The organism is Ottowia thiooxydans (genome assembly GCF_040548795.1).
Lineage (GTDB): Bacteria > Pseudomonadota > Gammaproteobacteria > Burkholderiales > Burkholderiaceae_C > Ottowia > Ottowia thiooxydans_A.
On record NZ_JBEPSH010000002.1, the window covers coordinates 228538 to 286208 of the forward strand.

Genomic DNA, 57671 nt, shown 5'->3' on the forward strand with positions numbered 1-57671 from the left:
GCGGATTAGCTGCAGCACGCAGCAGAATGCGGCCACGCGAGTCGCGCTCTCTGCTGCATGCGGACATGCGGCTTTCTGACCAGTCCGGGCCAACCTTGACCTCATGTCCAGCTCTCCGGAGTTCATCGATTTCCGATGGCATGAACCGTGATTCAAGTGTCAGTTGGTTCAAGCGGGTTTGTCGCGGCCAGAATGAAGCGGGAAAATGATCGACGTGCCAGGCAGGCGCATCAATGGCCTCCTGGAGATTCATGCCGTGAACGGCATGACGAAGAAAGAATGCGGGCGACCACTGATCCTGCTGATCGCCTCCAGGTGTGCCAAAGACCATGTAAGGCTCGCCGTCTCGCAGCGCCAGCGAAGGTGACAAAGTCGTGCAGGGGGAAACGCCTGGCGTAAGGCTGTTGGGCAGACCAGCGTCCATCCAGGTCATTTGCAGTCGCGTGTTGATCGCAAAGCCCAGAGCCGGTACCGTTGGACTGGAGGAAAGCCATCCGCCCGAAGGTGTGGCAGCTGCCATGTTGCCATGCCGGTCGATCACGTCTATGTGACAGGTGTCGCCAACGAACACTTCGCTCTCTGCCCATTGAGAAACAGGTGGCAGCGTCGCGAATGTGGGCTCGCCTATGCCGAATCGGGTGTCAGCGGTCAGCAATGTGCGGCGAGCTACATCCAGGTCGGGCAAACGAGGGCTGCGGCCAAGCGGATCACCAGGACGCAATTCTTTAGAGGCTAATTCGCCAACTTCGGCCCAGCGAGCGCCTAGATACTCGTCCGACAGCAGCGCCATCTGCACTTCAATGTTCGCGCCAGGCGCCACGCCATACCAAGCCAAACGGTCTGCCATGGCAAGTTTGGCGGCCTCGGCAATGCGGTGGACAAAACCTGCGGTGTGAGGTGTAAACTGTTCCAAGCCCGCGTGACGCAGCATCCCAATCTGCTGAAGAAAGGCCGGCCCCTGGCTCCAGTAACCGCACTTGGCCAGCGTATAGCGGCCAAAGTCCACCGTCAGAGGTGACTCCACTGCTGGGGACCATGCAGCCATGTCCTCATAGCGCAGCAGACCACCATGGAGCTCGCCGCTGGTGTCTTGCACTTTGGCGCTCCGGTAGTAAACATCTATCTCCCGTGCCACGAAGCCCTGGTACCAAAGCTTGATCGCTGCGTCGATTTGGGTGGTCCGGTCTTCGCTGCTTGCCTGCGCCTCTTGAATGATGCGTTCATAGGTTTTTGCCAATTGGGGTATCTGGAAAAGCTCCCCAGGCACGGGTACACGGCCACCCGGCAGCCATACATCGGCTGAGCTGGTCCATTGCGTGCGAAAAAGCTCCTGCACTGCATAGATGGCTTGTACTGCGCGCGGAATCAGCGGAAACCCGTCCCTCGCATATCGAATGGCAGGAGCCAATACGTCGGCCAAAGACCACGTCCCATGCTCGCGCAGCAAAGTCATCCAGGCACCGAAGGCGCCGGGCACAGTAGCAGGCAATAGACCGATGCCTGGCACTTGCTCAAACCCCATGCGCCGAAAAACCTCAACCGTAGCCGCCATCGGTGCTACGCCCTGACCATTGATCGCCAGCGTTTTTCCCAAACGTTCGTTCCAAAGCAGGATAGGGGCTTCGCCGCCCGGGCCATTCAAATGAGGTTCCACAACCTGCAGCACAAACCCACCGGCAACGGCCGCGTCAAAGGCATTGCCCCCACGTTCAAGAACACCCATGGCCGCCTGCGAAGCGAGCCAATGGGTTGAAGATACGACGCCGAAGGTGCCGGAAATCTCCGGCCGTGTGGTGAATTCGCTCATTTGATGCCAGTAAGTGACGGGGCCTTTTGCTCATCCACTGTACGCTTTTGAAATAGACTGATGGCAATGAATTTGCATAGATTCATATCATTAATGCTATTTCTTACCCATGGATAACCCTAGCTTCCTTATCCAAAGCGCACTTGAGTCGCGTATCAAGGTTCGCCATTACCGCCTCCTGGTCGCCCTTGATCAGCTGCGGTCGGTCACACGTGTAGCCGAGGCCTTGGGTATCAGCCAGCCGTCGGTGACGCGCTCACTCGCAGACATTGAAGCTGTTTTTCGAACGCCGCTTTTTGTCCGCACTGGCAGAGGTTTGGAGCCTACGGCAGCGGGTCATGTGGTCATAGCCCGGGCAGCGCACGCGATCTCGGAAAGTCAGGCGCTGTTGGGTGAGCTGGAGAGCGTGCAAGCTGGTCTCCAGGGCAGACTGCGCCTGGGTGTTATTCCTTACGCCTCCACCCGTGTGCTTGACGCAGCGTGGGCGCATCTGTTCTCGCTGCGTCCACGGGTCAGCATGACCGCCACGGAAGACACGACCGGGCCACTGCTGGCGGCACTGCGCGCCCGCACCTTGGATTGCGCCATATGCCGCTTCTCGCCGGACAGCGGAGATTCCGGTGACGATATTGAGCATGTGCTGCTCTATCACCAGCGGGCTCGCCTGGTGGTGGCTCGTCCAAGTGCGGCCTTGCTCACGAGGTATTCAGAGTTGGACGTTGCACGGCTGCATGAAATGGACTGGATTTTTCCACCCGCTGAAACACCGATCGGCCAAATGATCGAAGCCATTTTTTCTGCGGCAGGCCGCAAACTGCCAGTTCCAGCATTGGAAGCATACGCAGTACGCACAATGGCTTCAGCCTTGCGCACACTCCCGCGCGGTATCACGATTCTTCCGGACGATATCGCGCAAGCGGTTTGCGTTGGTGGTGCCGCAGAGATATTGCCGCACGTGTTGCCTTATTCATTGCCGCCCGTGGGATTGGCCTGGCTCAGAGGGTCCCCAAAGTCTGATCACATTGCCACGCTACGGGACTCGCTATTGGCGGTCTTGCAAACCGCGTGAACGGTGTCCCCACGAGTTGCTGGCACCGCGGGAAAAAGAGATACACCTTACGTCTTTTGTTGCCGGGGAAAAGACCAGTGCGGTACCGGGTCAGGGTATCAGCACCCTCTCCCGCAGGCGGGAGAGGGTGGGGGTGAGGGTAAGGCCCCCTGAGGCGGCTGCGCGCCCTCCTCCCACGGCGACGCAGTCAGCTCCGGGGCGTCTGGCGCGCGCAGGTGGTTCGTTCAATTTTTTCGGAATTGCTTGCGCAGAAACGGTTTGTGGCGGGCGATGTGTTCCATCTGGGGTTCAGCAATCGTGCCGCCCAGGTCCTCACCGTCCCCGTTGAGTACATCGTTGGCAAACGCCATGGCACGCGCCACGACTTCGGTCTCGCTCACGCCTTGCTGCGCAGCCAGATCCATGGCCACGCGCCGCATGGCACGTTGCGACAACATCCACATCGCACTGTACGCATCCCAGGCAGCAGCGGCCTCCTTCGACTTTTCTGTGTCAGCCAGGATTTCATTCAAGGGCTTGGCAAGGATGGCTTGAAGTTCATCCAGTTGCTCCTGCAACTCGTCCACGCGCGCCTCCATCTGCGCCGGTGTGGGAGAAGCCGGGACGGTTCCGTCGGGGTTCAACTGGGACATGGGAATGAGATCAAGGGAGGGAGAAGATGGCATGAAAGCTTTCAGGGCGCCGCAAATGATAAGGCTGTCAATAGGCTTTCACAGCCGCAACCACGCCCTCGAAGCCCCTGGCCAGTCCACCAGGCTCAGCTGTGCCGGGGTCGTTCAAGAATATCTTTGACCATTAAGGCAGCGACGCCCTCATGCCGCCACCAGGACTCAAGCCCTTTGTCGGGCACTAGCAACAAGCGCTCCATCAGCGGTGCCAGCGGGGTCTGATCGGGATTGGCCAAGAGTACATAACGAGGCTGCTCGTTCTCCTTCAAAGTTGCCAGCTCCCCTACCCAGTCCAGCTTTTGCAGCGTTTCAATCACAGGGCTGAGTTGAAGGGTGTCAACGCGAAGGGCCTGGGCCAGTTGCGGAAGCGTCATACCCCGGGATCTGGAATCTCGCACGTCGGCCAGCGCCTGCAAGACCTCACACCCCAGTTGAAACTCCCACCCAGGGCCACCGCCTCGCCGCGCGACGCCGGATATGAGACTGGGAAGATAAGCTGCGATGACGGCCCCAAACAACACAATCAGCCAACATATATAGATCCAGAGCAGCAAAATGGGCACCGCCGCAAAGGTGCCATAGATCAACGAATAGGTCGGAATTCGAGACAGATACCAGCTGAGGATCTGCTTGACCAGGCCGATGCAGATAGCCACGAACAAGCCTCCCGCGAAGGCGTGTTTCCATTTGACTGGCGTATTCGGAACGTAGCGGTAGAGCAGCGCAAGGCCACCCGCGAGCAGGAAAAACTGAGCGGTGTCGAGCAAAAAGTTAACGCCGCCAGGCAGGTCAGGCAAGACACCGCGCGAACGTGTCACCACGTACGAAGTGATGGCCAGGCTTCCCCCCATGACCAGCGGAGCCAAGGTCAGCACAGCCCAATACACCAACACGCGTTGCCCTAACGGACGCTGAATGGTCACGCGCCAGATATCGTTCAGCGTATGGTCTATGGTGAGCACCAGCATAAGGGTGGTGATGAAAAAACCAATGCCCCCCGCCACACCCAGTTCACTCGCCTTGCCAGCGAACTGCGTCAGGTAGTCCAGCACGTTGCTCGCTATGCTGGCTGGAATCAGGCTCTCGATCAGCCACTGCTCCAGGGCGGCCTGAAGTTCCGCAAACAGCGGAAACGCCGTGAACACGGAAAGCACAATGGCAAAAAATGGGACCAGCGCCAGAGTGGACGTAAAGGTCAGCGAACTGGCCGTCAGCCCCAACCGGTCTTGCTGAAAACGCTGCCACAAGGTCGCGGCAGTGGGCAGGACCGGAAAATCGGTTACTCCATCGATAAATTCGTGCGCACGCGCCCGCAAAGCGTTCAACTTCATACCAGTATCATCCTAGGGCGTGTCATCAATTAAACCCCCCACGCGTTGCCAAGCCAGGCGTGGCGAGCGCCGTGTACTACTGTACACAAGCGAGCCACAACAAAGCTTGGCTCGCCCTAGGGCCTCTTGAGTGACAACCCCTTTCACCCACAATTGACGGCTTGTGCGCCCCTAATGGCCACGCCACCTTTCGATTGAGCTCTTTGCTACCCTTCAGATGCTAGAGAAAAGTCCAAAGTGGCCGCTCTGGCCTTCCCAGGTTTCCTTTCGATCTCCAGAATAACACCCGCATGCCAAAGCCTGTTCCTGCCCCTGCGCCAGCACAAGCGCCCCCTGAAGTGCGCAGGACGCGCGCGGTGGCCGTTGTCAGCCTGATTGCGCTCATTGTGCTCGTCCTGGCCTGGGAGCTGTGGCTGGCTCCACTGCGGCCCGGGGGTTCGTGGCTGGCTCTCAAGGCCCTGCCTTTGATCCTGCCGCTGCCAGGCTTGCTCCGAAATCGCATGTATACCTACCGCTGGACCTCACTTTTCGTGTGGCTCTACGCCACCGAAGGACTTGTGCGCGCAGCCAGTGACCGCCCACCCAGCAATTACCTGGCGATGGTTCAGGTGCTGCTTTGTGTCGCGCTATTCACAGCCTGCACCTTGCACATACGCATACGCCAGCGCAATGCCAAGCAAGCCACTCCCGCGAACTCCTAACTGAGAAGATATTTCAATGGACCATTCCAGCCTTCTTGAAGACCTGCGCAACATTGTCGGAGCGGCCCATGTGCTGACCGAAGGTGACCTGAGCGCCTACACCCGCGACTGGCGCAAGCGCGCGGAAGGCACCGCGCTCGCAGTGGTACGTCCGGCGGATACAGAACAGGTTGCCGCCGTGGTGCGCGCATGCTCAAAACATGGCGCCAGCATCGTGCCGCAAGGTGGCAACACCGGTCTGGCCGTAGGCGCCGTGCCGGACACAAGCGGCTCGCAGGTGGTGCTCAGCTTGAGGCGCATGGACAAAGTTCGTGCCCTCGATCCGGCCAACCTCACCATCACGGTCGAAGCGGGCTGCATCCTGCAAAACTTGCAGGAGACTGCAGAGGCTGCAGGCTTCCTCTTTCCATTGAGCCTGGCTGCCGAAGGCAGTTGCACGATCGGGGGCAACCTGGGCACCAACGCAGGGGGCACCCAGGTTGTTCGCTATGGCAATGCACGCGAGCTTTGCCTGGGCATTGAAGTGGTGACGGCGCAAGGAGAGATCTGGAATGGCCTCACCGGCCTTCGGAAAGACAATACGGGATATGACCTTCGCGACCTGTTCATCGGCAGCGAAGGCACTCTAGGGGTCATCACAGCGGCCACCATGAAGCTCTACCCCTTGCCAGCCGCACGGCTGACCGCATGGGCGGCCGTGCCATCCATGCAGGCTGCGGTGGATCTGCTGGGCCTGGCGCACAAGCACCTGGGCGCTGGGCTGACAGGGTTCGAAGTGATGAATCAGTTTTCCTTGAGTCTGGTCGACAAGCACCTTCCGCAATTGCGTGTACCTTTTTGGCGCGATTACCCCTGGTGCGTTCTGGTGGAAAACTCCGATCACGAAAGCGAAGAGCATGCCCGCACGCAGTTTGAAGGCCTGCTTGAGGCTGCGCTGGAAGCAGGCTGTGTGTCCGATGCCATCGTCGCAGAAAGCCTGGCCCAGGCCAGCACCCTGTGGCATATCCGGGAAAGCATTCCCATGGCGCAGGCAGAAGAAGGGCTGAACATCAAACAGGATATCAGCGTACCAATCTCCCGCATTCCTGCGTTCGTGGCGGAGACCGATGCAGCGCTGACGCGTGAAATTCCAGGCGTACGGTTGGTCGATTTTGGTCATCTCGGCGATGGAAATCTTCACTACAACGTACAGACGCCGGAAGGTGGAGATGCGCGTGAGTTCCTGCTCAAGTACGAAGACCGGATCAACGCCCTGGTCTTCGATTCAGTGGCAAAGCATGAGGGATCCATCAGTGCCGAACACGGCATTGGCAGTTTAAAGGTAGACAAGTTGCCCAGCTATAAGTCTGCGGTGGCGCTGGACATGATGCGCGCAATCAAGACAGCTCTGGACCCACAAGGCATCATGAACCCGGGACGGGTACTCAGCACTCAGGTGTAAGGCTCTTCGCAACATCCTGGGAGCAGCCCCAGGGGTCAGTGCCTTAGCCATTGAGGGTCAGAAAACATAATCATCTGATCCAAAACAAATATATATGTTGGTATTTTCGCAAATGAACTAACATATATGCCATGCCAAAGCGTTCCCAGGCCATTGACGCCATGCCTTCCGCCGTGCTGGCTCACTTACGCGCGCTGGGGGAGAACCTCAGCATTGCGCGCAAGCGCCGGCGCGAGCCCCTTGCCTCCTGGGCCCAGCGCATCGGCGTATCCGAGCCCACGCTCATGCGTATGGAGAAGGGCGATCCAAGTGTCTCCATGGGTGTTTACGCTACAGCCCTCTGGCTGATGGGCCGCGCGCAGGTCTTACCGGAGTGCGCATCGCCGGAATTTGACTTGGGCGCACTGGAGGATTCGGTGCGAGCGGCAAAGACGCGGTCGGTGCGCAAACGCCCGTCCCTCTATGGCCCGGCGGCAGGCTCCGAAGCAGACACTGGGAGCGGCGAGCCATGACCCCTTTCGATCTTCAGCATTACGAGCCCGGCGACATACTGTACCTTTGGTTTCTGGCGAACCCCGCAGCTCCCCGCCTCATCGGCGAATTGCGAATGGCTCGATCGCACAAGGGCGTGTCGCTGGTCTATGCGCCGCAGTGGTTGAAATCTGGCTTTGCGCTAAGCGAAGACCTTCCCCTCACTCAGGGGGAATTTTTTCCACATGAAAAAGAAACCGCTGCTGGCGCGGTCGATGACGCCCGCCCAGACCGCTGGGGCGAGCGGGTGATCCGCGCACTGGACAAGCCACCACGATTGGCCGTACTCGATTTTCTCTTCTTCGCCGGGGATCAACGCTTCGGCGCGCTGGGAGTTTCCGTATCCGCCAGCAAATACCTGGCGCGTGATACCGGTCCATTACCTCAGCTCGAAGAGGCGGGACAGGTGCACGCACTGGTTACTCAAATCCTGTCCGGCGAGCCTGTGGAAGAATCCAAACGCAGACTCATTACTCCCGGAACCACGCTCGGCGGGGCTCGCCCAAAGGCGTTGTTGGAACTGCACGGCCATCCCTGGGTGCTGAAATTCAGCGAACCCGGCGAACCCATCGACATGCCTCTGGTCGAACACGCTGCGATGACGTTAGCCGGCCATGCCGGCATTCGCGCCGCACGTACGCGGCCTGTGAAACTTGGCCAAGGCCACGCTGTGGCCGTTCAGCGCTTCGACCGCGAGCCGGGTGGTATGCGCAGGCATGCACTTTCCGCCAACGTAGCGCTCAAGGGTGCCGGTGAGGCTTTGGGATACCCCGAACTGGCGCAATGGCTGCGTCGACGCGGCATCACGGCGGGTGGCCTGCACCTGGCTCAGATGCGTGAACTGTTCCGCCGCATGGTGTTCAACATTCTGATCGATAACACAGACGACCACGAGAAGAACCATGCGCTACTGATGGCAGACAGCGGCGAATACGAACTCTCGCCCGCATTCGACATACTACCGTCGGGCCAGGCACTCGGCTATCAGCAAATGCGGGTGGGTGCCGATGCTAGCGATGCGACTCTGGAAAACGCGCTATCTGAGCACGGACAATTCGGCTTGAGGCGGGATGAAGCCGTAGCCGAGGTGCGTCAGGTGTGCGCGGCCGTATCGGGGTGGAAAGAGCACTTCGCGCATACGGGCGTGATCGCGGCCGACATCGAATCCCTGGCCGGACAAATCGACCGGCCATTCCTGCTGGAGCAGCGCAAGGCGTTCGCTTCTTAAAGACAAGAACGGCGCCAGCGGCACTCTGGAAGTGGGTTTCAAAAGAAAGTTAGTGTGGTGATTTCAATTCGACCAGCAGAACCCAATGAATGGCGAACCTATCGAGATGTGCGCCTTCAGGCGCTGCTTGATTCTCCAAATGCCTTTGGCAGTACGTATGAAGCAGAGGTCGGGAGAACAGACGCCCTGTGGGCAGCACGGATGGCTGCTGCGGCTTCCTCGGGTCAGGACCGCGCCCTTTTCGCGTGCGATGGAGATCGCGTTTGCGGTCTTGTCTGGTGCAAGTTGTCGCCCGACGAGCCGATGGTCGCGAACATCTACCAGATGTGGGTTGATCCAGCTTCCCGCGGAACGGGAGCTGGACGGGCCCTGCTTGGAGAAGCCATCGCCTGGGCTGAAGCCGCCGGTGCGCGTCGGGTGTGCTTAGGAGTCACCGCAGCAGACACACCAGCGATGCGCCTGTATCTGGCATTTGGCTTTCGCTCCGCAGGGTCCGCGGAACCGCTGCGTGAAGGCTCCTTCCTCATGGTTCAGCCGATGAGCCTGACGTTAGGATCTGCCAGTTGAACCCTGGCCACGCACTGTTTGCCAGAAAACCAGAGAAGCCACTTCCGCTCTCTTAAACGGCGTGACTCACGCTTGCGCTTTCCCAAGCAAAAAAGGAGCACTTGCGTGCTCCTTTTTTGTCTATCAGCGCTTGTGTTAACTATTAGCGCGGCGAATAAGGCTTGGCAGTGCGCGTAGCAGGGCCGCCATGGCCGCGCGGAGCGCCACCCGGCTTGCGGTTCTGACCGAAAGCTGCTGCTTTCACGCGGCCAGCAGGTTGGCCGTGAGAAGGCTTGCCGAAGTTACCACCACCGCCCTCGTTACGACGAGGAGCCGCACCACGTTCGCTGCGATCGAACGCACCTTCGGGCTTGAACTGACGGGGACCACGGGAGTCGCCACGGGAGTCTCCTCCGCGTGGGCCACCGAAGGACTCGCGGCCACGACCACCGCCACCAAAGCTGTCACGGCCACCGAAACCTTCACGGCCGCCAGGACGACGCGACCGACCGGCTGGCTTGCCGCCACGGCCATATTCCTTGGGACCTGTGACTGCAGGGAACTGTTTGGTCGGCTCCAGGCCGTCGATCGTCAGAGGGCGGAAAGGCTGCTGTGTGTAAGCCTCGATATCGGCCAAGCGGCGGCGATCACGGATTTCAGCCAGGGTGATGGCCAGTCCATCGCGACCAGCACGGCCCGTACGGCCAATACGGTGCGTGTAATCTTCAGCTTTCATAGGAAGGCCAAAGTTGAACACGTGCGTGATGGTGGGCACGTCAATACCGCGTGCTGCCACGTCCGTAGCAACCAGAATCTGAACCCGGCCGTCACGCAATGCGCTCAAGCGGCGGTTACGGACAGCCTGGCTCAAGGCGCCATGCAGGGAAACGGCGGCAAAGTTGGCTTGCTGCAGTTCCTCAGCCAGTTGTTCGCATTCCACTTGTGTGCAAGCGAAGACGATGGCCTGGTTGATGCCAGGGTCGCGCAGCCAGTAGTCCAGCAGGCGGCGCTTGTGCTCTGGGGTATCTGCCCAGTAGAGTTCCTGACGAATGTTGGCATGCGCCTCACGTGGCGAATCGATCTGGATGCGCTGCACACGTGCACCGCCGTCGTGCATCACGCGCATGGCCAGTTGCTGGATGCGTGGCGCGAAAGTGGCGGAGAACATCATGGTCTGCTGACGCTGGGCAGTCAAGTTATTGACTTCTTCGAGATCGTCCGAGAAGCCCAGATCCAACATGCGGTCAGCTTCGTCAACCACCAGGAAACGCACTTCATCGAGCTTGATCTGGCCAGAGCGTTGCAGGTCCAGAAGGCGGCCAGGGGTGGCAACCACGAGGTCAGCATTTTGCAGCTTGGCAATCTGCAGTTGGTAAGGCATACCGCCCACAATGTTGGCCACGCGCAGGCCGCGGCAATGGCGAACCAGGTCGATGGCGTCAGCAGCCACCTGTTGCGCCAGCTCACGCGTGGGGCAAAGGATCAGCGCGCCGGGGACAGCGGGCTTGAAGTTGCGCGAGCTCGTAGGGTCTTTACGACGCGGACGTTTGGGAGCAGGCTCTCCACGCTCCAGGGCTTCAGCCACTTTGGCGTCCCAATCGGCTTTCTCTTGTTCAAAGGCCTTTTGCTGCACAGTCAGGAGGGTGTGGAGCACTGGCAGCAGAAACGCTGCAGTCTTGCCACTGCCGGTCTGGCTGGAGACCATCAGGTCGGCGAGGTTCTTGGCATCTGTTGGAAGCGCAAGTGGAATGGCGCGAGCTTGCACAGCGGTGGGATCAGTGAAACCCATGTCTGTGACGGCTTGCACCAATTCTGGGGCCAGGCCCATGGCTGCAAACGCATTTACTTTTGGCGCAGCGGGTGCAGCAGCAGACGCGGCTTCTTCCGAAGCCACGGTGTCTTGAACGAGCCGAGCCATCAAATCCGCGGCCGTAGTCTCTTGGGACGGCAGCGCCGTCAAATGATCAAAGGAGTCCATCATGTTTCTTTCCGGCATGCAGCGGCAGAACCTAGCCCTTATGAAAGGTTTGGGCAGGACGGCGCGGACGCGCATGTCAAATGGTCGGGTACTTATAGAACCCGGGGTTTAAAAAAACACCAACCATCCAACAACGCGGCAAGCAAAAGAAACGGCGTAGCGCCGGGGAAGTAACTAAGAGTGCGGCCTGGTCCTGAAATTGGCTAGGGCTGCACCCCTGTCCTTCACCTTTTAGTCAATCCAGCCTGGTTAGGCGGGTGACAGCGTGCGAGAAGGGAGATGTATCTGCTACGCGCCAACTCTTTTGGCTAGCGCGAAGCCCCTGATTATCGCTGCAAAACCCAAATCATGCAACCACCACAAAAAGAGGCAAAAAAGAAGGCTTTCGAGAAAGGGTTTTCCCGAGCTTTTTCAAAAAAGATGTTCTATTCGCCGACTAAGAGCACATGGCTCGGCATACCGCAAGGGGACTCCAGAGAGTGATCACAGACGACTCTCCACCAATTGACCGCATGCAGGCCCGCCTTGAACCTGTTGATCCTTTCAAAAATCAAGACAAATACCCGTTCAGGGCTGAGGTTCCATGGTTTTGGTCAAGAGTTAAGTGGCATTTGAATTAACTGAAACCGTTCGGGCTGAGCCTGTCGAAGCCTTGTGCAACGCCACTTCGACAGGCTCAGGACAGGCTCAGGACAGGCTCAGGACAGGCTCAGAAGGTGTGAACGGTGGCAGGTTTGTTGTCACGAATTACGAAAACGTCAATAGGTTCAATAGACAGGTACCATCTCGACCATTCCGCATATCCAGGCTACAGGAAGCTTCATGACAAAACTCAACGAAACGCACGACCCCGCCCTGACAAGCTGGGTGGCGTCGGCGAATGATGGACGTACAGATTTTCCCATCCAGAACCTCCCGTTCGCGGTGTTCCGCCGCCAAGGTTCGCAGGAGCCGTGGCGTGGCGGCGTCGCCATTGGTGATCAGATCGTCGACATGCATGCGGCGCTTGGGGCAGCTGTCTTCGAAGGTGACGCTCTGCCCGCAGCGCGCGCAGCGGCCGAGACCACGCTCAATCAATTGATGGGGCTGGGGGCAGTGGCTCTGTCACACCTGCGGCGGGCGCTTTCTAAAGCCCTGCAAACCGGCTCCAAGAACGAAGCAGCGCTTAAAGCCTGCCTGATTCCACAATCACAAGCCGAATATGCGCTGCCTGCCAGCATCGGCGACTACACCGATTTCTATACCTCCATACACCACGCGACCAATATCGGTAAGCAGTTCCGCCCGGACAACCCATTGCTACCCAACTACAAATGGGTGCCGATCGGCTATCACGGGCGCTCCTCCAGCATTGGCATCTCGGGACAGTCTTTCAAACGGCCTCAAGGTCAGATCAAACCACCAGATGCGGATACTCCACAGGTCAAGCCCAGTGCGCGTGTTGATATTGAACTGGAGATGGGCATCTTTGTAGGCCAGGGCAACGCCTTGGGTGAGTCCATTTCTATCGAGCAGGCCGAATCACACATCTTCGGGCTCGTACTGTTCAATGACTGGTCAGCACGCGATATTCAACCCTGGGAATACCAGCCGCTAGGCCCCTTCCTGGCCAAAAACTTCGCCTCGACCGTATCGCCCTGGATCGTGACGATGGAAGCACTGGCGCCCTTTCGCGCTTCGTTCGCACACCCTGCCGATGACCCCCAACCCCTGCCCTACCTCAGCAGCGCCGCCAATAGCGCAGCAGGCGGCCTGGACATCCAGCTCGAAGCGCTGATCGAAACACCTCGCATGCGCAATGACAAGGCAGAACCGGCCCGCATCACCCTCACCAATTACCGCCACGCCTATTGGACGGCCGCCCAGTTGGTGACGCACCACACGCTGAACGGCTGCAACCTGCAGCCGGGCGATCTGCTGGGTACCGGCACCCTCTCCGGCCCCAGCCTGGACCAAGCCTGCGCGCTGATTGAGTTGACCTCTGGAGGCAAGAACCCTGTTCAACTCCCCAACGGCGAGAGCCGGACCTGGCTGGAAGACGGTGACACCGTCATCCTGCGTGGTTGGTGCGAAAAACCTGGCACGACACGCATCGGTTTCGGAGAATGCGTAGGGACCGTGCTTCCATCCACCTGAGTTCCCATCTGGACTCACGGGAGACTGCCGTGTCGCCAACCCCGAGCCGCCGCATTGCGCACCTGGACATGGACGCGTTCTATGCGTCCGTGGAATGGCTGCGCTATCCGCAGCTCAGAGGCTTGCCGATGGTGATTGGCGGCGCGCGCAGGCGCGAAGATGACCTGATTGCCCGTCTGAAGGCAGCCCACCCGGAACGGGAGTGGACGCCAGAGCACCTGGCCGAAATTCCGGTCGATTTCTTCCCTCTGCTGCGCGACTACGTCGGGCGCGGCGTGATCACCACGGCCACCTACCCTGCGCGCCAATTCGGCATTGGTTCGGCCATGGGCCTGATGAAAGCAGCCAAGCTCTGCCCGCAGGCGATTTTGCTGCCGGTAGATTTTGAGCAGTACCGCAAGTATTCGCGCATGTTCAAAGACACCATCCGGGATATTGCCCCGCTGATGGAAGACCGAGGCGTAGATGAGGTCTACATCGATTTCACCGATGTACCCGGCGGGCAACGGGATGGCGGGCGTGTGCTGGCGCGCCTGATTCAGAAAAGCATTGCCAGCGTCACGGGTTTGACCTGCTCCATTGGCGTGGCGCCCAATAAGCTCATGGCCAAGATGGCGAGCGAATTCAATAAGCCGAACGGCATCAGCATTGTGCGAGAGAGCGATCTTGAGACGATGATCTGGCCCCTGCCCTGCCGCAAGATCAACGGAATCGGACCTAAGGCAGACGAGCGGCTGCAAAGCCATGGTGTACGCACCATTGGTGAACTGGCGCAACGCGATCTGCCATGGTTGATGGCAAACTTTGGCAAGACCTATGGCGCCTGGCTTCACCGCGCCGCGCACGGCAGGGACGACCGCCCTGTGGTGACGGAAAGCGAGCCTGTGAGCATGAGCCGCGAAACCACGTTCGAACGCGACCTGCATGCGGTGCATGACCGCTCCACCTTGAGCACCATTTTTACGCGGCTTTGTGAGCAAGTGGCCAGCGATCTGGCTCGCAAAGGATACGTAGGCAAGACCATAGGCATCAAGCTGCGTTTTGATGACTTCAAGATCATGACGCGGGATCAGAGCATTGAGACCCACACCGCAGACCCCAAGCTCATACGGCAGGTCGCAGGACTCTGCCTGAAGCGTGCAGATCTGTCGCGCCGCCTGCGTTTGCTGGGTGTACGGGTTGGCTCCCTGGTCAAGCTTGATGAGGCGAACAAGTCCGTACAGAATCCAAAAGAAAAAACAGGTGAGGTGCTCCTATCCGCACCAAAATCGGCGGCGCATGACACGCTGACCAGAGATTTGTTCTAAACAATATTGGAGACATTGCCATGGCTTTGCAACTTAGCTGTTTTTCACTGAACATCACCGACCACATCGCCCATTTGGTGCTCAATCGCCCTGACGAGCTGAACACCATGAACCCTGCGTTCTGGCGCGAACTGGACCAGGTGTTGACGCATTTGCAGCGGGTTGGAGAAGCCAGAGCGCTGGTCATTTCCAGCACGGGCAAGCATTTTTCCGCTGGCATGGCTCTGGACGTCTTCGGTGGTGCCATACAAATGGACGACCAGAGCGCAGAAGGCCGTGCAGCGATCTTTGATCTGCTGACGAATATGCAGGCCACCTTCAGCAAGATGGAGTCCTTGCGCATACCGGTGATAGCCGCACTGCACGGCGGCTGTATTGGCGGCGCGGTGGACATGGTGACCGCCGCCTGTATTCGCTATGCCAGCGCCGACGCCTTCTTCTGCATACAGGAGATCAATATCGGCATGGTGGCAGATGTTGGTACTTTGCAGCGCTTGCCCAAACTGATTCCACTGGCTGTGGTCAAGGAACTTGCTTACACGGGTCGGCGCCTGGGAGCACAGAAGGCCATGCAATACGGCCTGGTCAATGAGGTGTTCGAAACGCCGGAGGCCACGCTGGCGGCGGCAATGCAGTGCGCAAGGGAAATTGCTGCTAAACCACCCGTCGCGGTATGGGGTACCAAGCAGGCTGTGAACTACGCGCGCGATCACTCCGTGGAAGACAGCCTGCGCCAGATGGGTTGGCTGCAAGGCACCATTTGGAGCAACGCGCATGTGCGCGAGGCTGTGACCGCCATGAAAGAGAAACGGGCGGCGGAGTTCCCCCCGCTCTCGGAGCTTAAGAACTTCAGCGAATTCAAGTAAGAACGTTGGCGGCCCCGGCGTCGCCAGGCGAGCACAAGTGGCTATTGGCGAGCCGTGCGAATACTTGCCGGCAGCGGGCTCGGATGGCTGGTGCGCCATGGATTGATGTCCAGACCCCCCCGGCGGGTGTAGCGGGCATAGACCGAAAGCTTGGCGGGTCGGCAACGTGCCCATATGTCCATGAACATGCGCTCCACGCAATGCTCATGAAAATCATCATGACCTCGAAAGCTCACGATGTAGCGGAGCAAACCCTCTTGGTCGATCTGCGGGCCGGTGTAGCGGATCTGCACACTGCCCCAGTCAGGCTGCCCGGTCACAGGGCAGTTGCTTTTAAGCAAACGGCTGGTCAGCGTTTCTTCCACTGGTTTTTCATCTACGACAGATGACAGCAGCTCGGGCGCTGGGTGGAAATGATCGCATTCGATGTCTAGCCGATCCAGGTTGACGCCGTCCAGCTCGTGCAGCGGCGCACTGTCAAAATCTTCTGGCAACAAGAGTTTGACGCCTGCGGACGAGCGCTTCTCCCCGCCCCCCCAGATAGCCTGGCTCACGTCCTGGCTGATACGCTGGCGGACTTCTTCGGCGTCGCCCATACGGGTGCCGCTGAAGCTGCCCAGGTACAGCTTGAATGACTTGCTTTCGACAATGTGCGTGCTTTCGGCCGGCACCATCACCTGAGCAATGGCCACCTGCGGCTTTCCACGTTTATTCAGCCAGGAAAGCTCGTACGCCGTCCAAAGGTCTGCACCAAAGAAAATGGGTTGGCCATGAATGCCCATGCCCACGCGCTGGGGAGCACGTGCAATGGGGTAAAGCAGGCCGGCGTCGTATTGATCCACATAGGTGGTGGACTTGCCTAGCGGCGAATCCGCTGTGTCTTGGGAATGGCTCATGGTTCAGCTCGGAGGGTAGAGGACTGAGTTTCAGACCCCAAGGGATGCTCGGCGAGAAAAGGTAATAGCACTGCAAGGACGCGGCGCAAAATTTCTGGGTGAACCGCAGGCGCCAGGTCATGCGCCATGTCGGGGATCATCTGCAAGCGAGCCCCCGGAATGCGCCGGGCTGTATCTTCACCGCAAACCGGCGGCACCAGGGGGTCTTGCTTGCCATGGATGACCAAGGTGGGGGTAGAGATGCTCGCCAACTGCTTGGCCCTCTTGCCGTCGGTAAGGATGGCAGCCAGTTGCCGGGCCGTAGCGTCTGTGTCTGGACTATGCCGCGCTGCGGTGCGTTCGAACACTTCCATGAACGCCTCCTGGGATGGCGGTAGCGTAGGGCTTGAGATGGCTTGCAGAAAGCGTACATAGTAGCGTGCGAGCGTCTCGGCATCTGCCTGGCCTCGTGGCTTGCCTGCGCCTGCGCGCATAACGGCCGAAGTGGGTTTCATCAGGCCGCGGGCACCGCTGCTGCCCATGATGCAGGTGAGGCTTTGAACTCTTTTGGGCGCAGCCAAAGCGACGCGCTGCGCGATCATGGCGCCCATGCTCAGGCCTATCACGTGGGCCCGCTCTATCTCCAGTGCGTCCAGGACACCGAGTGCATCGGCGGCCATGTCAGACAGCGAGTAGGGAAGACGGGGCCGCAAACCCAGCCAAGCTTGGGTAGCGATCCAGGGCAGGTTGGGTGGTGACTTTCCCGGGAAGTGTTTGGAGAGGCCGGCATCTCGGTTGTCGAAACGGAGCACTCGATAACCGGCGTCGATCAGGGCTTGCATGAATTCGGCGGGCCAATGGATGAGTTGGCCGCCCAAGCCCATGATCAGGAGGATAGGTTCACCGGGGCCGCCGGTGTCTTCGGCTTCTATGGGGATGCCGTTGACTGAGAGTTTCATGGTTTAGTTGAACTCGATTGCGGACGGCGGGACTGAATTTGAACCCTCTGCCTCTCGGAGAGACTGACGCGGACGCGCCTGCCGACTTGAGCCCCAGAACGGGAACGGGTGCGCCGTTTTACTCCCTCTCCCTTTGGGAGAGGGCGGGGGGGGCCGGCCAACCGGTGAGGGCTAGCAGCGGTTGAGTTGTCCGCGGCGTTTATTAGTTGCCTTCTGCGCTTGCATTGAGGTCGGAGGCCGGGGAGTGCGCCCGGCAGCGCAGCCACCTTCTTTTGCTCCGCCAAAAGAACCTGGCGCAAGAAAAGGCGGCCCCACTGTCCGTGACCCTGCGCTTCGCTCCGGGCAACCTGTGGTGCTCGGTCCAGGGGCGGTGCGGCAGAACTCGCTACTTTCGCTTCGCTCAATACGCTCAAACAGCTGCCGCAAGCTAGTTCACGAAGCAAGAGCATCTTGCAGTGCTCTTGCCCGCCCCTGGCCCTGCGCTCCTCGGCACGGCCAAAGGGGTGGGAGACCTGACTCGGGCCATTGCTGCGCTCGGCCCTCGAATAGTTAGTCATTCCCTCTGGTGGGAAAGATAAGTACGAAACCTCGTCAGCCCTGCGACTACGATCCTTCAACGAAACTCGCCCTCGCGCAGCCATTTGGTCGCGATCCATTTCTCGCCTGCAATGACCGGCGCTCCGCCGTGCAAGGTCCCAGTGGAAGCATGTGGACGCTCATAGCTGAAGAACACAGCGTTGCCGCGCTTGGGCGCCACTTCAAAATGCACCCCTGGGAATGTCGTGCCACCGCCCTTTTCTGGCTCGTTGAGGTACATCACCACCGTACCGACCCGCTGGCCCCCGCGCTTGAGGATGCTGGCCGTGCCGGGTTCGCTGGGGTTGAAATAGTCATAGTGCGGGCGGTATTCGGTGCCCGGCACATACTGGAGCACTTGAAGACCTTCCCCGTTCTCGACTGGCCAGTTGAGGATCTTGGCAATCCGCGCTTCGATCTTCTTGACCAACTCGCTTTCGCCACGCTGGAAAAACATGCCCTGGCTGGTGCGGTCGGCATGAACTTCCTCGCCACCGGTCTGGGTGGCCACGGTCAGGGAGCGGCTCAGGCGGGGGGTGGCCAGGGCGATCAATTGGTCACACTCTTCATCAGAGAGCAGGCCACCGAGCACGACCAACCTTGGCAGAACCATGGTGCTGAGCACCGCAACGCGGCGGTCGCCGCCGTCGAGGTACAGCGGAGACTCATCCAGATCGGGCTCTGGCACAGCAACTGCAGGCGGCATGCCCTGCGCAATGGCCTGTTTCTCCAAGTGCTCGCGCAGCGTGGACTCCATGGCTTCCGTCGCTACGTCTTCATCCCAGCCAGAGGATTTCATGGATTCCAGCACCGTCTCTGGACTGAAGCCAGCCTGGGCCTGAGAAACAATCCACTGTCTTAGTTCGGGTGTGATGTGCTGGCTCATAACCTGAATTATGAAAGATGAAGATCAAGCTGGGAACTGCAGTTGAGCGAGCCAGCTGGTAACGAGAATGAGGTCACACCTTCCTGCGAAAGACCATGCGATCAGTTTCAGAAACGGACGCATCGAACGCATAGCCTTCCAGATTGAATCCTTCGAGCTTTTTGGGAGTGGTTGCGCGCTTTTGCACCGCGTAGCGTGCCATCAAACCGCGAGCTCGTTTGGCAAAGAAGCTGATGATCTTGTACTCGCCGGACTTATAGTCTTCAAACACGCATTCAATCACACGTGCCTTGAGGGCTTTTCGGTCGACGGATTTGAAGTATTCCTGCGAGGCCAGATTGACCACAATAGGCGTTCGTTCTCCGGATTGCCGCTCATTGAGGTGCTCAGCAATGGCGCTACCCCAGAATTGGTAGAGATTGGAGCCCTTGTCGGTCTGCAGGCGTGTACCCATTTCCAACCGGTAGGGTTGCATGCGATCCAGAGGTCGCAACACCCCATAGAGGCCACTCAAGATGCAAACGTGGTCCTGCGCCCACTCCAATTCAGCGGTGGTCATGCTCTTGGCCTCCAGGCCACCGTAGACGTCGCCGTCAAAGGCGAGAGCAGCCTGCTTGGAATTGCGGGCCGTGAATCGCGTTGACCAAGCCTCATAGCGAGCCACATTCAGCGTGGAAAGCGCGTCACTGAGGTGCATCAACTGAGCGATCTGAGCCGGCGTTTTTTCGCGCAGCACTTTGATCAACTCAGCGGATTGACGGGTAAACAACGGCTGCGTATGAGGTACTTCGGCCGGGACGGGGGTGTCGTAATCGAGCGCTTTCGCGGGAGAGAGAAGAAACAGCATGTCCTCGATTTTGTACCAAGATGAGGCCTGTCTGGCCCCAACGCTTCACAACGCCAGTTACTGCGCCGTCCAGCCGCCATCTGAGGCCCAAGCCTGGCCGCGCACGTTGTCCGCTGCAGGTGAGCAGAAAAACACCGCCATGCCGCCCAGTTGCTCAGGCGTGGTGAACTGAAGAGAAGGCTCCTTCTCCTGCAGCAGGTCTTTGGTGGCCTGCTCGACGCTGATGTTCTCGCGTGCCGCGCGGTCGTCGATCTGCTTTTGAACCAGAGCCGTCAATACCCAGCCAGGACAGATGGCGTTGGCCGTGATGCCCGTGGTGGCGGTCTCGAGGGCAACTGACTTGGTCATCCCCACCAGGCCATGCTTGGCAGTCACATAGGCGCTCTTGCCTGCCGACGCCACTAACCCATGCGCAGATGCGATGTTGATGATGCGGCCCCAGTTTTTTTGGCGCATGTAGGGCATGGCCAGGCGGGTCGTGTGAAAAGCCGAATTCAGGTTGATGGCGATGATGGCATCCCAGCGCTCGGTGGGAAAGTCTTCGACATTGGCCACGTATTGGATGCCGGCGTTATTGACGAGGATGTCCACACCGCCAAAATTGTCTGCTGCGAACTTCATCATGGCTTCGATCTCAGCCGGCTTGCTCATATCCGCGCCATGGTGCTGCACCTTGACACCGTGAGCCGCGATCTGAGCTTTGGGGCCTTCGACGTCGCCGAAACCGTTCATGACGATATTGACCCCCTGCTTGGCCAGCTCGATGGCGATGCCAAGCCCAATGCCACTGGTGGAACCTGTCACAAGCGCGGTTTTACCTTTGAGATTCATCACGTGTTCTCCTGCCATTGAAAAGAAAAAAGGCAGGAATGCGTTATCGACACGCTCCCTGCCCCCTTAGATACTTAGGTGCATTTCGACGCAATACCGTTCAATCGGGGTCTTCGTCATTCCCGCGCAGGCGGGAATCCAGGATGAGCATGAACAAGACCTAAGGGGTTCAAGACGCTCTGGATTCCCGCCTGCGCGGGAATGACGGGTGTCGCGCATTCAACTGAACAGTATTGCATTTGGACGCTTGCCTATTTGAGCAGCGTCACTCCGGTCTTGGACTGCGCTTCTTCGAAAGTTACGCCGTCAGCCAGTTCGGTCACTTTCAGACCCTGCTCCGTGACGTCAAACACGCCCAAGTCAGTGATGATGCGATCCACCACGCCCACGCCTGTGAGGGGCAAATTGCATTTGGGCAGGATCTTCATGTCCGTGGTGCCGTCTTTTTTCTTGGCCACGTGTTCCATGAGCACAATGACGCGCTTCACACCAGCCACCAGGTCCATGGCGCCGCCCATGCCCTTGACCATCTTGCCCGGAATCATCCAGTTGGCCAGATCGCCGGTTTCACTGACCTGCATGGCGCCCAGGATGCTGAGGTTGATCTTGCCGCCGCGGATCATGGCAAAGCTGTCATGGCTGCCAAAAATGCTGCTGCCCTTGATGGTGGTGACGGTTTGTTTGCCAGCGTTGATGAGGTCGGCGTCTACCTCGTCTTCGGTCGGAAAAGGACCGATGCCCATCATGCCATTCTCGCTTTGCAGCCAGACTTCCTTGTCAGCAGGCACGTGGTTGGCCACCAGCGTGGGGATGCCGATGCCCAGGTTGACGTAAAAGCCGTCCTCCAACTCCTGCGCCGCACGCGCAGCCATTTGATCTTGCGTCCAAGCCATGTCGTCTACTCCTACTTGCTTTCGCGCAGCGTGCGCTTTTCGATGCGTTTTTCGGGATTGGGGTTGTGCACGATACGGTGCACGTAGATGCCCGGCAAGTGAATGTCGTCGGGAGCCAGTTCGCCCGTAGCCACCACGCGCTCCACCTCCACGATGCAGAGTTTGCCTGCCATGGCCGCTGCGGGGTTGAAGTTGCGCGCCGTGAGGTTAAAGCGTAAGTTGCCCGCATGATCGGCAACCTCTGCCTTGACCAAGGCCACGTCGACCACCAACGAGCGCTCCATGACGTAGGTTTCGCCGTCGAACTCACGCAATTCCTTGCCTTCGGCCACGAGTGTGCCGACGCCAGTCTTGGTGAAAAAAGCAGGGATGCCCGCACCACCCGCACGCAGCTTCTCCGCCAGAGTTCCCTGAGGTGTGAACTCAAGTTCCAATTCGCCCGCCAGGTATTGGCGTTCAAATTCCTTGTTTTCACCCACGTAACTGGCAATCATTTTCTTGATCTGCCGAGTTTCCAGGAGCTTGCCCAAGCCGAAACCATCAACTCCTGCGTTGTTCGAAACGCATGTGAGGTCTTTGACCCCGGAGTCATGAAGGGCCTGGATCAGCGCCTCGGGAATACCGCAAAGGCCGAATCCGCCGACAGCCAGCATCTGGCCATCCTTGACGACGCCCTTGAGCGCCTCATCGGCCGAAGGAAATATCTTGTTCAATTGAAAGCCTCCAACATGTGCAACCGCGGGACATTCTAAGACCTAGGGAAGCTGCCGGCCCATAATCATTGGGCATGTCCCCGCTTACCATCAAGAAAGGCACCCATGAGCCGCTACCCTCTCGCTGACATCAACACCCTACCGGATGACATCAAGGCCAAGGTGCTTGAGGTGCAAGCCAAGGCGGGTTTCGTGCCCAACGTGTTTCTAGCCCTGGCCCGCCGCCCCGCAGAATGGCGAGCTTTCTTTGCCTACCACGACGCGCTGATGGACCCCGAAAGCACGGGAAGAACCAGTCACCTTACAAAAGGTGACCGCGAAATGATTGTCACAACCACCAGTGCGGCCAACCAGTGCCTGTATTGCGTGGTGGCGCACGGAGCACTGCTGCGCATCTACGAGAAAAAGCCGAATGTGGCGGATCAGGTCGCGGTGAACTACCGCAAGGCCACCGATATCAGCCCGCGCCAAAGAGCTATGCTTGATTTCGCCATGAAGGTTTGCCAGCGATCGCATGAAGTGGAAGATGCAGACTTTGAAGCGCTGCACCAGCACGGCTTCGATGATGAAGACATCTGGGACATCACCGCCATCACGGCTTTCTTCGGCTTGTCCAACCGCGTAGCGAGCGTCACCGGTATGCAACCCAACCCCGAGTTCTATCTAATGGGCCGTGTACCCAAGGAAAAAAAGGTCTAAGGCCAATGCTGTTCAGTTAAACCCAGTCCGTTCGCGCTGAGCCTGTCGAAGCGTCGCACCCGGCTTCGACAAGCTCAGCCCGAACGGGTATTTGTGTGCTTAAGTGAACAGCATTGGGTCTAAGGCCTCAACCCTAAGACTCAAGCCATGGCGTCAGTATCTGCCCCACAGTGCCTGAGAAAATCCAGCACCGCTTGCCCCTGATGTTTACGGCGGTGAAGAACGATGCTAAGGCGCCGCCTGGCCTGTGGCAGGTTGGCTTGCACCAAGGCCAGCCGCCCGTCCTTCAGAGACTGCTCGACCGCGTACCTGGAAAGACAGGATATGCCGTCGCCGCAAGCCACGACCCGCTTGATGGCTTCCGTGCTGCCCAACTCCATGGTCACTCTCACCTGCGTGAGGTGACTGAGAAGCCATTCATCGGCCACCTGACGCGTGCCCGAGCCTGATTCGCGCAGCACCCAGTGGCACTGAGCCAATTGCTGTTGCGTGGCAGTACTTCCCGCCAAAGGGTGGTCTGGCGCCGCAATAATGACCAGTTCGTCGTCCAGCCAGGGATGAATTGTGACTTCCGTATGGGTTTGCGGCCCCTCCACAAACCCAACATCCACCTCCAGGTCAGCCACGGCCTCTATCACTTCCTTGGTGTTCCCGACGCGAACCTGGATCAGGCTCTTGGGCCAGGCCTGAACCCAGGCGGCAATTCGATCCGGGAGAAGATACTCACCGATGGTGAAGCTGGCTGCCACACGGATATGAGCGCCTCGCTCGGTCTGAAAAAGCGACTGCATGTCGCTCGCCTGTTCGAGCATGGCCTGAGCAGGGGCGAGCAGCGCTCTGCCGTTGGAATTGAGAACGAGCCGCCGCCCCACGCGATCAAACAAAGGGGCACCCAGTGCCTCTTCCAATTCAGCCAGAGAGGCACTGGCAGCCGACTGCGAGCGGGACATCTGAGCCGCAGCAGCATGCGTGGTGCCTGTACGGGCCATGGCCACAAAAATGCTGAGTTGCCGTAGCGTGAGCTTGGGAGGGGTCATGGGAAGGATAGAAGGGGCAATTGACCATATTTATCGATCATGCTGAACGCAATTATCCGTTTTTATTCTTTATGACGCCGACATACCATTCATAGGCATAAGAGTGAAGCCCACGAATGGAGCGCCAGACCATGAGCAGTTCCGAGACATCGCCGTTGCATGACCCGTTGGCGCCTGCGCTGCCGGGCGCCACTACAGAAGTCAAAACAACCACCTGCTATATGTGCGCCTGCCGCTGCGGCATCCGCGTGCATCTGCGAGACGGGGGTGATGGCCCTGAAGTTCGCTACATCGAAGGAAACCCTGAGCACCCGCTCAACAAAGGCATTCTGTGCGCCAAGGGGTCTTCCGGCATCATGAAGCAGTACTCCCCTGCCCGCCTGACGCAGCCGCTGCGCCGCAAGCCGGGCAGCGAGCGAGGTGCCGGTGAGTTCGAACCCATCTCCTGGGAAGAAACCTTCAAGATTCTTGAAGAGCGGTTGGCCCATCTGCGTGAGACTGATCCAAAGCGCTTTGCGCTCTTTACCGGGCGTGATCAGATGCAAGCGCTCACGGGCTTGTTCGCCCGCCAGTTCGGCACGCCCAACTATGCCGCGCACGGCGGCTTCTGCTCGGTGAACATGGCCGCCGGGATGATCTACACCATAGGTGGCTCATTCTGGGAATTTGGCGGACCCGACCTGGAGCGCGCCAAGCTCTTCGTGATGATTGGCACGGCTGAAGACCATCACAGCAACCCCATGAAGGCTTCACTCTCGAAGTTCAAGCGGGCAGGCGGTAAATTCATAGCCATCAATCCGGTGCGCACGGGCTACGCAGCCATCGCCGATGAATGGATTCCCATTCGCCCCGGCACCGATGGCGCTCTGTTCATGGCCTTGATTCGCGAGTTGATCGCGCTGGGTCTGTACGACCGGGACTTCGTGGCCCGCTATACCAACGCCGGACAGTTGGTCAATCGCGATGAAGCGAGCGACGATTTCGGCATGATGCTGCGCAACGAAGAAGGCGACGTCGTCAACCCGCTGCGTCCCCACAATTTCTGGTGGTGGGACCGCCATGCCAACAAGGCTGTGCCCGATCATGCGGAAGGGGCAGACCCAGCGCTTTTCGGTGACTACACCATGCCCGACGGCACGCCTGCCGTACCAGCTTTTCAACTTCTCGAAGAGCGCGTGCACGATTGCACGCCGGAATGGGCCTCAGAGATCACCGGCATTCCAGCCGCCACCATCAGGCGCCTGGCCCATGAGATGGGCGTCACGGCCCGGGACCAGACCGTTGAACTGCCCATTCCGTGGACCGACTGGTGGGGCCGCAAACACGCCAGCGTCAAGGGCAACCCTGTGGCATTTCACGCCATGCGGGGGCTGGCCGCGCACAGCAATGGCTTTCATTCGATTCGCTCGCTGGCCATCCTGATGTCCTTGCTGGGCACGATTGACCGGCCAGGGGGCTTTCGCCACAAAGCACCCTACCCTCGCGCCGTGCCGCCGAACGCCCGGCCGCCCAAGGGGCCGCAATCCGTACAGCCTGGCAAGCCGCTGGATGCCCCGCCGCTGGGCTGGATTGAATCGCCAGAAGATCTCTTCGTGGACGAGGATGGCGAAGCAATCCGCATAGACAAGGGCTTTTCCTGGGAATATCCATTCTCTGCCCACGGGCTGATGCACAACGTGATCACCAATGCGTGGCGCGGGGAGCCCTATCCTGTGGACACCCTCATGCTGTTCATGGCCAATATGGCCTGGAATTCGAGCATGAATACGTCACAGGTCAGGCAGATGCTCACGGACAAGCGTGAGGGCACCAACGACTACCGCATTCCGTTCATTGTGGTCTGCGACGCCTTCCAGTCGGAGATGACAGCCTTTGCCGATCTGATCCTGCCGGACACCACGTACCTGGAGCGCCACGATGTGATGTCCATGCTCGACCGCCCCATCAGCGAGTTCGATGGGCCGTGCGATTCTGTTCGGGTACCGGTGCTGCCCCCACGCGGCGAATGCAAGCCCTTCCAGGAAGTACTGATTGAGCTGGGTTCAAGGCTGAAACTGCCTGCATTCACACAGGCGGACGGCACACGCAAGTACCGCGACTACCCCGACTTCATCGTCAACTACGAAACCGCACCGGGCTCCGGCATAGGTTTTTTGATTGGCTGGCGCGGCGAAGACGGCAACCAGTCTCTGCGTGGCAAGCCGCATCCGGATCAGTGGGAAAAATACGCCGCCAACAACTGCGTGCACCACGTCACCATGCCGCAGGAAATCCAGTACATGCGCAACTGGAACCGTGGTTATCTGGAGTGGGCTCAAAAGGTCGGCCTGCGACGCGACCTGGATCCCATCGTGATCCACATCTACTCAGAATTCATGCAGCGCTTCCGATTGGCCGCCCAGGGCAAGGGCAACGGCCGCAAGCCGCCAGAGCGCCTGCGCGAGCGGGTCGCCACTTATTTCGATCCTCTGCCTGTCTGGTATGCACCGCTGGAACTTCAGACCACTGATTTGAAACGTTACCCGCTTGCGGCGATCACCCAGCGCCCGATGGCCATGTACCATTCCTGGGACTCGCAAAACGCTTGGCTGCGGCAGATTCACGCGCACAACTACCTGTTCGTGAACCCCGTGACCGCTCGCGCAGAAGGCATTGAGGATGGCGACTGGATGTGGGCGGAGTCCATGTGGGGCAAGGTGCGTTGCATGTGCCGGCACAGCGAGGCAGTGGAACCCGGCACCGTATGGACGTGGAACGCCATTGGCAAGTCCAAGACTGCGTGGGCGCTTTCTCATGACGCCAACGAATCGCAGCTTGGCTTCCTGTTGAATCACCTCATCAGCGAAGAGCTGCCGCCGGACGCCAGTGGCCAGCGAGTATCCAACTCAGATCCAGTCACGGGACAAGCTGGCTGGTACGACGTGCGCGTAAGCATCCGCAAGGCAGGCGCCAATGAACCAGAACACACCTGGCCTCAATTTGACGCCGTGCCCGCGCCACCCGGGCGAGCGCGCGCGCCAAAGTGGCGAGCCTGGTTCGCTGGACGAGCAGAAAAAGAGGGAGGCCAGTCATGAGCCAGTTGGCACTTGTGATCGATCTGAATGTGTGCGTGGGCTGCCACGCCTGCGTGACCAGTTGCAAGCAATGGAACACGTCTGGCAGCGCGGGCGCACTGGTAGATGAGAACCCCTATGGGTCTGACCCCACCGGCACCTTCTTCAACCGCGTACAAACTTTTGAGGTGGGGGAATTTCCCAATACGCAGACAGTGCACTTTCCTAAGAGCTGCCTGCATTGTGAGGAACCACCCTGCGTGCCAGTGTGTCCCACGGGTGCGAGCTACAAGCGCAAGGAAGACGGCATTGTCCTGGTTGACTACGACAAATGCATAGGCTGCAAGTACTGCGCTTGGGCCTGCCCTTACGGTGTACGTGAATTGGACGAGAAGCGCCAGGTCATGACCAAGTGCACCCTGTGTGTGGACCGCATCTACGACGAGAAGCTGCCCCAGGCAGAGCGCAAGCCCGCCTGCGTCATCGCCTGCCCGACCAATGCGCGCCTGTTCGGCGATGTGCATGACCCTGAGTCCGAGGTGTCTACGGCCATCCGGGAGCGCGGAGGCTATCCGCTCATGCCTGAGCAGGGCACGCTGCCTGCCAACCATTACCTGCCTCGCCGCAAGGCCGAGTTGCGCATAGACCCCGCTCAGATTGTCCGAGAAGAGAATCCGCTGCGCGTGGAAGGCCGCGAGCCGAAGTATGGCTCTGGCGGGCCGCTTGAAGCGGACTGGGAACACTAGGATGAGCTCCCCCCTGAGTCGCTTGCGCGCCTTCCCCCTGAGGGACGCCACTGGCGGCCTGGCAAAGCCAGCTCCGCGGTGGCACTGGCATGGCTTGCTCCGCAGCCCCTGGGCTCTTCTCTCCTCCCACGCTGGGTTGCGCCGCTGTACCTCCACCATTTTTGTAGGCTGCAAGTAGAACGCAGCGCTATGGGTAATTGATATGCATCCTCCGTTTTCAATGATTTTCTTCACCACCCTGGCGGGAGCCGCGCAGGGGTTGCTGCTGGTGCTGGTGGGCATTCAATTCTCGGTGCAGTGGCGCTTGGCGCAAGCGCCGCAAGCGCTGTTCATCGCGGGGGCAGCCGTCATCCTGGTGCTCTCCGCCATCGGCTTGGTCGCGGCAACGTTTCACCTGGGTCGCCCTATGCGCGCCTGGCGCTCAGCCGCCATGTGGCGCACGTCATGGCTGTCGCGCGAGGTCATTGTTCTACCGGCCTTCATGGCCGCGGTAGCCGTGTGGGGCGGGTTTCATTGGCTGGGCACGCCCAGCGCAGCGGCCGCGATCATCGCCGCAGTATTGGCGTTGCTGCTCTACCTGTGCACCGGCATGATCTACGCGGCAGTAAAAGCCATCAAGGAATGGGCCACACCGATGACGCCAGTGAATTACGCCTTGTTGGGACTGGCTTCCGGCCTGCTGCTGTCTACCGCCTTGACTGCATGGCTGGCCCCTGGCTTCACTCCCCTGCTTGCGAAGCTGACTCTGGGGGCGATTGTCTTGAGTGCACTTGCGCGAGGAGCTACGCTGTGGCGCAATCTGAGCCTCGTGCCGACCACCACCACGCAAACCGCCATCGGTGTGCGGCACCCCAAGATTGATCAGAAAGCACAGGGTGCCATGGGTGGCTCGTTCAACACCCGGGAGTTCTTTCACGGAAAGACACCTCAAGCTGTGCAAACCATCCGTTGGAGCGCTGTGGTTCTAGGGTTTGTAATTCCTGCGGCTGTGCTGGCCATCACGCTGGGCGCCTCGTCCGCAGTCATGCTGACACTGCTCTTTGTCGTACAGTGGATGGGCATGCTGGCAGAGCGTTGGAGCTTCTTCGCGGAAGGACAGCACCCGCAAAATTTGTATTACAGAAGCCGTTCTTGAAGCTTTACTCCGGCACGGATGGCGCGGCGGTTCATTATTTGATTCGCTCCCTCCATTAGGGCTCCCCCCTGGGACCGCCGAGCTCCTGCTTGGCATTCTTTGCTTCCCGGTAGCGCCGCCTATGCCGAGCAGGAGCTCGGCGGTCCCAGCGAAATTCCAGTGAAATTCATTGGCTAAGGCTGCTCAGTGCAGCTTGACCAGCGCTGTACTGCGCTTCACAAGCGCCCTGGCAATCGCCAGGCCCACGGTTCTGCCCAAACCCAAAATAGCCTTGTGATGCATCAGATGAAGACTGATGTAGAGCCACCGCGCGAACAAGCCATCGACAAAGAGGGTGCCACCGGTCAAAGCTCCCATCAAACTTCCGACGCTGGTCTGGGTGCCTATTGAAACCAGAGAGCCATGATCTTGATAACGGTAGGGCTTTGTCGAAGGTTCTCGTCCATTCACAGCGCGAACAATCGCGTCGTAAACGTAATCAGCTTGTTGATGCGCGGCCTGCGCCCTGGGAGGAACCGGCTTGCCATCAGGCTGAATGCATGAAGCGCAGTCGCCTATCGCATACACATGGTCATGGCCCTTGACATTCAGTCTGTCGGTCACCTCCAGTTGACCAAGCTTGTTAACCGGCAGCCCCAACGAAGACAGAAATGCCGGCGCCTTGATGCCTGCCGCCCATACACAGATGTCGAAGTTGAACCTTTGGCCTTCGCTATCTTGCAGATGTGACGTCTCTATCTGGCTGACACGGCAATTGGTCACCACCTGCACATGTCTTTTGCCAAGAAGATCAGTGGCCCCATTGGATATCCTCTCACTGAGAGGTGCCAGTATGCGGCTGGAGCCTTCCAGCAAGGTGATCTTCAGATCAACATCAGGCACAAGGTGCTCAAAGCCATAGTTGGCGTAAATACCACTGGCTTCACGCAATTCAGCGGCCAACTCCACACCTGTCGCGCCACCTCCGATGATCACCACCTCCACGACACCGGGGCCGCCTTCCGCTTTGCTCTGCTCCGCGCGGATCATCTGATTCATCATGGCCACGCGAAAGCGCTCTGCGTCACTGGTGGCGTTCAGAGAAATGGTGTTCTCTGCGGCACCCGGCGTGTTGTAGTAGTTCGAAGTACTGCCAACGGCAATGCATAGTTTGGAGAACCTGACGCGTCGCTCTGGATAGACCACCCGGCCGTCCATCGCATCCGATGCGGAAACGACAACTTCACGCGCCGCGTGATCAACCGCGGAAAATGATCCGTAGACGAAGGTGAAATTGTTCTCGTAGGCCAGCATGGAATAAGACAAGCCCTCCTGATTCATATCCAGGGTGCCGGCTGCCACTTCATGCAAGGTGGGCTTCCAGATGTGGTTCAAGTCGCGTTCAATTAAAAACACGCGCGCCTTGCCCAACTTTCTTCCCAATTTGCAGGCAAGCTCAAGCCCACCTGCGCCACCGCCCACGATCACCACTCTTTCGTTATCGGAATTTTCCATTCTGACCCTCAGAAATGACCTCATCAATACGCATCTGAAGCCGGCATGGCAGAAGGCTCTCCTTCTTGCGCCCACGCTCCTGGGCCATTGTGCGCCATGCGCAGAGTGCGCATAAGTGATAGGTCTATCCGGGCATGCGCAGGAGGAACTCCCGCATCCCTGAAAAAATCAGGTTTCTTCCTTGCGAGGCCAGCGGAACTTCGGCGGCTGCTTGTTCGCAAACCGCTTGGCCGCATCGGTGTGAAATTCGGTGTTCAAAGCAATTGCGGCGCCTTCTGCTTCCAGGTTCAGCATGGTCTGCAGATCGCTGCGCACTGACTGATTCAAAGCCCGTTTAGAAATGCTTAGAACCGTACCTGAAGCGTTCGCCATGGCGGTGGCGATGGCGCGAGCACGCACCATCAATTGCTCCGGTGGATGCACCTCCAAGGCAATTCCCAGCTGCAGCGCCTCCTCGGCATCCACTTCACGCGCTGAAAAAACCAGCTCCTTGGCCCGCTGCAAACCCACGGCTCGCGGCAAGGTGTAGAACGTCCCCAAATCCGGGACAGCCCCGACGCGTCCAAACGCCGCACAAAAGCGCGCATTGGTGGCCGCCAATACCAGGTCGGCCGTCAGAGCCAGGCCAAACCCCGCCCCCGCAGCCACGCCTTGAACCGCCGCAATCACCGGGCGATCGAAGTTCACCAGCATCTGCACTATCGGATGGAGATTCAACATGCGCTGACGGCGTGCTTCGATATTTTCCGAGCCTGCCTCAGCGACGGCGCTCATGTCCTTCACATCTCCACCCGAGCAAAAATTGCCACCCGCGCCGGACAGAATCAGTACTTTCAGAGTCCGGTCCGCACTCAAGTTCTCCAGCAGGCGGCGGAGTTCGTTGCGTGTGGCGATATCAATCGCGTTCATGCGATGCGGACGATTGATCGTGATGACTCCGATTCCGTTCTCCTGCTCATACAGCAGATTGGATTCTGTACCGGCCTGATTCATAGCGTCTCCATCAATACCCAAAGGTCGTCAATGACCCAAGGGTGGTCACATCTAGGGCGTGTTCACACTAAATTCACCCCCGCGCCGGGGTTTTCCGGGTCGCAGTGCGAGGCGCGTCGTGCCGCCAAGGTGCGATCCTTGGCAAGAGGCGCAACGCGGCAATGCGGCCCGGAAAACCCCGGCCCGAAGGGTGAGGCTCAGGCAAACTGCACCCGGCGTTGCAAATCCTCGCCGGGTGTCCAACCCGGCTGCGGTTTGCGCCTTGATTGCAGCTCGCCTGAACCTCACGCGGGGGTGAATTTAGTGTGAACACGCCCTAACCCCCCGGTGCAAGATTCAATTCACGGATCAGCGGTGGCCAGATGGCCTGCTCTTCCTTCATCTTCTTGTCGAGATCTTCCGGAGATCCGCCCATGGGAGTCATACCTATCTTGGCGAGCTCCTGAGTCACCTCAGGTGAGCGAAGTCCCTCGGTCAAGGCCTGATTAAGCTTATCGATCACAGGCTTCGGTGTCTTGGCAGGAGCCAACAAGCCTAACCATACACCAGAGTTGGCAAGGCTTTTGAGCCCCTGCTCACTGGCCGTTGGCGCAGTGGGAAACTCCGGCAAACGGGCATTGGATGTCACACCCAGGAGTTTGGCCTTGCCAGCCTTTACAAAGGCCGCCGCGGCGGAAGGCGTCACCAACGTGAGATCCACGTGGCCGCCCATCACATCAGTCAGCGCAGGAGCCGTTCCTTTGAAGTGCACGACCTGAACGTCTATCCCCTCTTCCTTCTTGATCCGCTCCATCAGCAAATGCTGCGGCGTGGCAGGTCCGGGTGAGCCCATGGAAAGCGGTTTACCGGATTTCTTGCTCTGTTCAATCAGTGATTTGAAGGTATCTGCTCCTATGTCAGGTCGAGCCACGATCAAATAGGGCGATTCAGAGATAAGTCCGATCGAGGTGAAGTCCTTGATGGGGTCAAAAGAGAGCTTGGGAAACAAAGCGCTCGTCATGGGGTGGGAATTGAACATCAGCAGTATGGTCTGCCCATCTGGTGCAGCGCGCGCCACGGCTTCAGCGGCAATGTTTCCACTGGCACCTGCACGGTTTTCCACAATGAAGGTTTGACCCATTCCCGCCGCCAGTTTGGGCGCAATCAGTCTGGCCACGATATCTGTAGCGCCCCCAGGTTGGTTGCCAACCAAAAGGCGGCTCGCCTTGGTCTGCGCGGATGCAGCGACCGACCCGAAGGTCACGAGGGTTGCGAGCCCCATCTTCAAGATAGCGCCCAGGAACATGTCTCTTCTCATGATCTGTTCTCCTTTTCGATGAAATTCATGGCACCTCAACCCGGTCAATGTGGCCTTGCGTAACGCTTCGACAAGCTCAGCCCGAACGGACTTTTGGGGGTTTCATTTCTCTGTCAAAGACCAAGGCCGTTCGGGCTGAGCTCGGCCTGTCCTGAGCCTGTCGAAGAGTCGAAGCCTCACACTGCGCCTCGGCAAGCGTAAGAGTGGACTTGTTTTTACTAAAGCACTTCGGCATCAGCTGTCTTGGTAATGCCCGCTTTCAGCATGGCATCTATTTTTTCCGCCCCATAGCCCAACTCTTGCAGGATTTCGACGCTGTGTTCACCTATCGAGGGCGCGTGCCGCCAGATCGACACATCCGCATGGCTCCAGCGCGTACTTGGCCGCATTTGGCGAATCCGCCCTACCGTGGGGTGATCGGAGAGCTCAAACAACTTCACCTGCTCAAGATGCGGGTCAGCCACCAAATCGCTCATGGTGCTGACCACGGCAGCAGGAATCGCCGCATTGCTCAAAAGCCCGGCCCACTCCTTGGCGGATTTCCCCAGGAAGGCGTTTGAAAGCAGTTCATAGATCGCAGGCCAGTTTTTCTGGCGCACCTCGAGAGATGCAAATATAGGAAGCCGCCTGGTGGCCTCAGGAATTTCAAGCAGTTCAAACAAGGCGCTGAACTGTTTGTCGTTGTACGGCGTGACGACGATGAAACCATCGGCCGTTCGATAGGGTTTTCTGCCAGGGCTCAGCAACCTTGCATACCCGGCCGGGCCTTCCTGCGGCTCATAGGCAAGCCCTCCAAGATGATCGCCCAGCACCATCTGCGCGACCGTCTCGAACATGGGGACTTCTAAGAATTGCCCTTCGCCCGTTCGGGCTCTGAGCAAAAGGGCCGCCAGTGTGGCGTGAACCGCTGTGGTCCCCGTCAAACGATCGGCCGCATTCCAGGGAACAAAAATAGGCTGATCAAGCCCTTGTTCAAAAAACAGCCCGGCGAGACCGGTGGCTCCCTGGATGATGTCGTCAAACGCAGGGCGGTTGGCATAGCATCCACCGCTTCCAAACCCAACCAGTGCGACGTAGATCAGACGAGGATTGATGGCTCGAAGATCTTCATAGTCAAGGCCTGCGCGGCGCATGCCTTCGGGCCGCACATTGTGAATGAAGACATCTGCACTGCGACAAAGATCAAGCACGGCCTGCTTGCCTTGCGGGTCTTTCACGTCGAGAACAATGCTCCGCTTGTTGCGCCCGGTAGCCAGGTACATGGAACCCATCGCAGGAACCTTGCATGTTCCTGCATGTCGCGCGACGTCGCCCTCGGGTGGTTCCACCTTGACGACATCGGCCCCATAGTCGCCAAAAATCTGGGTTGCCAATGGCCCCATCAAGACGGTGGACACGTCGACCACCCGCACACCGTCCAGCGGACGAGGCGCCACTGGGCTCGGTTTAATTTTCCCACTCATGAATTAAATATACATGAGCAAGAACAAAAAGCACAAGCTAGGCGAGGGTTTTCACCAGCCCATCTGGCCCTACATGTTTCACAATGATGGCCTTCGCCTGTTCCGCAATCTCAACCAGGCAGTGTTCGATGCGCTGCTGCGCACCGGCGATCAGCACCGCGTAGCTTCTCCCGTGCACAAATACAGGAAACGCGACGGCCACCATCCCCAATGAGTATTCCTGGTGCCCCTCGAACCAGCCGCGCTCCAGGGATTTTTGAATCTCGGCCTCCACCGCTTCAGCACTCATGAGAGACGTAGGCGTATAGGCTTTGTAGCGCGCCTTTTTAAGCAGGGCCGACCTCTCCTTGAGAGGTCGCTGAGCAAGCAGCGCTCGCCCGGTTGCAGCACTGACCAGCGGCACCAGTTTGCCTTTCGGCGCGGTATAGCGCATGGCATGGGCGGACTCTGCGGAAGCCAGAAACACCACGTCCTGCCCTGATTGGGCTGCCAGCACCGCAGTCTCCCCGGACATTTCGGAAAGCTCTGCCAGTAGCGCGTTGGTCTCAGGTGGCACCACCTGCCCGGAAGTGATCTTGAGAGTCAGGTCCTCAAGCATGGGCGTGGGGTAGTACCCGGCCCGAGGACGGGGTTCATAGATAAAGCCTCGCCCGGCCAGGGTCGTGAGCAAATTGAAGGTACTGGAACGAGGCCAGCCGAGGTCTTCCGAGATTTCCGACAATGTGGCGGGCTGCCTACGCTTGGCAAAGTACTCAAGCAGATCGAGCACCTGGGCTGCTTGCTTTACGGTCATGACTTGGACAAAGAATTCATGGCAGAGCTTGAATTATGGCGTTGTGCTTTCGTTCGGTTTGCAGGCCGCTGAATTACAGATTGCGTTCTATCATTTATCACTGTTCGGCCGTTGCACCACCACAACCACCGTTCGGGCTGAGCTTGTCGAAGCGTTGCGCAAGGCTTCGACAAGCTCAGCCCGAACGGATTTTTTGTAAGCCGAGCACGATGGGTGTCACGCAACGAGAAGGTTGCCACGAAGCGTGACTGGGCTCAATGAGGGGGACGCATACTGACCGTCGCGCAATAGATCTCGAAAATAAACGGGCATCAGGCATTGATCGCCGCCGCCCCTGTAGCCTGAAGTGTCGCCAGAAAGGCCTGCGCGGCTGACGATAGAGAGCGCTGCTGGCGGGTCAGAACCCCAATCTCGCGCGTGGCCGTGGGTGCGTGCAACGCCACGCTTTGCAGACGGTCTCTGTCCATCAAACGCAACGCCAACTCTGGAACCGCAGCGATCCCGACCCCCGCAGCGACCATGGCGCCCACGACAGAAATATTGTCTGCCACGAATTGCGCATCCAACGTTTGCCCTGTAGCCACCAGAACTTGATCGGTCACGAGCCGGATGCTGCTGGCAGGCCCACTGGCAACGAACGGTCGACTGGCGAAGACGCTCCAATCGACTCGGCGTCGTTTTGCCAAGGGGTCACCACGAGGGCAGATCATGACGAAATTCTCGGTGAGCAGCGGATCGAATTGAATCCCGCCTGGCGAATCTGGCACGGCAACTGAAAGGCCGAAATCGGCCCCTCCGTCCGCAACAGCTTGTGTCACCTGGCGCGCGGACGCAGACTGGATCAAAAGCCTCACCTTGGAGTGCGTCTGCTGAAAGGCCCGTGCAGCTGGCGGCAGCAAAGCCGCGGCGATGGAAGGCAATGCCCACACCGTCACGCTGCCCCGACGCCCCGCAATGAACTCCGAAAGATCGCTGAGCGAATGCCGAAACTCTGACAGCATGCGCTGCGCGATGGGAACCAACTCAGCGCCGGCATCCGTCAATGCAACGCTGTGCTTGGTCCGATCAAAAAGCCTGGCGTTGATCTTCTGTTCAGCCGCCTGAACGCGGCGGCTCAAGGCGGGCTGAGAAATAAATGCGCGCTCGGCCGCCATCCGGAAGTTGCGGGTTTCGGCCACCAGCAATACCGCTTCCAGCTCCGGAATGGACAGGGTTTGTTGTGCGCTCGTCATCGAGATGCTCCATAGATCGCAACTCCGCATTCGCTGGCAGGCCGCACGAATCGGCGCAGCCAGCGTTGGGAGGCTTCAAATGATGATACGCCAGAGTTATCACCGAGATGAAAATTTAACATTTTGAGCATTGCAACAATCGCTTGATACTTCGCTTCGAAACTCATGAAACGAAGCATGGACAGGCAAAAAAACCGATTGCGTATTGGCGTAGGCGCCGGCATGGCAGATGACCGCATTGGTCCTGCACTCAAACTCCTCGAGCAATGCGACTTGGACTATCTGGTGTGCGAATGCCTGGCTGAGCGCACGATTGCACGGGAAACGCTCACGCTCCGCAACGACCCAAGCAAAGGTTTCAACCCTATGCTGGGGGAGCGCATGCGCGCCTTCCTCCCTTTGTGCCAGGAAAAGGGCGTGCGCCTGGTCTCCAACATGGGGGCAGCCAATCCCGTCGGCGCCGCAAAGGCAGCAAGGGAGATTGGAAACTCCCTCGGATGGAAAGATCTGAAATGCGCCGCAGTGGTCGGCGATGACGTGCTTGAGCGCGTGCGCATGCACCCTGAATTGCAGTTGATGGATCGCCAACTGCCCCTGGAAGACATTCTGCCCAGGATTGCCTCTGCGAACGCCTATCTGGGGGCGGACGTGGTTCGCGATGCCTTGGCCACTGGCGCGCACGTGGTCATGACCGGCCGGGTCGCCGACCCTTCGCTATTTCTAGGGGTGGCATTGCACCACCATGGCTGGAGCTACGACGATCTGCCCAAGTTGGCCTCCGGCATCATCATGGGCCACCTGCTGGAATGTTCGGCTCAGATCACGGGCGGCTACTTTGCTGACCCTGGTAAGAAAGACGTTCCTCGTCTGGCAGAGCTCCCTTACCCATTCGCAGATATCTATCCGGACGGCGAGCTGTTTATTGGCAAGCCGGATGGATCAGGCGGCCGATTGGATCGCATGACCTGCAGCGAGCAGGCTTTGTATGAAATTCATGACCCCAGCGCCTACATCACTCCAGACTGTGTGCTCTCGCTGAACGGCCTGCAGTTCGAAGAGGTCAATCCTGACCGTGTGGCAGTACGGGTATCGAGTGCCACCCAACGAACTGACAGCTACAAGGTGGTTGTCGGCTACTTCGATGGATGGATTGGAAGCGGAGAGGTGGCGTACGCAGGTCCCAACGCGGTAGCGCGTGCTCAACTTGCCGCCGACATCGTGAAAGAACGGTTTCGCCTTGATGGTGGGCAGGCCAGCGAGATCCAGGTCGACTTGATTGGCATGAACAGCCTGCACGGCAGCCACGCCCGAGCGATGTCCAGCGAGCCTTACGAGGTACGCCTGCGCGTAGCGGCCCGGTGCCCTGACAAGAAGAGTGCCAACCTGATTGGAGACCACGTACGGCAATTGAACATGCAGGGCCCGTATGGTGCGGGCGGTCCCCTCAACCACGGTGCCAAGGAAATCATCGCTGTGGACGGGTTGTTGATTCCCCGTGATTGGGTCAAACCACAAATCATTACCGTGGGAGCATGAAGATGGGAATTCTCGTACATGAACTGGCCCACGCCCGCGCAGGGGACAAAGGCAATACATCGAACGTCGCGGTGTTCGCATACAACGGTTCTGGTTGGGAAAAGTTGCGCCAGGAGCTCACGGCAGAACGTGTGGAAAGCGCTTTTTCTCACCTGGGCGCTGGTGCCGTGCGCCGGTACGAAGTTGAAAGCCTCAAGGCATTGAACTTCGTGATTCCCAAGGTGCTTGCCGGTGGCGTGACCCGCTCGCTGCGGCTGGACCCTCATGGCAAGACGCTCAGCGCCTTGATGCTCGGCATTGAGCTTTCCGATCAATAAGGCACCCCATGTACCCTCCAGCCGAAATACTGCAAACAGAAATCTTCGCGCAACTGCCTGAGTCGCTTCACCTGAGCGATCAGCCGTCCACGTGGCTGGACGCCCGCCATACGAAGATGCACTCCTTTCTGGAGGGCCCTGCCTTTGATCGCAGCGGCAACCTCTGGTGCGTCGACTTGGCGCATGGGCGCATCTTGCGCATCAGCCCCGCCGGTGAGTTTGAGGTGGTGGTGAGCTATGCAGGCGAGCCCAATGGTTTGAAGATTCACCGTGACGGGCGCATTTTCGTGGCAGACCATTTGCACGGTTTGATGCTGCTGGACCCTGTGGCCAAAACCATTCAGCCCTATCTGCAGCATGTGAAGCGGGAAGGTCTGAAGGGATTGAATGACCTCTTCTTTGCCTCCAACGGGGATCTTTACTTCACCGATCAGGGCGAGAGTTCCCTGGACAACCCCACTGGGCGGGTGTTTCGGCTGCGCGCCGACGGCAAGACCGTAGACCTGATGATGGACGGCTTGCCCGGCCCGAATGGCCTGGTCATGAACAAGGCCGAGAACGTGTTGTACGTGGCTTTGACGCATGACAACGCCATCTACGCTCTGCGCATAGAGCCCAATGGCACCAGAGGCAAGGTCAGCCGATTCATCCAGTTGTCCGGCAGCACGGCGGGGCCCGATGGTTTGGCCATGGACGAGGCGGGCAATCTTGCCGTGGTTCATGCGCAAGCAGGCACCGTATGGATCTTCAGTCCTATTGGTGAACCCCTCTACCGCATCCGTTCATGCACTGGCCTGCGCACCACCAACGTGGCATTTGGCGGTGCGGACCGCCGCACGCTTTTCATCACGGAAGCCGAGCGCGGCGCCATCTTGACAGCCCGCTTGCCCCATCCGGGCCGGCTGATGTTTTCCCACGCTGAATAATTTTTTTGATCAGGAGACAACGACATGAAACTTCATCGACTACTCGCAGGCTTGGGCCTGGCCCTGGGTTCCCTGGTGGCGACCGCGCAAACGGCCTACCCCAACAAACCCATCAGGTTGATTGCCACGTACGGACCGGGCAGTTCCATCGACATCATTGCCCGCCTCATTGCAAAGCCGCTCTCGGAACAGCTCGGCCAGCCCGTGATCGTGGACAACAAGCCGGGCGCAGGCGGTGACCTTGGCACCAACTTTGTCGCCAAGGCTGAAAAAGATGGCTACACGATAGGTTTTGCTTCTGCGGGCCCGATCACGGTCAATCCCAATGTCCGCAAGAAAATGCCCTACGACTCCATGACAGACCTGGTGCCCGTGGCCCTGATCGCCACCGGCCCCAACGTCATCCTGGCCAACCCTTCGCAGCCGTACAAGGATCTGAAAGAGCTGATCGCTTACGCCAAAGCCAACCCCGAGAAGGTGAGCTACGCCTCCGCAGGCATGGGAACCAGCGGACACATCGCGGGGGAGATGTTCCAGCACCTTTCCAAAGCCAAGGTATTGCACGTGCCGTACAAGGGCAACAGCGAAGCCATCACCGACACGCTGGGCGGGCGGACTCAGTTGGTCATCAGCGGTGTGCCCCCTATTCTTCCCTTCGTGAAGTCCGGCCAGTTGCGCGCACTGGCCGTGGCCGACACCAAACGCTCCCCTCTCCTGCCGGACGTTCCTACCGTCGCCGAAGCAGGCTTGCCAGGCGCCGAAAGCGTGGCCTGGTATGGCGTGGTCGCCCCTGCAGGCACACCCCCTGAAATTCTCGCCCGCCTGAGCGAAGAGATCGCCAAGGCAGTTCGCAATCCGGAGGTGCAGGAGAGATTCACCAGCCTGGGCATTGCCGCGGGTACGGAGAGCCGCCAGGATTTCGGCAAGCGCATGAGTACAGAGCACGCCCGGTTCAAGGAGCTGTTCAAGTCCATCAACCTGCAACTGGATTGATCTCCGAATGACTCAGACAGTTCTTATCGCGGGCGCTAGTGGCCTTGTCGGAACCACCGCCGTCGACTCATTTCTCAACGCAGGCTGGGAAGTCATCGCGGTCTCCCGGCGGCGCCCGGAAGTCGGCAGCACGAAACCGTTCAGGCATCTTTCGGTCGATCTGCAAAACGCTGAAGAATGCGCCAGTGCATTCGGGGACCTACCAGAAGTCAGTCATCTGGTGTATGCGGCGGTTTTTGAAAAACCCGGTTTGATTCAGGGCTGGCAAGACATGGATCAGATGGAAACCAACCTGAAGATGATTCGCAACGTGGTGGAACCCCTTGGCAAGGGGAGCCGGCTGCAGCACGTCTCCCTCTTGCAGGGCACCAAAGCCTACGGCGTACATCTGCACCCTATTCGCGTGCCCGCCAGAGAGCGCTATGCTCGTGACGACCATCCCAACTCCTACTGGTTTCAAGAAGACTACATCAAGGAAAAGTCGGCAGAAATCGGCTTTGGCTGGAATATCTTCAGACCAACGATTGTGCTGGGCCCCAACGTCGGCGTGGCCATGAACACTGTGCCTGTGATTGGCGTTTACGCTGCTCTGTGCAGGGAACTCAAGCAGGATTTCTCATACACCGGCCACATCTCTTTCCCCCGCGAGGCGGTGGACACGCGCTTGATTGGAGATGCCTGCGTGTGGGCCGCAGGCAATCGCCAAGCCTGGAATGAGCATTTCAATCTCACCAATGGAGAAGTGTTCAGCTGGAAAGACCTCTGGCCTGCATTAGCGGATTTTCTGCAAGTGAAGATAGGGGGTGACCAGCCTCAAAAACTGGCGGAGTATCTGCCCTCTCAAGCAGAGGTTTGGCAGAGCATCGTCAACAAGCAGGGGCTGCGTCCATTGACCATGGCCCAACTCCTGGGCGAATCTCACTATTCAGCCGACTCGAGGTTTGGCTATGGATTGAAAGCCGCTCCGGCACCCGCATTCGTGAGCACAGTGAAGATCAAGAATGCTGGCTTTCATCAGGTCTACGATACGGAGGCTTGTGTCAAGCACTGGCTGACGGTCTTGGCGGACAGAAAGATTCTTCCTGACCCTGCCAAGCACGCACCAGCGCTCTGATTCCTGAACTTGGTCGAATGGAAATCTTTAGCTAACTGCCTGGCTATCAGCGGACTGCATTGATGAATCAAGAGAAGCGTTGTGCCAAAGAGGCTGGCGTTTCGCTCTCAAGACCAAGCCCCTGCAGAATCCTGTTCATCTCGCCATAGGGCCTGTTCAATGCACAGCTCAGCAGTTCGATCGCGATGTCAAGATGCGGAGTTTCCACGCCAACAACTGCCCCTATCCGCTGTAGTGTGACCAACCCATAGGGAACATCTTCTTCTATGTACCTGTGGGAAACGCTCTCGGGTCCCTGAGACCCAAGTCCGGCCGCTTCTATCGACTGTGCAAGCGCAGCCAAATCATCGCCCTCCACCCCGAAGGAGAGCCGATAGTGATCGGCCAGAGAGCGCAGCTGAAGCCCCAGACGAAGCCCAATTTCCAGGCGCTCAGCATCGATCGCATTGGCTATACGAGTTCCCGCACTCGTGAAGTTGGCAAACAAGCGCCATGGCTCTCCATGCTCAATGCGCGTGAGGTTGGGTATGACTTGCCCGGCGTGCGCGACAGGATTGATATTGGCCAACAAGGTAGCCAAATGCGCGGGTGCAGCCTCGAAGCGATCGCCAAACAAGCGGGCGCAAACCTGCGTGAGCGCTTGAAGACGCTCACTCGGAAGCGCACTGACGCCAAGCCGCGGCCTCACGGTGGATACACGCGCGTGCAAGGGCTCAACTCGGCTGGCAGTGCCCAAAGTGGTACCCCATGCAATCAGTTCAGGACTGGATCCTTGCTTGGCCAGAATGTCCTTTAGCCAGAATTGCACCAGTGACAAGGCCCCACTGAAGATCACGGTCTGCTGGCTGCGCAGGAACGGAGCAGCCCTTCCAAGTACATCGTCGTAGGCGGTGGCAGGCAGCGCCACGAGTACGTGGCTCCAGCTTCCAAGCGAATCCGGACCCGCCATGTTTTCAACCTCCACTGCGGATTCAAGCTTCCCGGAGCACCGAAGCGTGATGCGTGCACCCTGCACAGGCGTGCGAGGCGACCAAAGGCCTACCCGATGCCCCGCCAAACTGGCCAGCGTGGCCGACAGAATACCGATGGGGCCCGCGCCAATGACGGCGAGATCGAGTGAATCAGCCATGGGTGGCAACCCTCTCTAAACAGGTATAGCCGAAGCTTGCGTCATGTTCGATCGCCGCAGCGGAGCGATCTGAGGCCAAACCAAACCCGCCACCGCCTGCCGATTCATGAACAATAAGATCACCGGGCAAGATGGCCACCGTGCCCGAGACCGCGTGCAATTCAAAACTCTCATCGCCGCGCCTGATCTGAACGGAGTTGGGCTGCCCTGGCTCTCCCCCAGCCAGACCGGGCGGAGGCACGATCACGCCATCTCCGGTAGGCGTCATGCGGCCGGGCTGCACGCCTTCGTAGCGGAACGCGTAGGTGGCACCAAGCCCACCTCGGTGCAAGCCCTTGCCACCAGAGTTCGGACGCAGCGAATATTGCTCTACGTGCAGAGGAAATACGGCTTCTGTCCTTTCCACGCTGGGTGAAGGCGTAGCTCCCGGACTTTGAACCACCCCCAGGTTGGACCAGCCGTCTCCACCGGCATGAGCACCCGCAGCGCCACGATTGGCAAAGTGATGCCACACCACATTTCTGCCCGTCCTGTCCTGACAAGCAATGGCCACCCTGAAGCGCCTTGCAAAGCCGGCAATCACCTGATCAGGCACTATCTTGGAGAGTGCGCCGAGTATGGCCTCAATGATAGGCGCAGCAGTGAGCGTAGTGCACGCAGTCACTGGCGCTGGCTCGTTAGGATGTACCAGGCTACCAGGCCTTGTGAGAATGCGCACGGGCCGCATGGTCCCACCGCTTTGTCTGCCTTCACCGGAACTCACATAAGCAAAGGCTGCGCTAACAGCCGCCGTCGTATTGGCCAGCGGGGAGTTCACAAACTGCGTCACCTGATCATCAGTGCCGCGAAGATCGACGATAGCTTCACTACCGGCCACCTTGACCCTGACGTGAATGCGGGGCGGACGTGCTCCCGGCGTCAAGGGGTCAAGCCAGCTTTCGCCCTCTTCCACTCCGTCTGGCCATGCGGCAAGCGTTGCGCGCATCGCAGCTTCACCTGCAGCCAGAATGGCTTTGCCACAAGCGGCCAGGCAAGGCACTCCATAGTGATCCGCCAAAGCGCGCAGCCGTACGGCACCCGCTTGCACAGAGGCGAGTTGGGCCAGAAGGTCTCCACGCATGTCTGCCGGCGTGCGGGAGTTAAGGCAAAGCAGATCAAGCAATTCATCGTCCAGTTGGCCAGCGCGTACCAGGCGAACAGGGGGGACCCGTATGCCCTCATGCCAGATTTCCGTCGCGCTTGGGCTGTAGCCTCCCGGGGAAATGCCGCCAATGTCGCCTTGGTGTGCGCGGTTCACCACCCAGAACGCAATGACCCCATCGACCACCACCGGAAGGCACAAGGTCATATCCGGCAAATGGCTCCCGCCTCTGTAAGGATCGTTCAGAAGAACGGTATCGCCATCGGCCAGCTTCTCACCGAACCGCTCACGTGCCGCCAGCAACGCAAATCGCAAGGCACCAAGGTGAATGGGAAGGCGCTCTGCCTGAGTCAATAGCTCTCCGTCTGCATCAAAAATAGCGGCCGAAAAATCTCTTGACTGATTCAGGATGGGCGAGAACGCAGTGCGTGCCATCACGTCCACGGTTTCGTCCACTATCGCGGCAATACGAGCTCGAACGACTGCCAAGGTCACAGGGTCTACTGATTGCAATGTCATTTCAGGCCTCCACCGAGAGGAGCAGCAAGCCCCGTCCACCTCTAACCAGGGTTTCGTCTTCACGCACCACGATCACGCCGCCACAGTCGCACAGTAGCGGGCCGCGTTGCGCAGTGGCTTCGCTGACATCGCCCACGTCAACCACGGGCCAGGAGCGCCACTCCCCACTTTGATGAACAGATCGGCTAGCGCTCCTGCTCCGTGATTTCGCAGGCATACCACCCTGCGGCCGTTCGGGCATATGGTGCGATTGCGTCGCAACCAGCCTCAAGGTGTCCAAAACGCAGGCCTCATCACGATGTGCATGGCCGAACAGAGCCTGGTAGCGCGCCTCGAAGCGAGCCGCCAAGCCATCCATGGTCCCGCTTTGCAACTCGCTTGCGTTAAGTGGCACGGGTACGGTGCCGGCTTGCTTCGCATAGCGGCACTCTGCAATCCAGGCCATATCCATGAGGTCAAGGGCACCTGCCGTCGAGTGCCGGCTTTGCCACCTCGCCAACTCGCCTTGCATGTCTTTGACGATCGCCACAACCTGGGACGCCGGCAACGCGCTCATAGCCAAGCCTATATGTCTGATGGTGTCGAACCTGATCTCCGCATCAAGAAATCCGGCAGCCGAGAGTACCGATCCCGCGGTGGGTGCCACCGCCATCGCAGCGCCAATCTCTCTTGCGACGGCACCCAGAAGCAAGCCCCCTGCCCCGCCAAACCCCACCAAAGCCATGTCGCGCGGATCAATTCCTTTGCCGACTGTGGCTGCCCGCACTCCTGCGGCGACCACGGTGGCGGCAAGCGTCACGACGGCCTCTGCTGCAGCCTCCAAAGACAGGCCCAGCGGAATTGCGACGTCGCTGGTGATCGCCGCGGCGGCCAATTCCTTCGACAAAGTCAAACCGCTGGTCTCACCAAGCCCGCTGTCAGCACCATTCGGCAGAAAACCGAGTACCACCGCCGCGTCCGTCAGGGTCGCTCTCATCCCACCGCGACCATAGGAAGCCGGACCCGGTACCGCTTGAGCACTCTCAGGCCCCACCTGAAGCACACCATCTGCGCCTACGCGTGCGATAGAGCCGCCACCCAGGCTCAACACATTGATATCGATGGTGGGCAAGCCAATGACATACGCGTCGGTGCTGGTCAACAAGCGCTCTTGCGCCTGCCCCTCAAGTACCACAGAAATATCCGTGGTGGTGCCTCCGACATCGAACGCCACTACGTCGCGCCCTAGCTGGCGTGCAATGTTGGCAGAGGCAATGGCTCCGCCCGCCGGGCCGCTGTTCACGAAATGGGCTGCTCGATCGCTGGCAGCAGTCAGTGGCAAAAGGCCTCCGGAGGACTGCATGACCTGGGTGCGCACTGATTGGCCCGCTGTCTCTTCAAGCCGTTTCCCCAGGCGTTCGAGGTAGCTTTGCAACACCGGAGCCACGCTGGCCTCAATCGCTGCGGTTGAAAAGCGTATGTATTCGCCTTGTTGTGGCAGCACGCGATGCGATAGCGATATGGGCCCTGTCCAACCTGATTCACGCAGCCACTTTTCCAGCAGAAGCTCATGCGCCGGGTTGCGGTGCGCATGCAATAGACCGACGACGATGGCTTCCACCCCACGCGCGAGCACCGCAAGTAGGGCCTCGCGTGCCTGACCCTCATCCAAAGGTATGAGGACAGAACCGTCATAGCCCATCCGCTCGGTCACCTCAAACCTGTTGGGGCGTTCGACAAGGGGTTGCGGCATAGGCACGCGCAAGCGATAACGATCAGCACGCGTGCCGTCGCGAAGCTCCAATACGTCTCTAAACCCACGCGTGGTCAACAAGCCCAAACGCGTGCGCTGCCCTTGCGCCAACACGTTGGTCGCAATGGTGGTGCCATGAACAAACTCACCAGCGGAAGAAAGCAATTGGCGCGCATCCTGCCCAAGCTGCTGCGCCAGCGCAGCGATGCCATTCAACACCCCTTCTACGGGGTCTCGAGGCGTAGTAGCCACCTTGGCGAAAACAATCTCTCCATTTTCCTGACGGACCGCCACGTCGGTGAAGGTGCCGCCCACATCGCAAGCAAGCCGAAACGCCATTCAAGTCTCCTCTTTCTTCTTGGTCAATGTCATTCGGCCTTGATACCCGTTCGTGCGATCAGCTCTCGCCATTTCTCGGACTCTGCAGTGACATGCCGCGCCAACTGCTCAGGTGTTCCGCCGCTGCCATCAAGGCCCAGAGTCACGAACCGCGCCTTCATTTCTGGCTGCTTCAGAGCATCATTGACGGCACTATTGAGCTTGGTGATGATGGGGGCTGGCGTACCCGCCGGAGCAAACAATGCGAAGACCGTTGCCGAATCAAAACCGGGGTAACCCAGTTCTGCGATGGTAGGAACATCTGGCATGGCAGGCGTGCGACGGCTGGAGGTCACTGCGAGGGCCCGGACTTTTCCTGCTTCAACAAGTGGCCTGGCGGAGGCAATGTCCAGCGCCACCATCTGCACCTCGCCGGAGAGGAGCGCCTGAAGGGACAGACCTGTTCCCCTGTAGGGCACATCCAGCATTTTCAGTCCCGCTGTGTTGGCGAGCAACACGGAGGCCATGTGGCTGGTGCCGCCGATACCACCCGAGCCATAGGAATATTTATCTGGATTGGCGCGTACGTGCGCAATGAAGCCCGGCAAATCCTTCGCAGGCACAGAAGGATGGACACAGATGATCTGCGCGTTGGTAGCCACCAAGGCAACCGGCGCAAGGTCGGACATCTTGTACTGAGTGGCGGGCAACAAATGCGGCGCAATTCCATAAGTACTGTTGGTGCCGAGCAGCAGGGTGTATCCGTCGGGTGCGGAGCGGGCTACTGAGCCAAAGCCAATGGTCCCTGCAGCACCGCCGCGCGCTTCCACCACGAAAGCCTGGCCCAATATGGCCCCCATGCGATCTCCGACCAACCTGGTCGTGACGTCGGCAGAACCACCTGCCGGCCAAGGAGAGATAAGACGCACCGGTTTGGACGGATACGCATCTTGAGCATACGCACCCCTGCTGCTTAATAGTGCAGTAGCACCCAAAGCGTGCACAAGGACATGACGACGATTCAGATGGGCCATTTTCAATTTCCTCATGGTTGGTTGCTTGTTAATATGAACTCAGTATGCGGGTGCCACTTGGCTTCAGTCCAATCGCAATACACGATGGACCGATAAGCTTTAGCGATCCTGGTTTCTTGAAAAAAACTCGCCGGTAAGTCCGGTTGGCGGAGTAAGCGGCTTTGGCTCAACGTGTCACCATTCGGCAGATGGAATGCTTTATTGCCGTGGCGGAAGCCGGGCATTTCACAGTCGCCGCCTCGCGCCTGGCGCTGGCACAACCGGCACTCACCGCGACCATCCAGAAACTCGAAGGCGAGCTGGGCGTCAAGCTCTTCAATCGATCCGCAAGGCACGTTGAATTGACGGAAGCAGGGCGTGATCTGTTGCCCATCGCTGAGCGACTGCTTCAGGATCTCGATCACACCGTCAGTGACATGCGTGGATTTGCAAGAGGCAGCCGAGGCCACGTAAGCGTTGTCGCGGCACCATCTGCGTTGGAGGCCATCCTGGCGCCCGCCATCGAAGCATTCACGCAGAAGCACCCTGAAGTGCGCATCACCATCCGCGACGCTGCCGCAGATGAAGTGCGCAAGCGCGTGCAGTCGAGATCTGCTGATTTCGGTTTGACGAGTCGAACGGTAGACGATGCCAGCCTGGTCTTCGAGACCTTGGCGCACGATCATCTAGGCTTGGTATGCAGTCCCCATCACCCGCTGGCTCAGTTGGGTGATCAGTTGAGTTGGGATCAGCTCAAGGGACATGAGCTCGTTGGCCACACGCTGGACACGAGCACTCGCCAGCAACTGCAGACCGCGCCAGACCTCGGACTCATCCTCGCCGAACCGAAATACCAGGTCTCCAGCGTGACGAGCCTGCACTGGATGATTCGAGGCGGCCTGCGCGTGGCGATTGTTCCTGCACTGGTTGCCGCTTTACCGATGCTGAGAGATCTCAGTTTTCGCGCTCTGACAGCGCCACTTATTCGTCGCGACGTCGGGCTACTCTTCCGGAGAGATATGGAACTGAGCCCGGTGGCTGAGCGCCTGGCCCAAGAGTGCCGCAAGGTCAGCGGCGAACTCGCCAGCCGTTCGACTTAAGCCTTCCCACACCACTCCCTACCGACGTGCATTTAAAGGCTTCTATCGCCAACGACAAGGCGCGTCCCAACTCTGAATCGATAGATGACTGGCCACATAGTTTGAGCTAAACCAAATGGTTTTTGATGCAACAGAGTAATTACTGACATTTTTGTCACAACGTTCTGAAATGGGCTATACCCAAAATAGATTTCGTGCTCAAATGTTTTTTTAGTTACAACTCCTTGCGGGTTGTTTTCATTAGATCCCTTCCAGGAAATGCATATGGAATCTCGTAAGTTGGCAATTGCGGCAGTACTGTCGCTCGGTGCAGCAGGCCATGCCATGGCAGCAGATTGCGTCAATGGCGTCAACGCAGCGGGCAGTTGCACAGTGCCTGTCGGGGTGACGAGTATGACGATTGAAGCCTGGGGCGGCGGTGGCGGTGGCGGATCTAACGACTTGGGCAGAGACGGTCTTCCAGGTGGCGGCACTGGCGGCGGCGGCGGTTCCTATTGCAGAGCCGTTGTGGCGGTTTCTGCAGGCAGTACCTTGCGGGTGCAGGTTGCAGCAGGCGGCACGGCTGGCGTGGCCAACACAGTGGACTGGACGCAGCCCGGAACTTTCAGCACTGGAGGTGGTTTGTCCGCCGTCACAGGTCCAGGCGTAGCAGGGGTGACAGCATCCGGTGGAGGCGGTGGCGGGGGCAGTACCGTCAGTTTGAACTATTCCAGCACCGCCATAGGCGCTCCGGGAGGTGGCGGGACCGCAAGCGCTGGCGGTGCTGGGGGCGCTGGAGGCAACGGTTACTTAGAAAGTGATGGAGCACACGGCGGCGGTGGCGGCGCAGGAGCGATAGGCGGTATGGGCGGGGCCGGTGGCGCGGGCAGCGAGGGCTTGCCTGGCGTTGACGGTGACCCATGGAATGGCACTCCGGATGAGGCGGGCATTCCTGGCAGTCCGGGCACCGACGGCGGAGATGGTGGCAATGGTGGGCCGGGAGGAGACGGCACCTTGGCGGGTGTAGGCGGAAATCCTGGAACGGCAGGTAGTGGAGGCTATGGCGGAGTAGGCGGTACTGGTGCACCAGGCTATCCTCAAGGCGCTACCGGGACAAACGGCAATCCTGGAACTCCAGGAACCCCAGGGGCCAACGGCCAAACCCTGCCACCCGACCAGGCGGTGACAGCGTGCACTGGCGAAGCCATAACCGGAGCGTCCGGGTCAGGCGCCAACGGCGGGAGTGCAGGCGGCCCGGCCGAAGGGGTCGGCAGCGGTGGCGCAGGTGGTCAAGCCGGCCAACCAGGCATGGTACGCATGAGTTTTTCTATAGCCCCGCCAATAACGCCTGTGAAGCCCACCGCAGTTCCAACGCTGGCACAGTGGGCACTTCTTCTGTTGTCTTCTGCGCTTGCAGTATTGGCCATGCTGCAGCGGCGTCGTCAGGGCTTGAAATAACGCATGGCCGCGTAGCGACCCTTGCCAAGGCGCGCAGCCTTGGCGCGGTCCGCGCTTTGCCCTGCACGCCCTGCCGCCCCGGCGCACAGCCGATTTATCTGCTCACTGCACTAGTGTTGGAGCTGTTTAAACGGCGCGCTTAGATAAACGTTTGAATTTTGCAATTGATCTGACTCCTGATCAAAAAATAAAATTAACAAAGATAATTAAAATAAACAAAACACCCATTTTTCGAACCGGACAGTTCCTGAGGTATTTCTCACACTTCCCCGTGCTATCGAAGATGCAAGGGGTGTACGAAGGCCTGGACCACATGGTCGAATTCACGCTCACGTTCCAACCCCGTCTGTTGAATCGGCCAAATACATTCAAGGAACTTCGAATGAAACTCCGTCACTTCGTACGAGCTGGCGCCGCAATATCTCTCTGCGCAGCAGGCCACGCCATGGCCGCTGATTGCGTTAACGGGGTCAACGCTGCAGGCAGTTGCACAGTACCAGTTGGTGTGACGAGTATGACGATTGAGGCCTGGGGCGGCGGCGGCGGTGGCGGGTCAAACGACCTTTGGAACGGAATTCCCAGCGGAGGCAGTGGCGGCGGCGGAGGCTCCTATTGCAAAGCAACCGTAGCGGTGACTGCCGGCAGCACCTTGATGGTTCAGGTTGCAGCGGGAGGAAACGCTGGCGTGGCCAACACCGTGGATTCAACCAAACCTGGAACCTTCAGTACAGGTGGTGGTTTGTCTGCGGTTACTGGTCCAGGCGTGGCCGGAGTGACCGCCAACGGGGGCGGTGGCGGCGGAGGCACTACGGTCGATTTTAATTTCTACAGTCCAGCACGAGGAGCGCCAGGGCTAGGTGCCACCGCAAGCACTGGCGGCACCGGAGGTGCCGGGGGTGCGGGAGGCCCTGGCAATGGCGGAGCTCATGGAGGAGGTGGCGGAGCCGGGGCTGCAGGAGGCCAAGGCGGAGCAGGTGGCAACGCCGGCAATGGGAACGATGGCGATTCTGGAGGCCCTTGGGACGGCACATCCGTCGGCGAAGGATCAACAGGGGGTCAAGGTGGGGACGGCGGGAATGGCGGAAATGGTGGCCCCGGAGGGAACGGCACCGTTGCAGGCCTTGGGGGCGAGGCTGGACTTGCAGGTCCCGCCGGTGCCGGGGGCCCAGGGGGTCAAGGGTCACCGGGCTATCCTGATGGTCCGCAGGGCATTCCCGGAAATCCTGGCATTCCCGGAAACCCGGGTGCCGATGGACAAACCTTGATCGGCCCATTGGCGATTGCAGCTTGCTCAGGCGAGGCCTTTGCCGGTGCGAACGGAGCAGGCACGAACGGCGGCAATGCAGGCGGCCCGGCGGCAGGCGCAGGCAGCGGGGGCGCTGGTGGCCAGGCGGGCCAACCAGGCATGGTGCGTATGAGCTTTACTTTGGCCCCGCCAGTAACGCCTGCGCAACCAACACCAGTTCCAACGCTGGCACAGTGGGCGCTCATGCTACTGTCTTCTGCGCTTGCCGCATTGGCGATGCGGCGCATGCGGGGCATGCGGCAGCGGCGGAGCTAGCGCTTGAAAGACACCGTGAGTCCTCGGCCAGGCTCCATGGTGCCGTAGCGATAGGAGCACTTCATGGGCCGTTTTTCAATCTAAGGTAACGGCCCTAGCACGTCTCAAGAATGCGCGACCTGGCCGAGAAGTGCATCGGCCAGTTCATCGGCCGGCAGCACGTCCGCATATTTGCTGGCAATGTCGAACAGATTGACTGCGTGCGACGTTTGCGAGCGGTCGTAGACAGCATCTTGAGGCACAACCACCTTGAAGTTGAGCGCGCAGGCATCGACTACCGTGGCACGAACACAACCGCTGGTCGTGCATCCTGTGACCACCAGAGTATCGATACCTAACCCGACCAAATAACTGGTGAGTGCCGTGCCATGGAACGCACTGGCCTGGAACTTGGGAATCAGGATGTCGCCGGGTTTGGGGGCGACCTCGGCCACGAACTCATATGCGTGCTGCGGTACGTCCATCACTCCGGGAACCTTGTTCTCAAACTGCCCTCGGTCATGGGCCCCCTTGGGTGCCACATGCGGATAGAGAATGGGCGCCTTGATTACTCGGAACACCTCTATGAGGCGGGCAATATGCGGTACTGCTCGCCAGCCATACTCACCACAGCTGGTCGGCATGGTGAGGATGGCCTCCTGGATAGGCAAGGGCTTGTCACCCATGGAGCGGTATTGCACATCGATGATGAGCAGAGCCGGCTTGCTGCCAATTCCAGTGGGTGAACCCCAGCCCGCCTGACGATAAATTGCCAGCTCTTCAGCTGGGATGATGCCGTCCCACGGACGGGCTTTGGGTGCTATTGCGGCCATCTTCAAATCTCCACCTTGGTCGCGTCGTACGACAAAAGCCAGTCGTAGCGATCACGCACCGCCTGAGCCGACCACTGCTGCTGAATGTAGGGGCGTGCCGTTTCAATGCGCTCAAGCTCCGGGCTATGGAAAATATGCAGCATCTCCAGCGACTTGGCCTTGGTCAGGTTGGCGCGTTCAATCCGCGCAGCGTCATAGCGCCGCAGGGCACCTTCCACGTCTTCGGGAGAATCCTCCAGGCAACGTGCCAATACGTAGGCGTCTTCCATGGTCACGTTCACGCCCATTCCCAGATAAGGCGTCATCGAATGGCAGGCATCCCCCACCAGGGTGGCGCGCCCCTTGGACCAGGCTTCGAGCGGATCCCGGACGAACAAGCCCCAGCGAAAAAGGTTTTCCGACTGCATGAAGAGGTCGAGGATGTCCTGGTTCCAACCCTCAAAATCCTTGAGGGCATCCGCAAGCTCTCCGCGTTCTGACCATGACTCAGCCTGCCATTGCTCGCTGTCGACCTGCGCAGAAAAACTGACAAACTGCTCACCGTCACGTTGCACTGGGTAGGTCGTCACATGGGCGGTGGGGCCAATCCAGGTAGAGGCCAGTGCCTTTTGATGCTGAGGCTTCAGGCGCGACATCGGCGCCAGCCCGCGCCAGGCGTTGGCACCCGTGTAGCGTGCTGGCGCCGCTCCAAACAGCGACTGTCGGACACGCGAATGCGCGCCGTCACACCCCACCACGACATCACCCTCCACGACCTTGCCGTCATCCAGCAGCAGCCGCGCCCTCCCATTGAGCGTCTCTGCGCCTATCGTACGCACGCCAAAATGAACGGCATCGGGCTTCAGGGCAATCACGGCTTCATACAGCACGCGTTGAAGCTCTGATCGCAGGACCTGGATCAAAGTATGATCCGCTTTGGAGGCTTGCCCGTCCCGGTTGTAGACCGAATGTTCTTCACCCGTCTTCCAGAATCGGACCACGCGATCTTGAGGCGGCAAATTGATGGCTTCGACGGCCTCCTTCAGGCCCAAGTCTGCAAGAACTCTGCTGCCATTGGCAGAAATCCACAGACCTGCTCCCACTTCGCGCAACTCAGGCGATGTCTCATAAATATCGACATCAATCCCCTTTTTAAGCAAAGCGGCGGCCAATGTGAGTCCGCCCATGCCGGCACCGGCGATGATCACGTGCAGGCTTTGGCCTGGCTTTTCCTTGTCTGTCATTTTTGCTCCGATTGATAGCGTTCTGGGTTTTGAGCGAGATCGAGAATGGCCTCGATGATCTTGACGTAGCCGGTACAGCGGCAGATGTTGCCGCGCAGGTAGTGGCGCACTGTGGCTTCCGACGGCTTGGGCTCCACAGCCAGCAGTGATTTGACGGCGAGGATCATTCCTGGAGTGCAGAAACCACATTGAAGTGCGCCATGTGCGATGAAGACGCGCTGCACGGGGTCAAGCCGCGTGCCATCAGCCAGGCCTTCAATCGTGGTGACGTTTCGTCCTTCGACATCCGCGCACAGCGTAGTGCAGCTGGATACTGGCATGCCATCGACCAGCACAGTGCAAGCGCCGCAGACCTGAACATCGCAAGAGCGCTTGGTACCCTTAAGACGCAGGCGCTCACGCAGCACATCGATCAGCATCTCGCGCGGCTCGATCTCGACCGACTCGCCCCGTCCATTGAGCGTCATGTCCACACGCATCAGCGGAATTTCGTAAGGAGTTTCATTCATATTCTTTCCCCATCCCACTGCGCGTCATGTGTAGTGAATGAAGCGCAAGAAAACTCAAAAGGTCTGCGGAGCAAGCCAAGCGCGGGCTGCCGCGGAGCTGGCTTTGCCAGGCCGCTGGCTGCGTACCGCTCAAGGGACGGCGCCTAAGCGCCTCAGGCGTGAGCTTGATCACATCTCCCGCGGCGCGAAAGGGAGCGAAAATCAAATGGCTGCGGAGCAAGCCAAGCGCGGGCTGCCGCGGAGCTGGCTTTGCCAGGCCGCTGGCTGCGTCCCCCCAAGGGGGATGGCGCGTTAGCGCCTCAGGGGGGAGCCTTTTCACCAGCATGCCTCCATCGCTCGCTGCGCCAGCACGCTGACCAGATGGCGCTTGTAGTCGGCACCACCGTGAAGGTCGTCATGCGCCTCAATGGAGGCTGCTTCTGCTGCCAGCACAGGCGCTAGTCGTGTCCAGACCTCCTGAAAAGTCAAATCAGGCTTGAGCGCGTTCGCGGCATCTTCCGTGGCACTCAAACGCTGCGGGGTGCTGGTAATGGCACCGGTCCAAAGGCTGAGACGCTTGGGGCCGTCGGAAGACCACACCGCAGCCACGCCGACTGCAGGACGCTCGGTATGGCCAAAGCAGCGATAGGCCGAACGCGTGCCACCTGATTGCGGGGGCACTTCAATAGCCACCAGGATTTCATTCTCTTCCCGCGCGGTGGTGAATTCACTCAAATGGAATTCGCGTGAGGGCACCGTGCGCGTACGCTCAGGGCTGGCCAAGACCATGCGTGCATCCAACGCACAGAGCATGGTGGGCGCATCTGCATGCGGCTCAGCAAAGCAAAGCACGCCACCTAGGGTTCCGGCCACGCGCACACGAATATTGGCCACGTTGTCACTGAGTTCGGCATAGCCAGGCAGCAAGCGACACACCAGTGGGTCGCGAGCAATGGTGTGATGCGATGACAAGGCACCAATGACCAGAGTGCCGTCTTCACGCGTATGAATGCTCCGCAACTCAGGCACTTGTTTAAGGTCAATCACGTGTTCGTAGTGCAGCACGCGTGCCTTGAGCGCTACCAGGAGTTCGGTACCGCCAGCGTGGAATGTGGCCTCATCTGCGTAGACGGCCTTGAACGCAAGCGCGTCCTCCAGGCTCGTAGGGCGATGCAGCTCGAATCGTGCGGGGCGCATCAGTCTTCTCGTTGGCCAAGGCCTGCTGCCACGCCGAGCATCGGTGCCACCAGCCACCACCAGTCAGCTTGCCCAAGTATCCAGGCGACATGCGCGACCGCAAACCCAACCGCCACACTCACTCCTACGCGCGGCCAGACCAGAACCAGCTCCACGCGACGTGGGCGGGATTTCACGGTTTCAGACACGCCCGACGCAGCTCCCGCATTCGATGTGGCAGATGCGCTTGCCACGGGCAAGACAGATGGCGCACTGGCCGCAGGTTTGGTTGTACGAGGGGTTGATGCGGGTAAGGACGCACCGGCCTGCGGGGAAGACGTGACAGCCGGGGAAGTACCGAACTGCGCCAGCTCGTCGCGAAGTCGCTTCTCAAACTCGGCGAACAACTCCTCAGAGCGCTTTTTCACCACCGGATAGCCAAGCGCCGCAAGTCTGCCTGCGACCACCATCTGAGCGTCCACGCCGAGCCTGCACGCAGGAGTGCCTGCCTTGCTCTGCTCCTCCAGGTCCACCTTCATGCGCACGTCAATGGTGGTGCCGGTGAACTTGTCTCGCCCCGTCGCGCTGAGCTCCACCTGCTTTTCAAGCGTGTGAGATTCCAGCACGATGCGCGTGGGCACTTCCAGTTTGAAAGGCCCGATCTTCTGCTTCATGACGGCAGAAAACTCCTTGAGCGGCTCCACTTCCGTGACGTTCTCGCAACCGGGGATCAGCCCTGCGACTCTTTGCACGTCGAAGAAGATTGCCCAGAGCTGAGCGGCCGTGGCTGGCAATGTAGCGTCTATCTTGAAATCCATGGTTGTCTCCTAGCGACGTTCGTTCTTGGCGGCTTGCAATGCTCGCCATACGCGTTCTGGCGTCAGCGGCAGCTCTTTGATGCGTACACCCCACCCCTGGTAGAGGGCATTGGCGATAGCCGGTGCAATTGGCAAAATGGCGCCTTCTCCGCCACCACGGGCGCCGAAGGGGCCTGGTCCGTCACCGCTTTCTATGAGGACGGTGCCCACATGTTGCGGGGCGTCTTCCATCGTCGGAACCTTGTAGTCGAAGAGCGTTCCATTGACGATCTGGCCATCTTCGTAGATGTATTCTTCAGTCAGGGCGTGACCCATCCCCATGACCATCGCCCCTTCGTCCTGCCCTTCAGCAGCTTTGCGGTTGATCACATGGCCCAGATCGGCGGCGCCCCCAACCCGCAGCACGCGTATAGCGCCTGTGCCTTCATCCACTTCAATCTCGCAGGCTTGGGCACCCGTTTCCCAGAACAACGGCGCCAACTTGAAGTCCCCATTCTTTGTTGCCGAGTTGATGCGGCCAACGCCCAGGAACTCGCCCGCTGCCATGCCGTTAAGACGGGTCAAGAGTTCAATGATGGTCACCGACTCCCCCGGCCCTTCCACCCTGCCCTCTTCCAGCCGGTAGTCCTGCGCAGATCCGCCCAGCAGCTCGGCCGCGGTCTCGGTGACTTGTCGAACAATGTCATCGCAGGCCATCTGCACGGCCAAGCCAATGATCACCGTGGACCGGCTCGCGCCCGTTCCCCAGTCGTAGGGGGCCTGCAAGGTATCTGGCTCCGCAACGGCAATCATGCGCACAGGTTGGCGCAGTGCCTTGGCGGCAATGATCCGCAATACGCCCCGGTTGCCCTGGCCAATCTCCACCGTATTGGCGGACACATTCACCGAACCGTCCGCGCGCAGCCGCACGATAGCTCCGCCCACGGGAACGATGCCGGGATCACTCACGCCCACCGCTACACCGCGGCCCAGACGGTGTGTGTGCTCAGGCTCTGGCAGTTTGTCCAGTGCTTGCAGCGCCTGATTCAGCGAGTTGCGCATATCCACATCGAGTGGACGCAAGTCTGGCTTGATGGTCTGGCCCTTGTCTGCCATGTTGGCCATGCGGAATTCAATCGGATCGCGGCCCAAAGCTGCCGCCATGATGTCCATCTGTGATTCAGTTGCCCAAACGGCCTGCGGGCCACCGATAGACCGGAACGCGGCTCCTGGCACCGTATTGGTGTAGACGCCAATGGCTTCCAGTTTGAGATTGGGTATGTGGTACGGGCCAATCGCGCGGATCGCAGCTTTGATGGCAATCGCTGGGCCGGTATCAGCATAGGCGCCACCGTTGAGTACAGCGCGCACAGATTTCGCGATGATTCGGCCATCCGCGTCGACGGCGGTCTTCAGTGAGACTTCAGCATCCAGCCTGCGGCAGGTCAACATGGATTCTGCTATCGACAGGCAGACCCGCACGGGAGCACGTGCTTTCCAGGACAGCGCGGCCACCAGTGGATCAATCTTCACCGACGCTTTGCCGCCAAACCCCCCGCCTACATACGGCGAATGCACGCGCACGCAAGCAAGGGGAACACCCAGAATCTCGGAGCACACGCGTTGAATCGCCGTGGGAGTCTGTCCTCCGCTCCAGATCTCGAGCGAGCCCGGCTTCCAGTGCGCCAGGCATACATGCGGCTCCATGGCGAAATGAAACACCATGGGGAAAGTAAAAGTGTCTTCAAATATACGAGCGGCACTGGCGTACGCCTGGTCGACATCTCCCGATGCGTACTGCCAGCTCTGGAAGATATTGGTTCCTTCCACGGGTGATGCTTCACCACGGAAATAGAAGTCCTTTAACTTGACCATGTCCTCATGAACCAGTGCGGCGCCTTCGGCCATGGCCTCCTTGGCGGTGGTCGCGAAGGACAGCGGCTCGTAGTCCACCATGATGGCGTCAAGCGCCTCTTCAGCAGTGGCTTCGTCTATCGCCGCCACCGCGGCGACCGGATCGCCTACATAACGCACCTTGTCTATCGCGATCACGGGCCGATCACGCAAGGACAAGCCCCAACGTACTGAGTTGCCTGGCAGATCCTTCATGTCGCTGCCCGTCAGCACCGCGACGACACCCGGCATGGCCAACGCGGCACTGACGTCTATGCTTCGGATACGAGCATGAGGTACGGTGCTGCGCAAGAT

At 59.3% G+C, this 57671-nt stretch carries 49 protein-coding genes (2 of these 49 only partly in view); 21 read left to right on the top strand and 28 right to left on the bottom strand.

From position 1 onward, the window contains the following. A protein-coding gene (locus ABIE13_RS04695; protein WP_354441612.1) for a gamma-glutamyltransferase family protein crosses the window boundary here: on the bottom strand, positions 1–1807 show its 5' portion. It extends 32 nt beyond the left edge of the window; 1807 of the gene's 1839 nt are visible here — the first part of the coding sequence; its start codon is at positions 1805–1807; the stop codon falls past the left edge of the window. A gap of 109 nt (positions 1808–1916) precedes the next feature. On the opposite strand from ABIE13_RS04695, the gene ABIE13_RS04700 reads away from it, so the two are divergent. Then, positions 1917–2876 carry a LysR family transcriptional regulator gene (locus tag ABIE13_RS04700; protein ID WP_354441614.1) on the top strand — a complete coding sequence of 320 codons (960 nt, stop codon included), beginning with the start codon at positions 1917–1919 and terminating at the stop codon, positions 2874–2876. Between the two features lie 224 nt (positions 2877–3100). Here the strand turns inward: ABIE13_RS04700 and ABIE13_RS04705 are convergent, their stop codons facing one another. Beyond that, the gene (locus ABIE13_RS04705) at positions 3101–3541 is read right to left on the bottom strand and encodes a hypothetical protein (RefSeq protein WP_354441616.1); all 441 of its coding nucleotides are present in this window, start codon (positions 3539–3541) and stop codon (positions 3101–3103) included. A gap of 92 nt (positions 3542–3633) precedes the next feature. Then, positions 3634–4875: a YihY family inner membrane protein gene (locus tag ABIE13_RS04710; protein WP_354441618.1), complete on the bottom strand. Its 1242-nt coding sequence runs from the start codon at positions 4873–4875 to the stop codon at positions 3634–3636. 290 nt (positions 4876–5165) lie between these two features. Between ABIE13_RS04710 and ABIE13_RS04715 the strand changes: the two genes are divergently transcribed. From ABIE13_RS04715 to ABIE13_RS04735, 5 genes are all read left to right on the top strand, one after another. After that, positions 5166–5576, top strand: coding sequence for a DUF2069 domain-containing protein (locus ABIE13_RS04715; RefSeq protein WP_354441620.1), 411 nt, complete (start codon positions 5166–5168; stop codon positions 5574–5576). A gap of 16 nt (positions 5577–5592) precedes the next feature. Continuing rightward, on the top strand, positions 5593–7017 hold the full coding sequence (locus ABIE13_RS04720) for an FAD-binding oxidoreductase (protein WP_354441622.1): 1425 nt from the start codon (positions 5593–5595) through the stop codon (positions 7015–7017). A gap of 131 nt (positions 7018–7148) precedes the next feature. Beyond that, on the top strand, positions 7149–7529 hold the full coding sequence (locus ABIE13_RS04725) for a helix-turn-helix domain-containing protein (RefSeq protein ID WP_354441624.1): 381 nt from the start codon (positions 7149–7151) through the stop codon (positions 7527–7529). After that, entirely contained in the window at positions 7526–8776 is a 1251-nt protein-coding gene (locus ABIE13_RS04730) for a type II toxin-antitoxin system HipA family toxin (RefSeq protein WP_354441626.1), read from the top strand. Before ABIE13_RS04725 ends, ABIE13_RS04730 begins: the two co-directional genes overlap by 4 nt. A gap of 54 nt (positions 8777–8830) precedes the next feature. Beyond that, complete coding sequence (locus ABIE13_RS04735) at positions 8831–9343, top strand: GNAT family N-acetyltransferase (protein ID WP_354441628.1); 513 nt, start codon at positions 8831–8833, stop codon at positions 9341–9343. Between the two features lie 142 nt (positions 9344–9485). On the opposite strand, the gene ABIE13_RS04740 is transcribed toward ABIE13_RS04735, so the two are convergent. Continuing rightward, a complete protein-coding gene (locus tag ABIE13_RS04740) occupies positions 9486–11303 on the bottom strand; it encodes a DEAD/DEAH box helicase (protein ID WP_354441630.1) in 1818 nt (605 codons plus the stop codon). 819 nt (positions 11304–12122) lie between these two features. Between ABIE13_RS04740 and fahA the strand changes: the two genes are divergently transcribed. The 3 genes from fahA to ABIE13_RS04755 all read left to right on the top strand — a co-directional run bounded on the left by fahA (position 12123) and on the right by ABIE13_RS04755 (position 15609). Next, a complete protein-coding gene (gene fahA, locus ABIE13_RS04745; RefSeq protein ID WP_354441632.1) occupies positions 12123–13436 on the top strand; it encodes a fumarylacetoacetase in 1314 nt (437 codons plus the stop codon). Positions 13437–13504: 68 nt separating this feature from the next. Further along, positions 13505–14743, top strand: a complete 1239-nt coding sequence (gene dinB, locus ABIE13_RS04750; protein WP_354442345.1) for a DNA polymerase IV — start codon at positions 13505–13507, stop codon at positions 14741–14743. A 20-nt stretch (positions 14744–14763) separates the two neighbouring features. Next, positions 14764–15609 carry an enoyl-CoA hydratase-related protein gene (locus tag ABIE13_RS04755; RefSeq protein WP_354441634.1) on the top strand — a complete coding sequence of 282 codons (846 nt, stop codon included), beginning with the start codon at positions 14764–14766 and terminating at the stop codon, positions 15607–15609. Between the two features lie 41 nt (positions 15610–15650). Here the strand turns inward: ABIE13_RS04755 and queF are convergent, their stop codons facing one another. The 7 genes from queF to ABIE13_RS04790 form a co-directional block, all read right to left on the bottom strand. Then, positions 15651–16505: an NADPH-dependent 7-cyano-7-deazaguanine reductase QueF gene (queF, locus tag ABIE13_RS04760; protein ID WP_354441636.1), complete on the bottom strand. Its 855-nt coding sequence runs from the start codon at positions 16503–16505 to the stop codon at positions 15651–15653. Further along, complete coding sequence (locus ABIE13_RS04765; protein ID WP_354441638.1) at positions 16502–17443, bottom strand: alpha/beta fold hydrolase; 942 nt, start codon at positions 17441–17443, stop codon at positions 16502–16504. The genes queF and ABIE13_RS04765 overlap by 4 nt, the downstream gene beginning before the upstream one ends. A gap of 613 nt (positions 17444–18056) precedes the next feature. After that, entirely contained in the window at positions 18057–18905 is an 849-nt protein-coding gene (locus tag ABIE13_RS04770) for a 2OG-Fe(II) oxygenase (RefSeq protein WP_354441640.1), read from the bottom strand. A 73-nt stretch (positions 18906–18978) separates the two neighbouring features. Continuing rightward, positions 18979–19752, bottom strand: coding sequence for a peroxide stress protein YaaA (gene yaaA, locus ABIE13_RS04775; RefSeq protein ID WP_354441642.1), 774 nt, complete (start codon positions 19750–19752; stop codon positions 18979–18981). A 57-nt stretch (positions 19753–19809) separates the two neighbouring features. Further along, positions 19810–20583 carry a 3-hydroxybutyrate dehydrogenase gene (locus tag ABIE13_RS04780; RefSeq protein WP_354441644.1) on the bottom strand — a complete coding sequence of 258 codons (774 nt, stop codon included), beginning with the start codon at positions 20581–20583 and terminating at the stop codon, positions 19810–19812. Positions 20584–20834: 251 nt separating this feature from the next. Further along, complete coding sequence (locus tag ABIE13_RS04785) at positions 20835–21476, bottom strand: CoA transferase subunit B (RefSeq protein WP_354441646.1); 642 nt, start codon at positions 21474–21476, stop codon at positions 20835–20837. A gap of 11 nt (positions 21477–21487) precedes the next feature. Then, entirely contained in the window at positions 21488–22189 is a 702-nt protein-coding gene (locus ABIE13_RS04790) for a CoA transferase subunit A (protein WP_354441648.1), read from the bottom strand. Positions 22190–22294: 105 nt separating this feature from the next. Between ABIE13_RS04790 and ABIE13_RS04795 the strand changes: the two genes are divergently transcribed. Then, complete coding sequence (locus ABIE13_RS04795) at positions 22295–22888, top strand: peroxidase-related enzyme (RefSeq protein WP_354441650.1); 594 nt, start codon at positions 22295–22297, stop codon at positions 22886–22888. A 140-nt stretch (positions 22889–23028) separates the two neighbouring features. Here ABIE13_RS04795 and ABIE13_RS04800 read toward each other — a convergent pair whose 3' ends face one another. Then, positions 23029–23925, bottom strand: coding sequence for a LysR family transcriptional regulator (locus tag ABIE13_RS04800; RefSeq protein ID WP_354441652.1), 897 nt, complete (start codon positions 23923–23925; stop codon positions 23029–23031). Positions 23926–24056: 131 nt separating this feature from the next. On the opposite strand from ABIE13_RS04800, the gene ABIE13_RS04805 reads away from it, so the two are divergent. The 3 genes from ABIE13_RS04805 to ABIE13_RS04815 all read left to right on the top strand — a co-directional run bounded on the left by ABIE13_RS04805 (position 24057) and on the right by ABIE13_RS04815 (position 28859). Further along, positions 24057–26999, top strand: coding sequence for a molybdopterin oxidoreductase family protein (locus ABIE13_RS04805; RefSeq protein WP_354441653.1), 2943 nt, complete (start codon positions 24057–24059; stop codon positions 26997–26999). Continuing rightward, complete coding sequence (locus tag ABIE13_RS04810) at positions 26996–27724, top strand: 4Fe-4S dicluster domain-containing protein (RefSeq protein WP_354441654.1); 729 nt, start codon at positions 26996–26998, stop codon at positions 27722–27724. Before ABIE13_RS04805 ends, ABIE13_RS04810 begins: the two co-directional genes overlap by 4 nt. 220 nt (positions 27725–27944) lie before the next feature. Next, positions 27945–28859 (top strand): dimethyl sulfoxide reductase anchor subunit family protein, encoded by a 915-nt coding sequence (locus ABIE13_RS04815; protein ID WP_354441656.1) that lies wholly within the window; start codon positions 27945–27947, stop codon positions 28857–28859. A gap of 183 nt (positions 28860–29042) precedes the next feature. On the opposite strand, the gene ABIE13_RS04820 is transcribed toward ABIE13_RS04815, so the two are convergent. From ABIE13_RS04820 to ABIE13_RS04845, 6 genes are all read right to left on the bottom strand, one after another. Continuing rightward, positions 29043–30353 carry an NAD(P)/FAD-dependent oxidoreductase gene (locus tag ABIE13_RS04820; RefSeq protein WP_354441657.1) on the bottom strand — a complete coding sequence of 437 codons (1311 nt, stop codon included), beginning with the start codon at positions 30351–30353 and terminating at the stop codon, positions 29043–29045. Between the two features lie 168 nt (positions 30354–30521). Next, positions 30522–31346 carry an enoyl-CoA hydratase/isomerase family protein gene (locus ABIE13_RS04825; protein ID WP_354441658.1) on the bottom strand — a complete coding sequence of 275 codons (825 nt, stop codon included), beginning with the start codon at positions 31344–31346 and terminating at the stop codon, positions 30522–30524. Positions 31347–31662: 316 nt separating this feature from the next. Continuing rightward, positions 31663–32643, bottom strand: coding sequence for a Bug family tripartite tricarboxylate transporter substrate binding protein (locus tag ABIE13_RS04830; protein WP_354441660.1), 981 nt, complete (start codon positions 32641–32643; stop codon positions 31663–31665). A gap of 218 nt (positions 32644–32861) precedes the next feature. Further along, positions 32862–34106 (bottom strand): CaiB/BaiF CoA transferase family protein, encoded by a 1245-nt coding sequence (locus tag ABIE13_RS04835; RefSeq protein WP_354441661.1) that lies wholly within the window; start codon positions 34104–34106, stop codon positions 32862–32864. Between the two features lie 37 nt (positions 34107–34143). Continuing rightward, positions 34144–34899: an IclR family transcriptional regulator gene (locus tag ABIE13_RS04840; protein ID WP_354441663.1), complete on the bottom strand. Its 756-nt coding sequence runs from the start codon at positions 34897–34899 to the stop codon at positions 34144–34146. Between the two features lie 311 nt (positions 34900–35210). Further along, positions 35211–36131 carry a LysR family transcriptional regulator gene (locus ABIE13_RS04845; protein WP_354441664.1) on the bottom strand — a complete coding sequence of 307 codons (921 nt, stop codon included), beginning with the start codon at positions 36129–36131 and terminating at the stop codon, positions 35211–35213. A gap of 177 nt (positions 36132–36308) precedes the next feature. On the opposite strand from ABIE13_RS04845, the gene ABIE13_RS04850 reads away from it, so the two are divergent. The 5 genes from ABIE13_RS04850 to ABIE13_RS04870 are packed head-to-tail and all read left to right on the top strand — an operon-like array spanning position 36309 to position 41017. After that, entirely contained in the window at positions 36309–37667 is a 1359-nt protein-coding gene (locus ABIE13_RS04850; protein ID WP_354441666.1) for an acyclic terpene utilization AtuA family protein, read from the top strand. A gap of 2 nt (positions 37668–37669) precedes the next feature. Next, entirely contained in the window at positions 37670–37984 is a 315-nt protein-coding gene (locus ABIE13_RS04855) for an AtuA-related protein (RefSeq protein WP_354441667.1), read from the top strand. 8 nt (positions 37985–37992) lie between these two features. Next, entirely contained in the window at positions 37993–38910 is a 918-nt protein-coding gene (locus ABIE13_RS04860; protein WP_354441669.1) for an SMP-30/gluconolactonase/LRE family protein, read from the top strand. 24 nt (positions 38911–38934) lie between these two features. Continuing rightward, positions 38935–39903: a Bug family tripartite tricarboxylate transporter substrate binding protein gene (locus tag ABIE13_RS04865; protein WP_354441670.1), complete on the top strand. Its 969-nt coding sequence runs from the start codon at positions 38935–38937 to the stop codon at positions 39901–39903. Between the two features lie 7 nt (positions 39904–39910). Then, the gene (locus tag ABIE13_RS04870; protein WP_354441672.1) at positions 39911–41017 is read left to right on the top strand and encodes an SDR family oxidoreductase; all 1107 of its coding nucleotides are present in this window, start codon (positions 39911–39913) and stop codon (positions 41015–41017) included. Between the two features lie 67 nt (positions 41018–41084). On the opposite strand, the gene ABIE13_RS04875 is transcribed toward ABIE13_RS04870, so the two are convergent. Genes ABIE13_RS04875 through ABIE13_RS04890 form a run of 4 tightly spaced genes read right to left on the bottom strand, consistent with a single transcriptional unit; the run spans position 41085 to position 46890 of the window. Beyond that, positions 41085–42146, bottom strand: coding sequence for an NAD/NADP octopine/nopaline dehydrogenase family protein (locus ABIE13_RS04875; RefSeq protein WP_354441673.1), 1062 nt, complete (start codon positions 42144–42146; stop codon positions 41085–41087). Continuing rightward, positions 42139–43806, bottom strand: coding sequence for a hydantoinase B/oxoprolinase family protein (locus ABIE13_RS04880; protein WP_354441674.1), 1668 nt, complete (start codon positions 43804–43806; stop codon positions 42139–42141). The genes ABIE13_RS04875 and ABIE13_RS04880 overlap by 8 nt, the downstream gene beginning before the upstream one ends. Position 43807: 1 nt before the next feature. Then, positions 43808–45877, bottom strand: coding sequence for a hydantoinase/oxoprolinase family protein (locus ABIE13_RS04885; RefSeq protein WP_354441676.1), 2070 nt, complete (start codon positions 45875–45877; stop codon positions 43808–43810). A gap of 29 nt (positions 45878–45906) precedes the next feature. Next, positions 45907–46890 carry a Bug family tripartite tricarboxylate transporter substrate binding protein gene (locus tag ABIE13_RS04890; RefSeq protein ID WP_354441678.1) on the bottom strand — a complete coding sequence of 328 codons (984 nt, stop codon included), beginning with the start codon at positions 46888–46890 and terminating at the stop codon, positions 45907–45909. 161 nt (positions 46891–47051) lie between these two features. On the opposite strand from ABIE13_RS04890, the gene ABIE13_RS04895 reads away from it, so the two are divergent. From ABIE13_RS04895 to ABIE13_RS04905, 3 genes are all read left to right on the top strand, one after another. Beyond that, positions 47052–47969, top strand: coding sequence for a LysR family transcriptional regulator (locus tag ABIE13_RS04895; RefSeq protein ID WP_354441679.1), 918 nt, complete (start codon positions 47052–47054; stop codon positions 47967–47969). A gap of 264 nt (positions 47970–48233) precedes the next feature. Continuing rightward, positions 48234–49406, top strand: a complete 1173-nt coding sequence (locus ABIE13_RS04900) for an IPTL-CTERM sorting domain-containing protein (protein ID WP_354441681.1) — start codon at positions 48234–48236, stop codon at positions 49404–49406. 382 nt (positions 49407–49788) lie between these two features. Further along, positions 49789–50967, top strand: a complete 1179-nt coding sequence (locus ABIE13_RS04905) for an IPTL-CTERM sorting domain-containing protein (protein WP_354441682.1) — start codon at positions 49789–49791, stop codon at positions 50965–50967. A gap of 104 nt (positions 50968–51071) precedes the next feature. On the opposite strand, the gene ABIE13_RS04910 is transcribed toward ABIE13_RS04905, so the two are convergent. From ABIE13_RS04910 to ABIE13_RS04935, 6 genes are all read right to left on the bottom strand, one after another. After that, positions 51072–51779, bottom strand: a complete 708-nt coding sequence (locus ABIE13_RS04910) for an isochorismatase family protein (RefSeq protein WP_354441684.1) — start codon at positions 51777–51779, stop codon at positions 51072–51074. A 2-nt stretch (positions 51780–51781) separates the two neighbouring features. Then, positions 51782–53002 carry an FAD-dependent monooxygenase gene (locus tag ABIE13_RS04915; protein ID WP_354441685.1) on the bottom strand — a complete coding sequence of 407 codons (1221 nt, stop codon included), beginning with the start codon at positions 53000–53002 and terminating at the stop codon, positions 51782–51784. Next, complete coding sequence (locus ABIE13_RS04920; RefSeq protein ID WP_354441686.1) at positions 52999–53511, bottom strand: (2Fe-2S)-binding protein; 513 nt, start codon at positions 53509–53511, stop codon at positions 52999–53001. The genes ABIE13_RS04915 and ABIE13_RS04920 overlap by 4 nt, the downstream gene beginning before the upstream one ends. Positions 53512–53826: 315 nt before the next feature. Continuing rightward, positions 53827–54687 carry an FAD binding domain-containing protein gene (locus ABIE13_RS04925; protein WP_354441688.1) on the bottom strand — a complete coding sequence of 287 codons (861 nt, stop codon included), beginning with the start codon at positions 54685–54687 and terminating at the stop codon, positions 53827–53829. Further along, positions 54687–55484: a CoxG family protein gene (locus ABIE13_RS04930; RefSeq protein WP_354441689.1), complete on the bottom strand. Its 798-nt coding sequence runs from the start codon at positions 55482–55484 to the stop codon at positions 54687–54689. Before ABIE13_RS04930 ends, ABIE13_RS04925 begins: the two co-directional genes overlap by 1 nt. 9 nt (positions 55485–55493) lie before the next feature. Beyond that, positions 55494–57671, bottom strand: the 3' portion of a protein-coding gene (locus tag ABIE13_RS04935; protein ID WP_354441692.1) for a xanthine dehydrogenase family protein molybdopterin-binding subunit. 120 nt of this gene lie beyond the right edge of the window; 2178 of the gene's 2298 nt are visible here — the last part of the coding sequence; its start codon lies beyond the right edge, outside the window; its stop codon occupies positions 55494–55496.

What these genes read in the sequence shown, in the direction of transcription:
- ABIE13_RS04700 (WP_354441614.1), top strand. Translation starts at nt 1,917, where the DNA reads ATGGATAACCCTAGCTTCCTTATCCAAAGCGCACTTGAGTCGCGTATC.
- ABIE13_RS04705 (WP_354441616.1), bottom strand. Translation starts at nt 3,541, where the DNA reads ATGCCATCTTCTCCCTCCCTTGATCTCATTCCCATGTCCCAGTTGAAC.
- ABIE13_RS04710 (WP_354441618.1), bottom strand. Translation starts at nt 4,875, where the DNA reads ATGAAGTTGAACGCTTTGCGGGCGCGTGCGCACGAATTTATCGATGGA.
- ABIE13_RS04715 (WP_354441620.1), top strand. Translation starts at nt 5,166, where the DNA reads ATGCCAAAGCCTGTTCCTGCCCCTGCGCCAGCACAAGCGCCCCCTGAA.
- ABIE13_RS04720 (WP_354441622.1), top strand. Translation starts at nt 5,593, where the DNA reads ATGGACCATTCCAGCCTTCTTGAAGACCTGCGCAACATTGTCGGAGCG.
- ABIE13_RS04725 (WP_354441624.1), top strand. Translation starts at nt 7,149, where the DNA reads ATGCCAAAGCGTTCCCAGGCCATTGACGCCATGCCTTCCGCCGTGCTG.
- ABIE13_RS04730 (WP_354441626.1), top strand. Translation starts at nt 7,526, where the DNA reads ATGACCCCTTTCGATCTTCAGCATTACGAGCCCGGCGACATACTGTAC.
- ABIE13_RS04740 (WP_354441630.1), bottom strand. Translation starts at nt 11,303, where the DNA reads ATGATGGACTCCTTTGATCATTTGACGGCGCTGCCGTCCCAAGAGACT.
- fahA (WP_354441632.1), top strand. Translation starts at nt 12,123, where the DNA reads ATGACAAAACTCAACGAAACGCACGACCCCGCCCTGACAAGCTGGGTG.
- dinB (WP_354442345.1), top strand. Translation starts at nt 13,505, where the DNA reads ATGGACGCGTTCTATGCGTCCGTGGAATGGCTGCGCTATCCGCAGCTC.
- ABIE13_RS04755 (WP_354441634.1), top strand. Translation starts at nt 14,764, where the DNA reads ATGGCTTTGCAACTTAGCTGTTTTTCACTGAACATCACCGACCACATC.
- queF (WP_354441636.1), bottom strand. Translation starts at nt 16,505, where the DNA reads ATGAGCCATTCCCAAGACACAGCGGATTCGCCGCTAGGCAAGTCCACC.
- ABIE13_RS04765 (WP_354441638.1), bottom strand. Translation starts at nt 17,443, where the DNA reads ATGAAACTCTCAGTCAACGGCATCCCCATAGAAGCCGAAGACACCGGC.
- ABIE13_RS04770 (WP_354441640.1), bottom strand. Translation starts at nt 18,905, where the DNA reads ATGAGCCAGCACATCACACCCGAACTAAGACAGTGGATTGTTTCTCAG.
- yaaA (WP_354441642.1), bottom strand. Translation starts at nt 19,752, where the DNA reads ATGCTGTTTCTTCTCTCTCCCGCGAAAGCGCTCGATTACGACACCCCC.
- ABIE13_RS04780 (WP_354441644.1), bottom strand. Translation starts at nt 20,583, where the DNA reads ATGAATCTCAAAGGTAAAACCGCGCTTGTGACAGGTTCCACCAGTGGC.
- ABIE13_RS04785 (WP_354441646.1), bottom strand. Translation starts at nt 21,476, where the DNA reads ATGGCTTGGACGCAAGATCAAATGGCTGCGCGTGCGGCGCAGGAGTTG.
- ABIE13_RS04795 (WP_354441650.1), top strand. Translation starts at nt 22,295, where the DNA reads ATGAGCCGCTACCCTCTCGCTGACATCAACACCCTACCGGATGACATC.
- ABIE13_RS04800 (WP_354441652.1), bottom strand. Translation starts at nt 23,925, where the DNA reads ATGACCCCTCCCAAGCTCACGCTACGGCAACTCAGCATTTTTGTGGCC.
- ABIE13_RS04805 (WP_354441653.1), top strand. Translation starts at nt 24,057, where the DNA reads ATGAGCAGTTCCGAGACATCGCCGTTGCATGACCCGTTGGCGCCTGCG.
- ABIE13_RS04810 (WP_354441654.1), top strand. Translation starts at nt 26,996, where the DNA reads ATGAGCCAGTTGGCACTTGTGATCGATCTGAATGTGTGCGTGGGCTGC.
- ABIE13_RS04815 (WP_354441656.1), top strand. Translation starts at nt 27,945, where the DNA reads ATGATTTTCTTCACCACCCTGGCGGGAGCCGCGCAGGGGTTGCTGCTG.
- ABIE13_RS04820 (WP_354441657.1), bottom strand. Translation starts at nt 30,353, where the DNA reads ATGGAAAATTCCGATAACGAAAGAGTGGTGATCGTGGGCGGTGGCGCA.
- ABIE13_RS04825 (WP_354441658.1), bottom strand. Translation starts at nt 31,346, where the DNA reads ATGAATCAGGCCGGTACAGAATCCAATCTGCTGTATGAGCAGGAGAAC.
- ABIE13_RS04830 (WP_354441660.1), bottom strand. Translation starts at nt 32,643, where the DNA reads ATGAGAAGAGACATGTTCCTGGGCGCTATCTTGAAGATGGGGCTCGCA.
- ABIE13_RS04835 (WP_354441661.1), bottom strand. Translation starts at nt 34,106, where the DNA reads ATGAGTGGGAAAATTAAACCGAGCCCAGTGGCGCCTCGTCCGCTGGAC.
- ABIE13_RS04840 (WP_354441663.1), bottom strand. Translation starts at nt 34,899, where the DNA reads ATGACCGTAAAGCAAGCAGCCCAGGTGCTCGATCTGCTTGAGTACTTT.
- ABIE13_RS04845 (WP_354441664.1), bottom strand. Translation starts at nt 36,131, where the DNA reads ATGACGAGCGCACAACAAACCCTGTCCATTCCGGAGCTGGAAGCGGTA.
- ABIE13_RS04850 (WP_354441666.1), top strand. Translation starts at nt 36,309, where the DNA reads ATGGACAGGCAAAAAAACCGATTGCGTATTGGCGTAGGCGCCGGCATG.
- ABIE13_RS04855 (WP_354441667.1), top strand. Translation starts at nt 37,670, where the DNA reads ATGGGAATTCTCGTACATGAACTGGCCCACGCCCGCGCAGGGGACAAA.
- ABIE13_RS04860 (WP_354441669.1), top strand. Translation starts at nt 37,993, where the DNA reads ATGTACCCTCCAGCCGAAATACTGCAAACAGAAATCTTCGCGCAACTG.
- ABIE13_RS04865 (WP_354441670.1), top strand. Translation starts at nt 38,935, where the DNA reads ATGAAACTTCATCGACTACTCGCAGGCTTGGGCCTGGCCCTGGGTTCC.
- ABIE13_RS04870 (WP_354441672.1), top strand. Translation starts at nt 39,911, where the DNA reads ATGACTCAGACAGTTCTTATCGCGGGCGCTAGTGGCCTTGTCGGAACC.
- ABIE13_RS04875 (WP_354441673.1), bottom strand. Translation starts at nt 42,146, where the DNA reads ATGGCTGATTCACTCGATCTCGCCGTCATTGGCGCGGGCCCCATCGGT.
- ABIE13_RS04880 (WP_354441674.1), bottom strand. Translation starts at nt 43,806, where the DNA reads ATGACATTGCAATCAGTAGACCCTGTGACCTTGGCAGTCGTTCGAGCT.
- ABIE13_RS04885 (WP_354441676.1), bottom strand. Translation starts at nt 45,877, where the DNA reads ATGGCGTTTCGGCTTGCTTGCGATGTGGGCGGCACCTTCACCGACGTG.
- ABIE13_RS04890 (WP_354441678.1), bottom strand. Translation starts at nt 46,890, where the DNA reads ATGGCCCATCTGAATCGTCGTCATGTCCTTGTGCACGCTTTGGGTGCT.
- ABIE13_RS04900 (WP_354441681.1), top strand. Translation starts at nt 48,234, where the DNA reads ATGGAATCTCGTAAGTTGGCAATTGCGGCAGTACTGTCGCTCGGTGCA.
- ABIE13_RS04905 (WP_354441682.1), top strand. Translation starts at nt 49,789, where the DNA reads ATGAAACTCCGTCACTTCGTACGAGCTGGCGCCGCAATATCTCTCTGC.
- ABIE13_RS04910 (WP_354441684.1), bottom strand. Translation starts at nt 51,779, where the DNA reads ATGGCCGCAATAGCACCCAAAGCCCGTCCGTGGGACGGCATCATCCCA.
- ABIE13_RS04915 (WP_354441685.1), bottom strand. Translation starts at nt 53,002, where the DNA reads ATGACAGACAAGGAAAAGCCAGGCCAAAGCCTGCACGTGATCATCGCC.
- ABIE13_RS04920 (WP_354441686.1), bottom strand. Translation starts at nt 53,511, where the DNA reads ATGAATGAAACTCCTTACGAAATTCCGCTGATGCGTGTGGACATGACG.
- ABIE13_RS04925 (WP_354441688.1), bottom strand. Translation starts at nt 54,687, where the DNA reads ATGCGCCCCGCACGATTCGAGCTGCATCGCCCTACGAGCCTGGAGGAC.
- ABIE13_RS04930 (WP_354441689.1), bottom strand. Translation starts at nt 55,484, where the DNA reads ATGGATTTCAAGATAGACGCTACATTGCCAGCCACGGCCGCTCAGCTC.